We start from the raw sequence: 57,671 nt of genomic DNA on the forward strand, positions 1-57,671 counted from the left end.
CCCGAATGCTTATTCAAAACCGGCAACCGGACTTAACATTCTTCGTGAGACGATTATGGGAAGAGAGTTGTTTGATAAAGCGTTCAAGACTTACGCCAAAAGATGGGCTTTCCGTCACCCTGAACCGGCAGATTTTTTCAGAACAATGGAAGATGCGAGTGGGGAAGACTTGGATTGGTTCTGGAGAGGTTGGTTCTACGGAACAGACCCAGTAGATATTTCTTTGGATAAAGTGACCATTGCGACACCTGATTTTGATGCCGTTCCAAAATCCGAAGCGGTGAAATATACTGTTGAAAAACCGGTATTGAATGAGTTTGAAGATGTTTCTAAAATCAGAAACAGAGAAGATAAGAATATCAAATTCTATGCTGATACCGACAAAGATGTTCAGGATTTCTATTACAGATATGACCGTGGACAGGAGAAAGTAGATACTTCAAAAGAATATTCTGTTACAACAGGCAATCTGGAAAAAGTTGATAAAAAAGATATTAAAAAAGAAGATAATGTTACGGCTTATCAAATTGATTTTTCTAATAAAGGAGGTCTTGTAATGCCAATTATTTTAGAATTCACCTTTGAAGATGGTTCGAAAGCAACGGATAAAATCAGTGTTCAAATCTGGAGACATAATGAGCAAAAGGCTTCTAAAACTTATTATTTTGATAAGAAACTGAAGTCTGTTCAGTTAGATCCAATGAGAGAAACGGCCGATATTGATACGTCTAACAACTTCTGGACCGCTTCAAGTTCATCAGAAACACCAAGCAAGTTTCAGGTTTTCAAGCAAAAGCAAAAAGATGCAGCCAGAGGTGCATCTAATGGAAAAGTAAATCCGATGCAAGCCGCTGGAAAGAAATAATAATTATAATAAAAGAGTTGTTTATCGGTCAAGATTGCCAGAAACGAAAAATTAAAACTCTTGTAAAAATAATTTTTGTTTTAATTATTTGTAAAATCTATTTGCAGAGTGATGTAAACTACTATATTTGCATTCCAATTTATTATAATTATAAGCTATGAAAGAACTAATCGAAAAGATTAATGCTGAATTTGAAGCTTTCAGCAAAGAAGCAGAACAACAATCTGAAAAAGGGAACAAAGCAGCTGGAACCAGAGCTAGAAAATCAGCTTTGGAACTTAGCAAACTTTTCAAAGATTTCCGTAAAGTTTCTGTTGAAGAATCAAAAAAGTAAAAATCCAAAACCTCGTTAAAAACGAGGTTTTTTTATTTATGTAATGACAGTCAATTTTTACACAATGGGTCAAGAAAATTTTCGACACTTTATTCATACTATCAATTATCAATTTTTATGGTTTCGTTTTTTGATTCATTCATATTTGCGTAAATTTATTGTTTATAATTAATCAATATTTCTAATAGAAAAGAATGGAAAAGTATAATTACGGGGTTATCGGCCTCGGAGTAATGGGAAAAAATCTCCTTTACAATATTGCAGATAACGGTTTCTCTGTTGCAGGATTTGACCTTGATGCAGAAAAAGCCAGAGAACTAGAACAGGGTGCTACACAGAATACGGTTGTCAAGGGAACAGCTTCTTTGGAGGATTTTGTATCTGCATTGGAAACACCAAGAAAAATTATTCTAATGGTTCCTGCGGGTAAGCCTGTAGATGCTGTTTTGGAAAATATCACGCCGCTTCTGAACAAAGGTGATATTGTTGTTGATGCTGGTAATTCTTATTTCAAGGATACCGAACGGCGTATTGCCGATCTCGCTTCAAAAGGATTACATTTTATGGGAATGGGTGTTTCCGGAGGTGAGAAAGGAGCCAGAACCGGTCCAAGCATTATGCCTGGTGGAGATTTGGAAGCCTTCAATCTTCTGAAACCTATGCTGGAATCGATTGCTGCAAAAGTTGATGGAGAAGCCTGTACCGCTTATATGGGAAAAAGCTCAGCCGGAAACTATGTGAAAATGGTTCATAACGGAATCGAGTATGCCATAATGCAGCTCATCAGCGAAGCCTATGATCTTTTGAGAAAAGGTGCAAACCTTAATAATGATCAGCTTTACGAGGTTTTTAAAGAATGGAATAACGGTGAAATGAATTCTTTCCTGATAGAGATTACAAGAGATATTTTCCAACAAAAAGATTCATTGACCAATGGTTATCTTGTTGATCAGATTTTAGATAAAGCTGGCGCAAAAGGAACCGGCAAGTGGACCTCGGAACAGGCTATGGAAATTGGAGTTTCAATCCCAACGATTGATATTGCTGTGACCTCAAGAATCTTGTCAGCTTACAAAGATGAACGGATGAAAGCCTCTCAATTATATTCTGAAAAACAAATCACCGCGCCGGAAAATATCGAATCCTTTATCAAAGAAGTTGGTGACGCATTATATCTGGCGACTTTGATCAGCTATGCGCAAGGTCTGTCACTATTGGTTAAGGCTTCAGAAGAATATGCTTTTGATATTCCGCTGAAAGATGTTGTTAAGATCTGGCGAGGCGGATGTATCATCCGTTCCGTGTTGTTAGAAAAATTTTATTCAGCTTATACTCAAAATCCGTATCTGTCTAATATTTTACTAGACAAAGACATTTCCGAAATCGTCAAATCAAAACTCAAATCATTAAGAAGCACTGCTGTTTATGCTGTCCATAATGGCATATCGAGTTTAGGAATTCAAACGGCTTTAGGCTATTTTGATGCTTACACGACAGAATCTTTACCGGTGAATCTGATTCAGGCTCAACGTGATTATTTTGGAGCTCACACTTATCAGAGAATCGACAGAGAAGGCGTTTTCCACACATCTTGGGAAAGCACAAACAATTAAAATTAAACCATGACAGATATTAATGTATTATCGGCCACTAATATTGTAATTTTTGGCGCTACCGGAGACTTGGCAAAAAGAAAACTTTTTCCTGCGTTTTATAATCTTTTCATTGATGGAAGAATGCCAGAGAATTTTAATATTATCGCTTTAGGAAGGTCGGATCACAATGATGAATATTTTAGGAATTATATTAAAGTCAACCTTGAAGCTTTCTCCAGAAAAAATGTTACACCTGAGCACTGGGAAGCTTTTCAATCCCATATCACCTATTTTCAGCATCAGTTGGACGAAGAGAATTCTTATAAAAATCTAAATCGGAAATTGCTGGAATTTGATTCCGATTTTGGTGTAAGAGGAAACAGATTGTTTTATCTGTCAATCGGACCTAATTTTATTTCTACCATTTCCAATCATATCAAGAATGCATCATTAGCTTCTGAGCCGGACAAAGACAGGATCATTATCGAGAAACCTTTTGGTTACAACAAACAATCGGCTATTGAACTTAATCAGCTTTTGTCCGAGACTTTTGAAGAGAAACAGATTTATCGTATTGATCATTATTTGGGAAAAGAAACTGTTCAGAATATATTGGCTTTCCGGTTTGGAAATTCCATCTTCGAGCCTTTGTGGAATCACAGACATATCGAATCTGTTCAAATTACAGTTGCAGAAGAAGTTGGTGTAGAAACCAGAGGCAGTTTCTATGAGCAGACCGGCGCTTTGAGAGATATGGTTCAGAATCATTTGCTGCAGATCTTATGTATGGTTGCTATGGAAGCGCCAGCCTCTTTAGAGTCTGATGAAATCAGAGATCATAAAGTTGATGTGCTTAAATCCATCCGCAGAATCCCGGCAGATAAAGTTGACCATTATGCTGTGAGAGGTCAATATGGAAAAGGAATAATAAATGGGGTGGAGACAAAAGCCTATCGTGAAGAAGATGGGGTTGATCCGGATTCTAATACAGAAACTTTTGTAGCAGCAAAATTCTATATAGATAATGAAAGATGGCAGAATGTTCCTTTCTATGTTCGCACAGGTAAAAAAATGAAGGAAAAGCAGTCCTATATTTCTATTCAGTTCAAGCCATTGCCGCATTCTACATTCTCTGACACAAATCCATTGTCCGCTAATCGTCTTATCATTAATATTCAGCCATTAATGGACATCAGACTTCAGTTTATGACAAAAAAGCAAGGACTTTCAATGGCTCTGAGACCGGTGGAGATGATCTTCGATTATTTTGCGTGTAAAGAAGATACGCCCGAAGCATATGAAACATTGTTGCAGGATGCATTAGAAGGTGATCTTACATTGTTTATGCGTTCTGATCAGGTGGAGGAAGCTTGGGATGTTGTGACGACAATTCAGGAAGACTGGGCCAATAAAAAGGCAATTTTTCCAAATTATGAAGCAGGAAGCTGGGGTCCGAAAGAAAGTTTTGATCTGGTTGAAAGACAAGGTCACAACTGGTTGTAACATTTAATTAAATTCTTAAAATGAATATTACAGTATTTGACAATCTGGACAAATTATACAAAAAAGCAGCGGATACTTTTGTTGAACTTTCAGAAAAATCAATCAGGAAACATCATAAGTTTGTTGTTGCTTTAAGTGGAGGCTCTTCTCCAAAAGCAGTTTTCAAATTGTTGGCAACGGAAGAATATGCCCAAAAGATCGAATGGGGAAAAATCTATTTTTTTTGGGTTGATGAACGTTGGGTTACTTTGGACGATGAAAAAAGTAATTTCAAAATGACATCTGAAACGCTTCTGGACAAAGTTCCTGTAAGTAAAAACCAGGTTTTCCCGATGTTTAAAGAAGGATTAGAACCCGGAGATTATGCAAAGGAATATGAGAAAAAAATCCGAAATGTTTTGGGAAATGAAGGTGTCTTTGATTTTATTCTTTTAGGAATGGGTGATGACGGACATACGGCTTCTTTATTTCCCGGGCAGGCTGTTCTTGATGAAAAAGAAAAATGGGTGGCAGCTTATTATTTAGAATCTCAGGAGATGTTCAGAATTACTTTGACAGAGCCAATTATCAACAAAGCTGAAAACATTCTGGTAATAGCTTTTGGCGAATCTAAGAAAAATGCTTTGAACCAGGTTTTGAATGGCGAATACAATCCTAAATTATATCCATTGCAATTAATCAATAAAAAAGAAGGATTTCAATTTTTTACTGATGAAAAAGCTATGAATGGATAATCTCAGTTTCCGTAAAAAATTATCATACAAACAAAAGGTGAAACAAACGTTTCACCTTTTTTAATTGTATATCTATCAATTAATTAAGACTGGATAAATTCCAAAAGGTCTTTATTAATTGTTTCGTGCTCTGTAGTCGGCATTCCGTGAGGGAAACCTGGATAAGTAATTAACTTTCCGTTTTTCAGCAGCTTTGCAGATTTTATTGCAGAATTTTCGATGGGTACAATCTGGTCATCCTCACCATGAAGAACTAAAACCGGAATATCAACAGCTTTAAGATCTTCCGTGAAATCTGTTTCCGAGAAAGCTTTGATTCCGTCATAGTGAGCTACAATACCGCCCATTAATCCTTGTCTCCACCAGTTTCTTTGGATTCCTTCTTTTACATCGGAACCTTCTCTGTTGTAGCCATAGAAAGGGAATGTAAGATCAAAATAAAATTGATTTCTGTTATTCATTGTCTGGTCTCGGATGTTGTCAAAAACTTCCATCGGAACTCCGTCAGGATTACTTTCGCTTTTTACCATGATTGGCGGAACAGCGCTGATTAAAACCGCTTTTTTAGCTCTTCCGTTAGCATATTTGTTAACGTAGCGGATCACTTCGCCACCACCTGTAGAATGTCCGATGTGAATTACATCTTTCAGACCTAAGAATTCAACCAGTTCTGCTGCGTCAGAAGCATATTGCTCTATGGTATGATTATAAATATTCTGGCTGGATCTTCCATGACCTCTTCTGTCATGAGTAACGACTCTATAACCTCTTTTTAGGAAAAAAATGACCTGCGCGTCCCAATCATCTGAAGATAATGGCCATCCGTGATGAAACATCAATACTGGTCCTTCACCTTGGTCTTTGTAAAAAATCTCTGTTCCGTCTTTTAATTTTAGTGTGCTCATAATTTACTTTTTAATGTTATTGTTTGTTTATTGTTTAGCAAATGTAAGACGGGAAAACCTAATCAATCTTGATGTAAGATAACTTCGTTATTTTTTATAATAATCCATCATTATCCAATATAAAAACCCAATAATCTACCCCGAAAATCCATCCAGCATATCCATACTAGGAACAAAAAACAATGTTCCCGTCTGTGCTGTACTAAAGTCAAGAATACGGTCATAATTTCCGGGCGGATTACCGATGAACATATTGGTCAGCATTTTTTCAACCGTGCTGAATGTGCTCGCATAACAGATGAAATAAGTTCCCATTTCATTGGTTGCCACGCTTCCGAAAGGCATATTGTCACGTACAACCTTAAAATCATCACCGATATTAGCTAATGCGATATGGGAGTTTTTGGGTTTTATATCATCGTCCATTTCGATATCCTGATCTTTGGATCTGCCGATTACTTTTTCCTGTTCTTCCACAGAAAGCGATTTCCATGCATCAAGATTATGGATGTATTTCTGTACAAAAAGATAGCTTCCACCTACATATTGCGGATCAGAATCATCTATAATGGCAAAATGATCACGGTCTTTACCATGCGGATTTTCAGTGCCGTCAACAAAGCCTAAGATAGACCGGCTGTCCCAATAACGGAATCCCTGTACTTCAACTTCACAATCTGCAATTTCTTTCATATATCCTGAAATGACAGAAGCCATATCATAAGCGAAGCTCTTCTCATCGGCACGAATATGAAAATGCAAATCCCCTTTCGTACTTACTGCCGTATGTTTGCTGCCCTTTATTTCCTGGAATTTTTTGAATTCTTTGGGCAGTGGTTGAGGTAATTCAAGCTGTTGCCAGGCTTCATATCCAATTCCCATTACACAGCTGGCTTTGGAGTCGGGAAAACGGTCGAGTGCAGAATTATTCAGGTTAATTACCAACGCGCAAACTCTCTGGAAAACCGATTTTATTTTATCAGGATCAACATTGTCTTTAAAATTCCAAACTAAAAAATACGTGTTGTTATTCGGATAATCTGTTACATTCTGTGCATTATAGTCAGAAGAAAATGTATTATTCATTGACATGGATCTATCGGTTTTTAATTATCAAATTTAATAAATGCCGTTGGGATAATATGATTTGTTACCATAAAATAAACAATTCAGGATATTCTTTTCACAAATTACAGCAGAAACTTTTACTTGATAAGCCTTTATGACACCTCAAAAATGAGTATTATTGTAAGAAAATTAATACTGCAAAATTTATGGGGCACTGGGAAATTTTTTTATTTTTTTTAATCATCGCTTTTATTTACTCTTCGGTGGGATTTGGCGGTGGTTCCAGTTATCTTGCAGTTCTGGCAATGTACAGCTTTCCTTATCAGGAAATACGTTTAACGGCACTTATTTGTAATATTATTGTAGTAATAGGAGGTGTATTTATTTACATCAAAAATAAACAGGTCGAGTGGAAAAAAATACTGCCGCTTACGCTTATAAGCGTTCCTATGGCGTATCTCGGAGCTGTTTTAAAAATCAGCCAGGAAATTTTCTTTCTGACTTTGGGAATTACTTTAATCATTGCAGCCCTATTACTATGGATAAAAACAGAAACAAAAAATAACGGAGGGATTTCAGAAAATGCCGGGAATTCTTTACTCAGAAACGGATTTTTAGGCGGTGCAATCGGATTTTTATCAGGATTGGTAGGCATTGGCGGCGGAATTTTTCTTTCACCATTGTTAAATCTGATGAAATGGGATACTCCAAGAAAAATTGCGGCAACATCAAGCGTTTTTATTTTGGTAAATTCAGTCTCGGGTATTTTCGGGCAGTTGTCTAAATTATCTTCAGACATCGATTATTTCAGAATTCTGAGTTTGTGTTTTGCTGTATTCATCGGTGGGCAGATCGGTTCCAGAATGTCCCTGAAATGGAATCCTCTGGTCATCAAAAGAATGACAGCTGTTCTGGTTTTGGTTGCCGGAATAAATGTTTTAATAAAATATTGGTAATAAGCTACATTTAAAATGATACTTAAAATATTAGCATTTGGAATAACGAAAGATATTTTCGGGACTTCTGAAAAAGAAATAGAAATCAATGAAGGAGCAAGCGTAAAAGCGCTCAAGGAACTTTTGGAAACGGACTTTCCGGAGCTGAAAAGATTAAAATCCTATTTTATTGCCGTTGATGATGAATATGCGGAAGACGATCAGATCATAACAGTATCTAACGAAATAGCAATAATACCTCCGGTAAGCGGCGGATAACAGATATGGTTGATATTAAAATAACAGAAAATAAACTGGATCTTACGGATTGCTTTAGCCTTGCGTCCGATCTTGCTTGTGGAGGAATGGCATCGTTCGTAGGAACAGTACGGAATCATACCAAAGGTAAATCTGTTACCCGTTTGGAATATGAATGCTACGAATCTATGGCGGTAAAGGAAATACAGAAAATAGCGGATAAAGCCATTTTCTTATTTTCGGTAAAAAATATTGTTGTTCATCACCGTACCGGAATTTTATTTCCCGGTGATGCTGCAGTGATCATCGTGGTAAGTGACGGACATAGAAATGCGGTTTTCGATGCATGCAGCTTTATCATTGAAAATATAAAAAAGACTGTTCCCATCTGGAAAAAAGAAATTTTTGAGGATGGAGAAGAATGGGTTTCGGCACACCCATAGTTTGAGGACTAAAATTTTGTACCTTTATGTACCAATTATTGAATTATGAAAGCTCATCTGTTATCAGATAAATCGGTAAAGCAGATAGAAATCGTCAAAGTGAAGGGCAACGTCAGTTTTCATTATACGGATGATGTTTCTGTTGAAGAACCTTTGGAAATAAGGGTTGCTTATCATGTAGCAGATAAAAAAGAGACCAAAAATATCTCTGTAACCATGCGGACTCCCGGAAATGATGCAGAACTTGCTGCTGGATTTTTATTCACAGAAGGAATTATTTCCGCTCGTGAACAGATTAAAGACATCTATTCTCCACAGGCGGAATGTTCCAGAAACAGCGAAAATGTTGTCATTGTTGAGCTTGCAGAAGGCTTCGTTCCTGAACTTATGAAAGCTGACAGAAATTTTTATACCACTTCCAGCTGTGGTGTATGCGGAAAAGGTTCCATTGAATCCATAAGAACAGTGAGCACTTTTCATAATCATACAAAAAATAACACAGAAGTTTCCCTGGAAACTCTGTATCAGCTATCCGAAAAACTGCAGTCTTCCCAGAATAATTTCAGTGCTACAGGCGGTATTCACGCTTCCGGCATCTTTGATCTGGAAGGGAATCTTCTGGCGCTGCGTGAAGATGTAGGAAGGCATAACGCACTGGACAAACTCATAGGATATGCATTATCAGCGGATTTGCTTCCTCTCGACGATAAAATTTTGGTTCTTAGCGGAAGAGCCAGCTTTGAGCTTATTCAGAAAGCTGCGATGGGAGGAATTACGATTGTCGCGGCAATAGGAGCTCCATCCAGTCTGGCAATAGACCTTGCAAAAGAATTTGATATTACTTTATTGGGCTTTCTAAGAGACAACCGGTTTAATATTTACCATTCCGGCAGTCATTTTAACATTGAAAATATATTATGAAAATAAGAATTAAAGACAACTCCATAAGATTCCGTCTTACCCAGTCCGAATTGGCAAAATTAGGGCAAGACGGAGTCATTTCAAGCTTTACGGAATTTGTAGATCGTCCGTTTATATATGCTATTGAAAGAACGGAAGATGCAGAGCTTTCGGCAGCTTTTATCGAGAACAGAATGGTTCTGAAAATGCCTGCAGCAATGATTGCAGAATGGATTTCGACAGACAGGGTGGGTTTTGACGGACAATCGGGATTGGTAAAGATTTTAGTGGAAAAAGATTTTGTCTGTATCGATAATACATTGGAAGATCAAAGCGACAATTATCCCAACCCGAATATGAAATGCTAAATTTTTCATTAAACTTGATTAACACTTTAGCTATTTAAGTTTAATTATTAAATACAAAAAAGAGTACACAGGTAAAAAAAAATCAAAGGTTTTTTCCCTTTGCAGACTTTTGAAATACTTTAAATGAAGTCAATGAAGTCTTTGTCTCTTTTGCGGTTAAATTAAAATTAGTTTAAACGGACTTATTTTTTAAATGTAGAAATCATGGAAAACAAAGATGTGTTCAATAAAAAAGAAGAGGGGAGCAGATTACCTTCTGCCGAACCGCCTTATAAATTGCTGGATCTTAAGCTGAAACCTCCAAAAAAATGGGCTGCAGGTGTTCCGGCAGTGATTCATTCATTGGATCAATTGGTGCTTAATGCCTCTGTTCTTCGTGGCGGAAGGGCACTTTTCAGTATGAATCAGTTTGACGGTTTCGATTGTCCGAGCTGTGCATGGCCCGATCCGGATGATGAGCGTTCCAAATTGGGCGAATACTGTGAAAACGGAGCAAAAGCTTTAGCGGAAGAAGCCACATCTAAAAAGATCGGAGCAGAGTTTTTCAGGGAGAATTCGGTGTATGACTTAGCAAAACTGACAGATTTTGAAATCAGCCAGTTGGGACGAATTGCAGAACCCATGTACTTACCGAAAGGGGGAACACATTATCAGCCTATAAGCTGGGATGATGCCTTTAAAAAAATTGCGGAAAAACTAAACGCTCTCGATTCGCCGAACGAAGCCATATTTTACACATCAGGAAGAACAAGCAATGAAGCGACCTGGGTTTACCAGTTATTTGCCCGTGAATTCGGAACCAATAATTTTCCGGACTGTTCCAATATGTGTCACGAAACTTCCGGTTATGCCCTTTCCAGAAGCATAGGTATTGGGAAAGGAACCGTAAAGTTGGAAGACTTTTATGATACGGATCTTATCATAATCATCGGTCAGAATCCGGGAACCAATTCGCCGAGAATGCTTTCTGCACTAACGAAAGGAAAGAAAAACGGAGCCGAAATTATGGCCATCAATCCGCTTCCGGAAGCGGGATTAAAAGGTTTCAGAAATCCTCAGGAAGTTCGTGCTTTGCTTAATAAACCTTATGAATTGTCGGATTTATATCTCCCTGTAAAAATTAATGGAGATATGGCACTTCTAAAGGCACTTCAAATTCTCGTGCTGGAAGAAGAGGCTAAAAATCCGGGAAAAGTTCTTGACCATGATTTTATTACGAATAAAACTGCCGGCTTTAATGAATTGGTGGAAGAATTAAAACGGTATGACCTCAATTTCTTATCAGAAGAATGCGGTATTCCGGTTGAAAACTTAAGAGAAGCTGCACAGATGATCGCTTCAAAAAAACGCATGATCATTTGTTGGGGAATGGGAATCACGCAACAGCACAACGGTGTGGAAATGATCTACAACATCGTGAATCTCCTGTTGATGAAAGGAAGCATAGGAATCCAGGGTGGAGGAGCCTGTCCGGTTCGCGGTCATAGCAATGTGCAGGGAAACAGGACGTTACTGATTAATCATCATCCTACAACGGAACAATTGGACAGACTGGAGGAATATTATGGCTTTAAAGTTCCGAGAGAAGGCGGTTATGATGTTGTTAACGCGCTAAAAGCGATCCACGAAGAAAAGGTGAAATTTATGTTCTGTATGGGAGGAAATTTCCTTTCAGCGGCACCGGATACGACCTTTACAGCGGAAGCAATGCGGAAATTAGAAATGTCCGTCATTGTTTCTATAAAATTAAACAGAGGTCATCTTATCCACGGAAAAGAAGCCCTGATCTTACCGGTCATTTCCAGAAGTGAAAAAGATATGATAAATGGTGAGCTTCAGCATGTAAGTACAGAAAATTCAATGGGACTTGTGGAATGGTCAAGAGGAGTTCTCGATCCTATTTCAGAACATTTGATCAACGAAACGCATGTTGCCTGCAGAATGGCAAAAGCGGTTCTGGGAGAACGTTCCGTAGTGGATTGGGACAAATTTATCAACAGTTATGATGCTGTCCGCAAAGATATCGAGCAATGCATTCCGGGATTTGAAGACTATAATAAAAGGGTAGTTCAGAAAGGAGGTTTCTATCTTCCGAACGGACCAAGAGACGGGAATTTCAACAGTGAATTTAATCCCGGTAAAGCCGCTTTCAATATAACTGCCGTGCCGGATAATTCGCTTGCAGAAGACGAATATCTGATGGGAACCACCAGAACACACGATCAGTTCAATACGGTTGTTTATGGCTTGAATGACCGTTACCGCGGGATTTTCAATGAAAGAAGGGTCGTGATGATGAATGAAAAAGATATTGAAAAGGCTGGCCTTAAAGAAGGAGATCACGTAGATCTTTTTAATTATGATGACGGAATTGAAAGGATTGCACCGCTTTTCATTGTCGTGAAATATCCTATTCCTCAGAAAAGTACCATGACCTATTTTCCGGAAACCAACGTTCTGGTATCCATTAATAATGTGGTAAACGGAGCCAATATGCCGGCTTCAAAATATGTCCGCATCAAAATCCGCAAACATGATCCTCATATTTTTAAAAAGATTGACGATCATGTCATTGCTGCTGCAGGAACAAGTCTAGAACAACCATAAAATATATATTACGTAACAAATTATCATTCAATAATGATCATAAGAAAAAAGGAACACTGGTTCAGAATGCTTTTTGTGTGGCATGGCTCCGTTTTGCCCGCTTTGCTTCCCCGTTTGGGATTGCTTTTAATTCTTTCTTTGCTGGTAACCTATTTTCATGGAATCATTCTTTCGTTTAAAGTTCCGTTAAATCCTGCACCGCTCACGCTGTTTGGTTTTGTATTGGCTTTATTCCTTGGGTTCAGAAATAATGCCAGTTATGACAGGTTTTGGGAAGGGCGAAAATTATGGGGCGCTCTGTTGAACACTGCACGTTCATTGACGAGACAGGCAATGACTCTGAGTAATGTAAAAAATGACACGATTTCGGTCCATAGCTTTGTTAACTTACTTAGCGCCTTCGTTTTTGCGCTGAAACATCAGCTTCGGGGAACAGATGCTTATGAAAATTTAAAATCAAGGCTTAATGAAGACCATTTGAAAATTGTAGCAGAATCAAAGTATAAACCTGCAGTTATCATGCGATTACTTGCGGAATGGGTTCAGAAAGCGAAAGATGAAGGTTTTCTGGATTCTATTCAACAGGCACGTTTTGATGAAAATTTTGATAAACTTTCTGATATTTTGGGAGGTTGCGAAAGATTGGTTTCTACCCCAATTCCTTACAGTTATCGCGTTTTGTTACATCGAACGGTGTATATTTATTGTTTTTTATTGCCTTTCGGATTGGTGGATTCTTTGGGATGGTTTATGCCACTTATTGTCGTATTTGTAGCTTATACTTTTGTGGCATTTGAAGCGATAGCCGACGAAATTGAGGAACCTTTTGGAACTGATGCCAATGATTTAGCCTTGAACAGCATGTGCATCATGATCGACGAGACCATTCATGAAATGGTGGGAGAACATATTGCTGTTTCCCGGAAAATAACCCAGAATATTATTGATTAGCATTAAAAGAAAGTGATTCTTTATTCTTTACCATTTCTCAAAACTAAATATTACAAAAGATTATTTTGTCTCGAAATTATAATGAAATATTCTATTACATTTTCAGAAGTATCCGAAAAATTAAAAGGACTGATTTTCACCGATGAACTTTGTTGCTGTATTTTGTAAAGACAATATTAACTTTTGAAGTTCTAATTTAATGAAAACTTAAACAGCTTACCCTGATTGATAAGCTGTCTTTGGTAATTAAGAAAATATTAATAAGATTTAATTGAGATTCAATTTTATTTCTTGATGAACTTAAAAGTTTTATATATAGCTCCTGTCTTTACCTTTATAGAATAATTTCCCGGAATCAGCTTGTCAACCGAAATGGTTTTGGATTCGGAAGATATAATTTTTCTTCCATTCATATCATAGATTTCGCTGCTCACATTTTCATCTGCTTGGATATTGAGGATTGCTGATACAGGATTTGGATATATGCCGACTTTCTGTTTTCCCTGCAAATCTGTTGATGAAAGCATAGATTCTCCTCCGGCAAGATAGAGCAGTGAGTTTTCTGTCAGTTTTTTTACATTTTGATTACTTCCTCCCGGTGCATACCAGTCGTAAACACCTGCGCCATACCATATAATTGTTCCATCGCCTGTGTTTCTCGGATTGAATCTTGCAGCCTGAATTTCCGTTCCATCACAGTTTTCAAGAAGAATCTCGGCATTAAGTGTGGTTTGAAACTTTTGTCTTCTTTGTGCCAAAGTTGAGCTTGAACCGCCGGCATCATCAAAGATTCTTCCCCAGTTCAGATTGTATTGAAGCGCTCTGTTTTTCTTTTCCGTTCCTGTCCCAAGGAATTCGATGCTTTGCGAAGTATTGGTACAGCTTACTGAGCTGGTTGTTATTCCTGTGAGAAGGATAGATGTTGCAGTTCCGCTCCAGTTGGTTCCCCATGCTCCGGCAGTGTTTGCAGGATTTGCAGCCGTGTCACCGAAAGATTGGTTAGGTCTGTATTCCCAAGGGTTGGAAAGCCCATCAAAGACACCAAAAACTTCAAGCCCTTTTCCTGCAAAATTTCCCAGAAGAAGTTTTTTACCGGATTTGTAAAATTGCTTGATTTTCCACATAAAATCATCTTCCAGCTGCGAGCATTGACCGTTCCACTGGAATCCTGCTTCTCGTAGGACACAGTGTTTATCACCGTTTCCTTCAACAGTTCCTCTTGGCCATTCATTCAGTCTTTCTGTGTAAGTTGCGCCATCGCTTTGAATCCAGATCACATCATAGTTGCTGATATCAGCAGCTTCTGCAACATCCTGAAAAGAAAAATAATTCCCGGAAACACTAGCGGAATGCGCAGGAAGAAAAGTTTCCATAAACCAGACCGCTGCCGCTCTGTCATCATCATAAGTTAATCCGTCGCTGGCTGTCGGGATGTTGCTGCTATAAACGTCGGCTTGACCAATGAACGCAATTCTTTTAGTTTGTGCGTTGATATTAGCTAACATTATTCCTGCGAACAGGCTTAGATAAAGTTTTTTCATAATTTTTTTACTGAAGGTTAATATATATTTTCTAATTATTGTTATTCGTATTGTTTCAAATGTATCGGCAAAGCAGAATTGTACATTTCACTTTTTGTACAAAATGATTTGATTTTGTTTTGATGAATTAAATTTCGTTACAGTCCCTTTGTCTATCGAGGTTTTTTTGTGATTGGGATGATGATTCTTTCGATTGATTTTTACAATGATGTTACAGAACTTATAAAATTGTAACTTCTTGATATTGTTAGATGAATAACCTAATATTCAATTAACATAAAATACTCTCACCAAAAATTGTAGGTGTAAAACATCTTTATTAATATTGTGTTCATATGTCCACAAAAAAAGCTTTTAGAACGTTTGGTTTTCCCAAGGTTGGTACCGTTTTATTTTTGTTGCTGATGATTTTGCATGGTTGCAAGGATGCTTCAGCAAAGTCGGATAAAATAAATATCGGCTTCTCGCAAGGTTTGGGAAATCATCCCTGGAGACAGGCCATGAATCATTCCATGGAGATTCAGGCGTCTTTGCATTCTGAGGTGCAGCTAAGCATTAGCAAAGCAGAAGGGTCGGTTCAGAAGCAAATCGAGGATATTCAGAAGATGATAGATAATGAAGCGGATATCATCATTATTTCACCTATTGATCCCAATTCGCTGGTTCCTGTTGTGGAAAAAGCCTTTGCAAAAAAAATTCCCGTGATTTTGGTGGATAGAAAAATCAATTCTGATAAATATGCTACTTATATCGGTGCTGATAATGTGGAGATTGGCAAAGAAGCGGCGCAATACATTATTTCAGATTCTAAAAATTTAAAAAAAATCATTGAAATAAAAGGCGATGACAATTCTTCGCCTACAACGGAAAGAAGTCTGGGTTTTCAGCAAACTATTAAAAATAATTCCAATACAGAACTGATAAAAACCTTCAAAGGTCTTCCTGCTGAAGCATTCAGAAAAACTCTGGATTCATTGGGAAATCAAAGCCTGTATGTTTTTGCTTTCAATGACCAACTAGCAACGCAAGCATGGCAAATAGCGAGAAATGCCGGTGTGGAAAATCAAATCAAATTTATCGGTGTGGATGGTCTGAACACCAAAGACGGTGGAATCCAGATGGTTCTGGACGGTAAATTGAATGCCACTTTACTTTATCCTACCGGCGGAACGGAAGCCATTGAAACAGCTATTAAAATCTACAACGGGCAAATTCCACCGAAACGAATCAAGCTCAGTACAACCATTATCGACAGGCTGAATGCTGAAATTATGCGCAACCAGTTCGATAAAATCATCGAACAGCAGGGTGTGATTGAAAATCAGGTGAATGCCGTGAAAAAGCAGACCGAACTCTATTCTTCCCAAAGAGAATTGTTCCGATGGTCAGTTGTACTTTTGATTCTGATGTTTTGCCTGATTGCCTATGCTATTTACCTGATTTATACCATTAAAATTAAAAATAAACAGCTTACCCTCACCAACGAACGTGTGACGATTCAAAGGAATCAGATTGAAACCATTGCCAATGAACTCAAGGAAAGTAATGAAGCAAGAGTAAACTTTTTCACGGGTTTGTCCCACGAATTCAAAACACCGATAACCCTCATTTTAAGTTCTTTGGAATCATTGAAAGATACTTTTAAAAGTAAGGGTACAAAGCCGTCTTATGAGCTGGAACTGATTAATAAAAATTCAAACCGTTTGCTAAGGTTGGTAGATAATCTTTTGGATTTCAGGAAGATAGAAAATAAAACCTTTAATTTAAGGGTTTCCAAAACCAATATCTACGATTTCACTTATGGCATTTTCAGGGATTTTGAAAATGAAGCCAAAAAAAGGAATATTAAGTTCGAAATCCATTCCTCAAACAAAAATCTGGAACTGTATATTGACAGGAACCTGATGGATAAAGTATATTTTAACCTTTTGTCAAATGCTTTTAAATTCACACCGGACAACGGGAAAATTGAAATTACGATCCAGGAAAAAGGAAATCAGGCGGTTATCAGCTTCAAAGACAACGGTATAGGAATTCCGGAAAAAGAGATCAGCAACGTTTTCGAACCCTATTTTAAAGGTTCCAACAACCGGAAAAACAGTTCAGGAATTGGGCTTCATCTCAGCCGTCAGTTTATGGAGCTTCATCTCGGGAAAATCGAGGTCAGTTCTTTTCAGGGAACGGAATTTATCATCAGCCTTTACAAAGGAAACAAGCATTTCAATGAAGATCAGATGATAAAAGAACCTAGTGTTATGGATGCGGAAACGTTGGCAAAAGAAGATGTTTTTGGCGCGGTGGAAGAAGGAAGTTTTATGCAAAATCAAGAGAATTCTGGTGATCGGTATTCTTTGCTTTTGGTGGAGGATAATTCGGATTTGTCATTTTTCCTCAGCAACAAGCTTCAGACGGAATTTGATGTGATGGTTTCCGATGGTACGGATGCGATTGATAAAGCGCTAAGCGAAATTCCCGACATCATTGTCTGCGATGTGAATCTTCCTGGAAAAAACGGATTTGAAATCTGCGAAATCCTGAAAAATGACCTCAGAACATCTCATATTCCGGTTATTCTTCTCACGGCTTTGGACAATAAGGAATCTTATCTTCAGGGACTGAAATCCGGGGTTGATCTTTATCTTACCAAACCATTCAGCTATCCGATTCTGACACAGTCACTGCGTTCATTGCTTTACAACCGAGAAAAACTACGTTATTATTACACCAACAACATCGGAAGAATTGTGGACAGCAAATCCTTCGGAAATATGGAGCAGACGTTTGTGAACAAATTGAATCAAATCATCAAGACCAATATTGACAATCCCGATTTTTCAGTGGAAAATCTTGCAGATTTACTTAATATTTCAAGAATTCAGCTTTACAGAAAAATAAAGGCAATGTTTGACGTGAATGTAAGCGACTACATCAACAATATCCGTCTGGAACAGGCAAAATCGATGCTGCAAAATCCCGGACTGACTATTTCCGAAATTGCTTATAAAACAGGCTTCTCTTCCCCGAATTATTTCTCCACAGTCTTCAAAAATAAGTTTGGGGTTTCTCCGAATGTTTTTAGGAAGAGCGTTGGTGAGGAGTAATTAATCCTTGTATATCTTTTCTTTTCTTTTCTTTTCTTTCCCGAATAGAGTAGCAATATCCGTGCGAACGAGATATCGTTGTTAGCACTAATAAAACGTCGTTGCTCGGGTGAACAATGATCGAAGTATCATCTTATAAAAACTAAAGCCGTAGTTTCCAAAAAACCGACCTCAAATTTCGGTCAATCTTCCCACACTAACATTCGTTCATACTTCTAAAAGTCCTCATAATCTACGTAACATTTTTATAGAATGGTGTTACATTTTTGAAACATCATTATCATATTTTGAAATTACATCAATTTTAAAATTTTGATTTTCAGTTAATTAAAATAAGTTAACAAATAATTAACCTTGACGAAATATTTTGTTACATAATTAGACCTTCGCATTCCTGTCCCGGGATATATTAGCCACAAACAAAGTAATATTTTTCAAAAGGTGAAATCGCTATGGTTTGTAAACGCAACCATCAATAAGAAGAAGCGATTCCATTTGATCAATAAAAAATAATAAATATTTATATATGAATAAAATTTTGATGTGGTCTGTCACTGCGGCTTTGGCAGGATTTCTTTTCGGGTTTGATGTTGTGGTGATTTCCGGAGCCGATAAAAAACTGCAGGCACTTTGGCAGAGTTCAGACGCATTTCACGGTGCGGTAGTAATGGGAATGGCATTGTGGGGAACCGTTATCGGCGCCATCTTTGGCGGAATTCCGACCAACACATTCGGGCGTAAAAAAACACTTTTGGCAATCGGTGTCTTATATGCACTTTCAGCAATCGGAACAGCGCTTTCCAATGATCCTTATATTTTCGCATTTTTCAGATTTATGGGAGGTTTGGGCGTTGGAGCATCTACCATTGCAGCGCCGGCTTATATTTCCGAAATCGCTCCTGCAAAAGATCGCGGAAGATTGGTTTCATTGTATCAGTTCAATATTGTTTTGGGGATTTTGGTAGCCTTTTTATCCAATTATCTACTCAGTGGAATCGGAGATAACGACTGGAGATGGATGCTTGGTGTTCAGGCGATTCCGGCAAGTATCTACACCTTATGTGTTCTTATAATTCCTGAAAGCCCAAGATGGCTCGTTTCCAAAGGCAGAATAAATGAAGCCAAAAATGTAGTTAAAATCGTAAATCCGGATCAGGATTCTGACCTACTCATTTCTCAGATGGAAGAAGATCACGCCGAAGCACCAAAGGAAAATATCTTTATGAAAAAGTATCGTTTTCCGCTGATGCTCGCTTTTCTTGTCGCATTTTTCAATCAGATGTCGGGCATCAATGCATTCTTATATTATGCACCGAGAATTTTTGGTGAGGCTGGATTGGGCGAGAAAACGGCACTTCTCAGCAGTATCGGGATTGGAATTGTCAATATGGTTTTTACGTTGGTTGGTGTTAATCTCATCGACAAAGTTGGTAGAAGAACCCTGATGTACATTGGTTCTATCGGCTATATCATTTCGTTAGGATTGGTTTCTATGGCGTTTTATTTCCATTGGTCGGGTTTGGCGATTCCTGTGTTTTTATTCCTGTTTATCGCTTCTCACGCCATCGGACAGGGAACGGTGATCTGGGTTTTTATCTCCGAGATTTTTCCGAATCATCTCCGTGCATCAGGACAGGCATTCGGAAGTTCTACGCATTGGGTTTTGGCAGCGATCATTCCGTCCCTTATCCCGACATTATTTTCTACGATTGGCGCCGGAACGGTATTTCTGGTATTTACGATCGCAATGGTATTCCAGCTGTTATTTGTGATTTTTATGATGCCGGAGACAAAAGGCGTATCACTGGAAAAATTAAGCAAAACACTTACAAAAGAATAAAATATTCAAAAATCTTCGAGAAAAATAATTCAATGAAAAAAATAATATCAAGTTTAATTGTCGTTTCTGTCTTTTTTTCGAATCTCAACGCTCAGTCGGATTCTAAGAAGGAAGAGCAGCTTTACCGCCCCAATTTCCATTTCAGTCCCCAAAAAGGATGGATGAATGATCCGAACGGGCTTTATTACAAAGACGGTGTTTATCACCTGTTCTTCCAGCATTATCCCGATGGAAACAAATGGGGACCGATGCACTGGGGACATGCCACAAGCAAAGACCTTGTCAAGTGGGAAGAGCAGCCGATTGCTCTTTATCCGGATGATTTGGGATACATTTTCTCAGGAAGTGCGGTGGTCGATAAAAATAATACTTCAGGTTTCGGGGATTCCAAAAATAATCCTGTCGTTGCGGTGTTCACGTATCACAATCCCAACCGGGAAAAAGACGGTAAAATAGATGTAGAATCCCAGGGAATTGCTTACTCTTTGGATAATAGCAAAACTTGGACAAAATATAGTTCAAATCCTGTACTTAAAAACCCGGGAATTCGTGATTTTCGTGATCCAAAGGTATTTTGGGACAGCAAAAGACAGCAATGGATTATGGTTTTGGCGGCTCAGGACAGAACGCACTTTTACGCTTCAAAAAACCTGAAAGAATGGACGTTCCAATCCGAATTTGGAAAAGATCTGGGCGGTCACGGCGGCGTTTGGGAATGCCCTGATCTATTTCCATTAAAAATAGAAGGCACCAATGAAGAAAAGTGGGTTCTGATCGTCAATATCAATCCAGGCGGACCAAATAATGGTTCTGCAGGACAATATTTTGTCGGTGACTTTGACGGGAAAATTTTTAAGATTGATGAACATTTCACGAAACAGCTTCAGAAAGAAAAAGCAGCCTGGCTGGATTGGGGAAAAGACAATTATGCCAGTGTTTCGTTTGATAATGTTCCGCAGGGAAAACGGGTGATTATCGGTTGGATGAGCAACTGGGAATATGCGCAGGAAGTTCCTACGGAAGCGTGGAGAAGCAGTACGACAATGGCGAGGGAAGTTTCACTCAAGAAAACAAAAGACGGCTATATTCTTAAAAATATTCCCGTTGCCGGACTGAAAAATTATCAAGGAAAATCTATCCGGAAAAAAATCGATCTTAAGGCTGAAAATAAATTAGTAAGTCCTTCAGAAATTGACATGACTAAAGCCGTTCTCGATTTAAATTTAAAGAAGATGACTGCCGGAACTTATAGCTTTTCTCTGAAAAATTCTTTGGGAGAAGAAGTCGTTTTTGGAATTGATAATAAAACAAAAGAATTGTTTGTAGATCGTTCCAAATCAGGGAAAACAGGTTTTGGAAACCATTACGCCACGCCGGTTACCAAAGCGCCTTTGAATCAGATGTATCCTGAAGCAAAAATGAAACTGGTCATCGACAAGACCTCCATTGAAATCTTCTTCAACGACGGCGAAAAAGTAATGACCGAAATCTTCTTCCCGAACGAACATTTTTCAGAATTGACCTTATCAACCGACACGAAAGGAAGCTCGTTAAATATCTATGCAAATCAGCTTGATATTAAATAAACAATATCTGTGTAGAACATTCCGTAGACAATCAATTAAAATTAAAACTATATGATATGAAGAAATATAAAATTGTAGTCGCCTTTTGCCTTCTTCCGTTTTCCTACATTTTTGCGCAGGAAATTGTGAAAGGAAAGGTGCTTTCTCCCAATCAGAAACCGCTGAGCGGCGTGACTGTCACCGTTTCCGAAACGGGTGCTACTACCACAACTGATAGCAGCGGGACATTTCAGATCAATGATTTGAAGAAAGGAAACACACTGGTTTTTACTTATCCCGATTATACTACGAAAGAAGTGGTGGTGGATGAAAAAACTGTACTCAACATCATTTTGGCATCTGATAGAGTCAAAAACATTGAAGAGGTGGTGGTAACAGGCTATACTAAACAGAAAAAAGCCGACATCACGGGTGCGGTTTCTGTTGTCGATATGAAAGATCTGAACAAACAAGGGGAACCTAACCCCATCAAATCCCTTCAAGGAAGAGTGGCAGGGTTAAACATCTCTACGGACGGTTCGCCTTCCGGAGGCAATACCAAAATCCTCATTCGTGGGATTAGTACCTTGAAAGATGGCAATACAGACCCGCTTTTCGTGATAGATGGCGTTCCTACAAAAGCAGGAATGCACGAGCTAAATCCTGCCGACATTGAAACGATGCAGGTGCTGAAAGATGCTTCCTCCGCAAGTATCTACGGTTCCAGAGCGGCAAACGGTGTCATCATTATTACCACCAAAAAAGGGAAAAAAGGAAAGATGAGAATCGACCTGAATTATTATACGGCCTTTTCCCAATATGCAAAAAAGACCCCTGTTCTCAACGCAAAACAATTCGGGCAGGTGCTTTGGCAGGCTAATATCAATGACGGTCTGAATCCGAATCTTAATAATCTAAGCTACAGCTTCGACTGGGGTGTTCAGAATGGCGTTCCGACCCTATACAACAGCTACGTTCCGGAATATCTGGATGCGGCAAAAACCATCAAATCGGCCAACACCAATTGGTATGATGAGGTTTCCCAGACCGGTGTTGCCAATTCTTTGGATGTGGCGGCTTCAAGTGCTTCGGATAAAGGTTCTGCCTTCTTCTCAATGGGTTATTATGACAATGACGGTATCGTAAAGCTGACCAATTTCAAAAGATTGTCTGCCCGTGTGAACACCTCTTATAATTTTTTCGATGGTAAGTTGAAAATCGGGGAAAATTTTACGTACAATAAAACCAACGAATTGATGGATCCGGGTGTTCTTGATCCGGCATTGAGAGCATTGCCCATTATTCCTGTTCATACTGTGGATGGAATCGGGTGGGGCGGTCCGGTTGGCGGGATGAACGACCGTCAGAATCCTGTCCGTCTTTTGGAATACAATAAAGACAACGGTTATCGTTACCAAAGGTTTTTCGGAAACGTTTACGCAGAGCTTATTCCTGTGAAAAACTTGACACTGAAATCCAGCTTCGGTATCGATTTTTCCAACTATTATAAAAGGATGTTGCAAAGAAGTTATGTCTCTGGTTATCTTCAAAACAAAACAAATGCTGTGAACATCGACCAGTCCGATACTGAAAAATGGACTTGGACCAACACGGCTCAATATACCGCAAAAGCAGGTAACCACCACTTCGATTTGCTTGGTGGAATGGAAATGTACAAAGATACTTTTAACAATACCTGGCTCAGAAAAGAAGGATTTCTAATCGAAACGCCAGATTATATGTATCCTGATGCAGGAACCGGCGATGCCTTCAATGGCGGAAGTTCTACTTATTACAGCCTCTTGTCCTATTTCGGAAAATTAAATTATGATTATGACAACCGTTATCTTTTTTCTGCTACGCTACGCTATGATGGCTCATCAAGATTTGGAAAAAATTACCGTTTCGGAACATTCCCGGCATTTTCTGCGGGATGGAGAATCAACAAAGAAGATTTTGCTGAAAAAGTTATTCCGTTTTTCTCAGATTTAAGGCTGAGAGCAGGCTGGGGACAGACCGGTAATCAGGAAATCAGCAACTCGGCAGTGTATTCTCTTTACATCGCCGATTATGCAGGCGGCAACCCGACCTGGGCAACTTCTTACGGAACAGCTTATGATATTTCAGGTGTTGGAAGCGGTTTACTACCGTCAGGATTCATCGCAACACAGACTAGGAATGACAATTTAAGATGGGAAACCACTACACAAACCAATTTAGGTTTAGATTTTGGAGTTTTCAATCAGAAACTGACGGGAAGTGTGGATATTTATAAAAAAGAAACCAAAGACCTTCTCGTAAGGCCGGATTACATTGCTATAATCGGCGAGGGCGGATACCGCTGGATGAACGGTGCTTCTATGGAAAACAAAGGGATTGAATTCACTTTAGGTTATGGCGATAAAACTGCTGGCGATTTCGGCTACGATATTTCCGGGAATTTCTCGATGAACCGAAACAAAATCACGGAATTGCCGCAATCGGTTATCAACAATTATGGTGGAAACGGAACTACGGATAATATCTTGGGAAGACCAATTGGTTCGATGTACGGGTATGTTGCAGATGGACTTTTCAGAACGCAGGCTGAAGTAGATAATTCCGCTACTCAACCGGGCAAAGGATTGGGAAGGATTCGTTATGCCGATTTAAATAATGATGGAATTATCGACGACAAAGACAGAACATGGATCGGAAATCCGAATCCGGGATTTATGTATGGCGTTAATCTTAATTTCTCCTATAAAAATTTCGATTTGTCGATATTCTGGCAAGGTATAGGCGATGTGGATGTCATCAATGTCAAAAAATACCAGACCGATTTCTGGAGCGTAGATGACATTGGTTCCAACAAAGGAACAAGATTGCTCAATGCTTGGTCGCCGCAGAACCCGAATTCCGATATTCCGGCGCTTACAACGGTGGACAGCAATGGGGAGAGTAGATTTTCATCTTATTATTTGGAGAATGGAAGCTATTTAAAACTGAGGGTATTACAATTAGGTTACAGCATTCCCAAAAATCTATTGGAGCAGTATAAAATTACCAATTTTAGAATCTATATCAGCGCACAGAACCTTCTGACTATCAAGTCCAAGAGTTTCACAGGCATTGACCCTGAAACGCCTGCTTTCGGTTATCCACTTCCGCTGACATTCAATTTTGGAATTAATTTATCCCTTTAAATTTTTAAATATTAAAACAATGAAAAAATATATAGTTTTGACAGTTGCCTGTGCTTTCCTTCTGGGAACAACTTCCTGCAACGATTTTCTGGATAACGATCCGAGAGGTGTGCTTTCCGAAGCCGATGTAGCAACGCCTCAAAGTGTGGATGGTTTAGTAATTGCCGCTTATGCAGCACTTGGAAACGACCATTACGACACGCCTTTCAGCCTTTGGCCGTACGGAAATGTACGTTCTGATGATGCTTACAAAGGCGGAAGCGGAACCAGTGACATTCAGGCATTTCACTTTTTTGAAATTTCCAATAATATCCGTTCGAATTTTGGTGAATTGGACCGTTTATGGTATTTGCATTATGTTGGAATCGGACGATGCAACAAAGCAATTGGTGCGCTTAATCAGCTTTCTGAAGCGGAATATCCGGATAAGAAGAAACGTATTGCCGAGATGAAATTCGTGAGAGGGCATTTTTATTTTATGTTGAAAATCCTCTTCAAATATGTGCCTTACGTGGATGAAAATACACCGATTGATGATTACCCGAAAATCTCCAACCGTGCGAAAACCGACCAGCAACTGTGGGATGCTATTGCTTCCAATTTTGAAGATGCTGCCGCCGATTTGCCGTCAACGCAATCCGAAGTCGGAAGACCAAAGAAAAGTGCAGCTTACGCTTATCTTGCCAAAGTAAGATTGTATCAGGCCTATGAGCAGGACGACAATTATACGGTGACCCAAATTAATCCGGTAACCCTTCAAAAATCTATTGATGCTGCTAATCAGGTGATCGGAAACTATACTCTGGAATCAGATTTCGGGTACAATTTTCTCCCGGGAACGCATGAGAATGGTCCGGAATCGGTTTTCTCCATTCAATATTCCGATAATGACGGAACGCTTTTCGGAAGACTGAATTATGGTGATGTGCTTTCTCTGCCGCAAGGTTTAGGATGCTGCGATTTCCACAAACCAAGCCAGAATCTGGTGAATGCTTTCAAGACAACGCCACAAGGTCTGCCAATGTTTGATACGTATAATGATACGGATCTGAATTACAATCAGCTCAATAATTACAAAGTAGATCCAAGACTTTACCACACGGTTGCTTTGCCGGGATTGCCTTGGAAATACGAGGAAAACAAAATCTATCAGGAAAGCTGGAACAGAAGCCCGGGAACTTATGGTTATTATGCTTCGTTAAAGGAAAATGTACCCGTAGGATGTGGTTGCACGGTGAATGTAGACCCGTTTTACGCCAATTCCAAAAACAGGATCATTATCCGTTATTCCGATGTGTTGCTGATGAAGGCAGAAGCTTTAATAGAACTTGGACAAATCAATGAAGCGTTGCCGTTAATCAATCAGGTGAGACAGCGTGCAGCGAACAGTACGGTTTTGACCGGAAGTTACACTTCAAACAACCTTATCAGTAAATATGAACCGGGCGTGAACTGTACGTGGAATCAGGATTTTGCAAGAAAAGCCCTGAGATGGGAGCGTAGAATGGAATTTGCAATGGAAGGTAGCCGTTTCTTCGACCTTGTGAGATGGGGAACCGCGGCAGGTACGATGAATACCTATTATTCCGGAGAAAAAACGAAAAGATCTTACTACTCTCAGGCAGGATTTGACCACGGAATTGAAGAATACTGCCCGATTCCATTGGCTCAGATCAATTTCAGCCAGGGATTGTACAAGCAAAATAACGGTTACTAAAAAACTAAAGGTTTATGAAAACAATATTTAATAAATTTCAGATATTCATTTTATTGCTGGTTTCCGCAATATTGGTCTGGTCCTGCGACAACAATATGGAAGACAGTCTGGTAACAGATGTTTCGGTAAATGTTTCTTCCTTTAAAGTAAACGGCGTTTCTGGAGACATTGATAATAAAAATGATAAAATCACGGTAACGCTGCCTTACGGAACGAGCGTGAAAGCTTTATCGCCAATAATAGAAATTCCGCAAGGTGCAGTGATTTCCCCGGCTTCGGGAACTGTAATTGATTTTTCGCAGCCTGTCAAATTCAGAATGAAGAATGGTAATATTTATAAAGATTATCAGGTGACGGTTCAGGCTCAGGTTCCGATTATCAGTTTTAAAATTAATGGATTATCGGCAACCATCAACCATTCCAGCAAAACGATTTCACTCACAATGCCGGAAGGAACTAATCTTACTGCATTGCAGCCTGTGATTGAAATAGCAAGCAGTGTGAACATTAATCCTGCATCAGGAACTACGATTAATTTTAGCAGCCCTGTACAGTTTACCGTTTCCAATGCGAATCTGACGGAAATCTACACGGCAAAAGTAACCACTCCGGTTTCTGGACCAACAGTGGCATTCCTCGGAACGGCAGCAACCAGAACAGGTCTTACCAATCCTGATGAAATTGCAGCTTCTGACTGGCTTTTCGGAAAGTTTTCCGGAGCGGTTTATGTTTCAATGGCAGATGTGGCGAGTGGTGCAGCTAACCTTACGGGCATCAATGTGATTTGGTGGCATTTTGACTCGGCTACCGCTTTGCCGGGTGATGCGCTAAATGCAAACGTCACCTCTAAAATCAAAACCTATCTGAATGCGGGCGGAAATATTCTTTTAACGGGATTTGCTGCTCAATATGTGGATGCTTTGGGAATTGTGCCTTCCGGAAAAGGTCCGAATAATGTTTTCGGGGATTTCTTACCGAACGGGTTTGTAGATGCAAACAACGATTGGGGGATTTCCTTCAAAGGTAACGAAGCGCATCCTGTTTTTGATGGACTCCTGACCTACGAATCCGGGAAATCCAATTTCCTTCAGAAAGGAACATTTAGATTGAATCACACCGCGTGGTGGTTCTTGCCGGATTGGGGCGGTTATGTGAACGGAGCCGGATGGAGAACACAGACAGGAGGAAATAATCTGGCCAGCGAAGCTTGGGATAACACTCTGGACGGACGTGTTGCGGTGGCAGAATTTCCGGGAGGAACTGCCAATAAAAAGTGTATCACTATCTCAATGGGTGCCTACGACTGGTACAACGAAACTGCGAACGGAACGCCAAGCCAGCCGAACGGATTTTTGGATAACATCAAAAAAATCACGGAGAACAGCCTTAATTATCTTGTAACGCATTAATATCAGAATCAATGACAATCAGAAAAATATATTTAGCCGCTGTGATGGCTTTAGCAACTTATTCCTGCCAGAATCAGGATTCGGTGGCTGATGTGAATCCGGAAGATATTTTCAGACAGACGAACATCTTTCCACAACCGCCTAATCAATGGATGGGAACCACTAATCCTTATTACACTGCAGGTTATGTTGGTGATGTAATGCCGTATTACGAAAACGGAAAATTTCATCTTTTCTTCCTGCACGATGCTAAAACTAAACCTGCAGGTGAAGGATTTCACGATATTCACAGCTTTGAGACGACCGATTTCAAGGATTTTACTTATCAAGGGAGACAAATTCCTTACGGAACAGCTTCTGAACCGGATTTTGGTGTTGGAACAGGAAGTCTGGTGAAAGTCGGAAATACATATTATTACTATTACACAGGGCACAATGCAATTGCTTCGTTTTTAGCGGGTAATCCGAGGGAAAGTGTGCTTTTGGCAACAAGTACCGATATGAAAAACTGGACGAAAGTGAAAAATTTTAAAATCACTGCTCCGGCTGGCTATTATGATTATGAATTCCGCGATCCGCACGTTTTCTTCAATGCTGAGGATGGAAAATACTGGATGTTGGTTTCTGCACAGACTTCAGCTAAAAAAGCAGTTGTTCTTAAATTTACTACAACCAATCCAGCAAACGGAAACTGGACGGTTGAAAACCCGATTTACACGACAACTTCGTCAGAAAATTACATTATGCTGGAATGTCCCGACCTTTTCAAAATGGGCAATTACTGGTATCTTGTTTTCTCTGAAAACTGGAGTAACAACAGTGGAACGCATTACAGAATCGGAACTTCGCCAAACGGACCTTGGGCTACACCTGCAAATGACCGGTTGGACGGCTCTTATCTCTACGCTGCAAAAACCGTTTCGGACAATGCCAATCGTTATCTGGTAGGCTGGACTGCCAGAAAAGTCCCTGAAAGCAACACCGGTGGAAAAGACTGGGCGGGAAATCTCGTAGCACATCAATTAGTTCAGAATCCGGATGGAACGTTGGCGGTGAAACCTGTTTCTACCTTACAATCTGTATATGGACAAAATGCTCCGCTTTCCGTAGATAAGATTACAGGTAATGCTTCTCAGAACGGGAATAGTTTTAATCTTTCTGCGAATTCTCAGGTAACGTTCGGTAAACTCCAGAAGGCCAATCAGATCAGCTTTACGTTGAACGCTTCTGCTAACGGGAAATCAGGATTGATTCTGGCGCAGGATAATGACGGGAAAAATGGTTTTAAAATTTCATTCGAACCTTCTTCCAACATAATGGCGAGTTATGTAATGAACGGCGGAAGTGAGGATTTTGCCAATGCTTATCCTTTGTCCGGAATTTCAGGAACCAGTTATAACGTAACGGTTTTCATCAGCAATGATGTCTGTGTGGTCTATGTGAATGATAAACTGGCGTTCAGCAATCGTGTGTATGATGTTGTTAACAAAAAATGGAGTATTTTTGGTACTGCAGACAGTTCATTCAGTAATATTAATGTCAAAAATCCTTAATTAATGTTCCTTAATAAAAAAATAAATGCAGTCAGTTTCGGAGAAGTGCTCTTCGATGTGTTTGGAGAAGAAAAAAAAATCGGCGGTGCTCCGCTCAATCTGGCACTGAGAACGGCGTCTTTCGGATTTCCGGTGGCGATGATAAGTGCTGTTGGAAATGATGAGGATGGAAAAATAATTTGTGACTATGTCAGGGAAAACCAGCTTGATACCAGTGGAATCATGACAACCCGAGATTATGATACGGGTATTGTTCAGGTAACATTGAACGAGCGTGGTTCTGCAACTTATGAAATCAAATTTCCGTCTGCCTGGGATTTTATTGAAACCAATAATGATAATTTGAATATCGTTAAAAATGCTGATGTCTTTTTTTACGGAAGCCTTGTCTGCAGGAATGATGCTTCAAGAAACACGCTTTTCAGGCTACTGGATTCCAACCATGGAATGTTCAAGGTTTTTGATGTTAATCTGAGAAAACCTTTCTACCACATTGGGCTTCTGGAAGAATTGATGAATAAAGCCGATTTCATTAAATTTAATGATGAAGAAATCCTGGAAATTGCCGCTGAGCTGGGTTTTAAATCAGATGATCTTGAAGAAAATATCCGTTTCATTTCTGAAAAAACAAATACAGATTCTATTTGTGTCACGTTGGGAAAACACGGCTCAATATTACTCTGGAACAACAAGTTTTATAGGCACGGTGGCTATCCAGTAAAAGTGGCGGACACTGTCGGTGCGGGCGATTCTTTCCTTGCAAGTTTGATTGCGAAATTACTATCAGATAAAAATCCCGAAACGGCACTGGATTTTGCAAGTGCGATCGGTGCTTTGGTAGCGAGTTATTCTGGAGCTAATCCGAAACTTCGGAATGAAGAGATTGAAGAGTTTATAAAGGAAAGGGTTTGAGATAATTTTTAAAGAATTCAAAATGACAATAAAAATGGCACCAACTAAAGACAGTTGGTGTTATTTGCTATTTGTGAACTTTACAGAATTATCCTAAAATTATTTCTTGCTGACATTGATCGAATTTTGATGTACTTAATGAATAATTTATTTAGTAATAATTTTTTGCTAATCAAATAACAATATTTTTGCATTAAATTTCCCCAGAAGATTTTTCGATGCTTGTTCATGATGGGAATACTAATAAAAATTTATTGGCAATTCAAAGTTAAATTCATCCTACATTACATAATCGGCATTTGAACTTACTATGGGATCCGGGATTTCTTTTTTATCAAGCATTTCAAGAAGGGTAATTTCGACAGTTCTGGTCATCTGATCCAGTGGAATTCCCATGACATTGTCTTTTTCAAATGGGTTCACAAGCTTCTGTCCTATAGCCTGAATGGTAAAAAAAACATATCCGAGCAGGCTTCCAAATAAGATAGACCATATTCCGATAGAATTGCCCATTGCCATCGTTACGCAATAGATAAAGATCCAGATGAAGTTTTTTGCATAAAAATAATAGGTTGTCGGGAAAACGGTGTTCCTGATTCTTTCAGCCTTTCCCATATCCTCACCAAATGCAGTAAGTGCATGATTGATCTCGAGAAACCTGAAACCATCTAAAATTTTATTCCTGTATAATGCGTTAAGATCATAGGATTGTAGCAATAGTAACGCATTGGGCTGATTAGAATGCTTAGCTATAATCTCTGTTTCTTTTGCTGAAAGATAGCTAAGGTGATTTTCATGAGCGGTATTTCTCAGGTTATTTTTAAGTATATATAAAAAAGCAATGTGCCTTGTTATTAATTTTTCCGTTATAATTGATGAGTTTTCCTTTTCTTCACCATCTTTATTATTTGTGGTATAGCTGATCAATTCCCGGGCAAAAGTTCTGGAGTTGTTGATAAGAGAGCCCCAAATCTTACGGGCTTCCCACCATCTGTCATATGCCTGATTATTGTTAAATCCAATAAAAAAGGCAAGCGCAGTGCCTAATACGGTAGGAATAAAAACAGGAAATGAAAATAAACTCTTTACAAAAAGCTCATTGATGATATAAGCGATGGAACACGCTGCGATAGAAAATACAAAATTTTTCCATGTTCCGCTAAGGATACGGTTTAAACGTACATTTTCGGTGATAAGCATAGTTAGCTATTTTAATATGATGTATTAAACAGTATTAAATTCGTTTAAGAAAAGTTACAGAGGAATTTATTTATCCGCCTATACTGTTTCTGTATTGTGAAGGAGATAAATTAAGCTGTTTTCTAAAAAAGGTGCTAAAATGTGCAGGGCCTTCAAAACCCAGTGTATAAGCAATTTCGGAAATAGCCCAGGAACTGTGTTTAAGCATTATTTTGGCCTCTTTTAATAGTCGCTCGGCGATGAGCTCAGAAGTAGTTTTCTGAGTAATCTCTTTCACGGATTTGTTGAGGTGATTCACATGAACTGCCATTTGCGAAGCAAATTCGGAAGCACTTCGAAGAGTTAATCAGTCAATTGTATTTTTTATCGGAAACTGGCTTTCCAGAAGATCCATAAATAAAGCAGTAATTCTTCCCGGAGCATTGTTTTTTTCTGTGATCACATTTGTTGTAGGCCTCATTTTCAAAGCGCTGTGTATCAATTGAAAAATTAAATTGCAGATGACATCATTTTTATATTCAAAATCTGACTTCTTTTCCTTTTCGATCTGTCTGAATATATTGGTAAGCGTAATGAATTCGGCTTCGTTGAGTTCATAAACAGGATATCCTCCGGGTTGAAAAAATGGATATTTTTTTAAGTTGCCCTGTCCTTCAAAAAAAGATTCCGTGAAAATGCTGCTGTAGCCCTTTTGTTTTTTATCCAGAGGCTCCCAATTATAAGGAATTAACGGATGAGCAAAAAGGAGTCCGTGCTCTTGAATTTCAAAGCTCTTATCCGCATAATGGATATTGCTTTTGCCGGATACTACGCATATCTTAAAATAGTCTTTACGGCCGTATGCAATTGTTTTGGGATCGTCCTCACGGAGAGTTTCAATTTTAAATACATTGAAATGCCCCTCTTCTCCATTTAAATCAGAAGTTTTAATAAAAGGACGCTGCGCATAATATTCCTCTACGGTTTCGTGTTTCATCATTTTATGAAGTCTAAAAAATCGGCTTAAGATAAAATGTATGTGAGCAAATTTACGTAATATATTCATTTCAATGTCTTTGAAGGTGAATTCTAACAGCTGAAATCATCAGGATAAATTTCTGCTGTTAGAATTGATGTGTTAATGTCAGATTATTCCTTAACAAAACTGCTTAAAGGAGCATCAATAGCTTCCAGCGCAACCATAGGATTCCAGAAGTCTACATATCGTATAATTTTCCCTTCTTCATCCGTAGTGACAACGGAAATGTATTTCTGAATGTAGGGTTTCCCGGTGGAAACAGCATGGCCGTCACTTGTAAATTCAGCAATAACGAATGTAGGTTCTTCTGTCGCATGGAAATGTAAATTATCAAATTTAACTTCAAAATGGTCAGGAAAATTCTTCATATATTCATACAATTCCTTTTTACCGCTTACTGACGTAGGAAAATCTTTAGGCCCATACGGAAATTCAAGTATTCCGTCTTCTTTAAACAGGTCAACCCATTCTTCTATTCTTCCGGAAGACAAAAATTCCAAATGGTTTTTAAAAGTTTGCTGTGCTGCGTTTCTGATTTGTTCTTTAGTATTCATAATCTTGATTTTTGTGTGTTATTGTTTATTAATGCTTAACCCTGATCAGTAGTTAAATTTCTTATTGCAAAGTTAGGCGGCTGCGAATCGTATTGTTTTTAAAAATCAATCATTATATCGATATATTTAAAAATATGTCCTTTTTCTGCTTTTTTATATAAAAAACGAAAGAGATTTTTTAATTGCTTAACTATACAATTGAATAATATTTTTTTACTCAATTATTACTGTTTAAATTATTTTTATAATGAAACGCTATTGTTCAGACAGAAGCGCGTCAAAGAAGATTAGTATATTTGTATGATACAGCTTTATACTAACATCAATTGTATTTATCTAAAAGATAATGAAGAACAATTTTTTTAAAAAAAAAGCCTGCTAAATTGTGTTACGAACACATTGGCGGAAAACTTGGTAGCCTATTGCTTGAACAATTTATTGCAAAAGGATGGCTTGCTAAGGAAAAACCTGAGGATAAGCATTTTTATATTACCGAGATTGGAGAAAAGGAATTTACCAAACTAGGTATTGATTTATCAAAAATTAATTAGTTCAGATTCAGTATTCATCAGTGGTTCTTAAACAATGATTCTAAATAACAAACAAAAGTTTTCTTCCTTTTTATTTTAAATATTCCTATCCTTACTTTTACTGGTTTTATATTTTATTTTTTTGATCATAAAATTCCCTTATTGACAATTTTATGATTGCTTGCATATAAAAAATGGAAAAAAAAATGTTAAATTTTAGTGTTTTTTTTATTTAAAAGTGTGTTTTTTACACTTTTTATTTATTTTTTTTCAGGCTTTTTTTCATGATTCTTATCATAAAATTTTCTTAAAAAATCATCAATAAAATTTCGTTGGAAAATTTTACTAATTGTTTGTTAATTCAAATTTTACAAATTAGCTAAGTGTTTTTTTTATGATAAGCTTATCATAAAAATTATACATATGATATCATAAAAAATAGATATGTAAAGTATTGATAAGCAGTAGATAATGTGTAATTTATTTTTTTTATTCAGTTGAATTTTTATATTTGTAATGTTACATAAATGTTAACAAGACAATGAGTCCAAATTTTATCCATACTTATGTATCTGTAGATTGTGTTGTTTTCGGCTTCGATTATGAGAACCGATTGAACATTTTATTGGTTCAGCGTCATGTAGATGATATTCCTGTGGAGCGACAAAGGAAGTTACCAGGAAGTTTGATATTTAGCGATGAAGATGTGGATGATGCTGCGGAACGTGTACTTCATGAATTGACAGGAATTAAAAAAATGGTTCTGAAACAGTTCAAATGTTTTGCAGACCCGGAAAGAGCCAATAATATGAATGATATCAAATGGATGGGAAAGGAGTATAAGCAGGATATTGACAGGATCATTACCGTAGCCTATCTCTCATTATGCAAGATTGATCACAAGATCAACAGCTCAAAATATGATACTGTAGACTGGTTTCCTTTTGATGAAATTCCGGCTCTGCCTTTTGACCATAATAAAATCATCAATGAGTCTTTGGTAGAGGTAAGAAGATGGATCGAAATGGATTTCTCCATTATATTCGAATTGTTGCCAAAAAAATTTACAATCAGACAATTATATCAGCTATATAGTGCACTTAGTGAAAAAAAGATTGACATCAAGAATTTTCATAAAAGAATTTCTTCATTCAACTACATTATTCCGCTGGATGAGATAGAGACCAATGTCTCACATCGTGCAGCAAGATATTATAAGTTTGATGCCAAGGTTTATAAGAAAAATAATACCAAGCTCATAAAATAAAAACGTTTAAAGAAATTATGTACTTATTAGGTTATGATATAGGCAGTTCTTCTGTAAAAGTTTGTCTCATAGAGGCATCCAGCGGAAAAGTTGTGGCATCAGAATTTTCTCCGAAGAAAGAGATGAAAATCACAGCAATCCATCCTGGCTGGGCAGAACAGAATCCTGTCGATTGGTGGACAAACCTGAAACTGGCACATGAAGCCGTAATGCACGAATCCGGAGTACATGCAGAAGACATCAAGGGAATTGGTATTACCTGGCAGATGCACGGATTAATAATGGTTGACAAGGATCAAAATCTCCTTAGACCGTCCATAATATGGTGCGATAGCCGTGCAGTGCCTTATGGTGAAAAGGCTTTCAAAGAAATAGGAGAAGAAAGATGTCTGTCGCATCTGCTTAATTCACCAGGTAATTTTACCGCTTCAAAATTGGCTTGGGTAAAAGACAATGAACCTGAATTATTTGCTAAAATAGATAAAATAATGCTTCCCGGAGATTACATTGCGATGAGACTTTCCGGAGAAATCGGGATGACGATTGAAGGTTTATCCGAAGGGATTTTCTGGGACTTTAAAAACAATTGCATATCTGAAGATGTGATTAATTATTATGGTATTCCGAAAAGTTTTTTCCCGGATATTGTACCAACTTTCGGGATTCAGGCAACAGTTTCTGCAGCTGCAGCACAGGAATTGGGACTGAAGGTAGGAACGCCAATATCATACAGAGCCGGTGACCAGCCAAACAATGCCTTGTCTCTTAATGTTTTCAATCCGGGAGAGATTGCGTCTACAGCAGGAACTTCGGGAGTGGTTTATGGAGTTCTGGATAAGCTGGATTATGATAAATTTTCCAGAGTCAACACTTTTGCCCATGTGAACTATACCGAAGAATTGACAAGATTAGGAGTCTTGCTATGCATCAATGGAACGGGAATTCTGAACTCTTGGCTAAAGCACAACTTTGCAACATCGCTCGCGTCTTATGGTGATATGAATGATATGGCATCGCTCTCACCGATTGGGTCAAAAGGGCTGAGCATTATTCCTTTCGGAAATGGTGCAGAGCGGGTTTTGGAGAATAAGGACACAAGTTGCTCTATCCACGGTATCAACTTTAACATCCATTCGAAAGGTGATATTTTGCGCGCAGCACAGGAAGGAATCGTATTTTCCTATGAATATGGAATGGATATTATGAGGAATATCGGGATGGATATCAATGTAATCCGTGCAGGAAATGCCAATATGTTCCTAAGCTCGATTTTCCGCCAGACACTTTCCAGTGTGAGCAATGCTATGATTGAACTTTATGATACGGACGGTGCTGTAGGAGCTGCAAGAGCCGCAGGCATGGGGATTGGATTTTACTCGGATTCTTCCGAGGCTTTTTCTTCACTGGAAAAAATTGCTGTCATAGAACCGGAACACGAGAAGCGAGAACAATATTTAGAAGCCTATACAAGATGGAAGAATCATCTTAACGAAATAATTTAATTCCCACAAAAAAGAAAATTTATCAATTAACTTATTGATGTTAAAAAATCAATGAGGAAGGGAGATTTTATGTCAAAATCGAGAATAATTAAAAAATAAATATAAAAAGAATGAACACTTTAACAGGTACAAAAGAGTTTTTTACAGGTATCGACAAAATCAAATTCGAAGGAAAAGAAAGCAGAAATCCATTGGCATTCCGCTATTATGATGCAGACAGAGTAGTGATGGGAAAACCTATGAAAGACTGGACACGTTTTGCAATGGCTTGGTGGCATACGCTATGTGCAAATGGTAGCGATCCATTCGGGGGACCAACGATCCATCATCCTTGGGATATAGGAACTGATGCTGTGAGCAGGGCAATGCACAAGATGGATGCAGGTTTCGAATTCATGCAGAAAATGGGTTTCAATTTTTATTGCTTCCACGACATTGATCTAGTAGATCCTGCTGACAACTGGAGAGATTATGAAAAAAATCTTCAGACCGTTGTAGATTATGCCAAGCAAAAACAGCAGGAAACCGGAATCAAATTACTTTGGGGAACTGCTAACGTTTTCACTCACGAGAGATACATGAATGGCGCATCAACTAATCCAAACTTTGATGTGGTAGCTTGCGCAGGTACTCAGGTTAAGAATTCTATCGATGCAACAATTGCGCTTGGTGGAGAAAATTATGTTTTCTGGGGTGGAAGAGAAGGCTATATGAGTCTTCTGAATACCGATATGAAACGTGAAAAAGACCATCTTGCACAATTCCTTACGATGTCCAGAGACTATGCAAGAAAACAAGGATTCACAGGAACGTTCCTGATTGAGCCGAAACCAATGGAACCGACAAAACATCAGTATGACTATGATGCTGAAACGGTAATTGGATTTTTGAGACATTACGGTCTTGACAAAGATTTCAAACTGAATCTTGAAGTCAATCACGCTACTTTGGCCGGACATACTTTCGAGCACGAACTTCAGGCAGCTGTAGATGCAGGAATGTTGGGAAGTATTGATGCCAACAGAGGCGATTATCAGAATGGTTGGGATACAGATCAGTTTCCGGTGGACTACTATGAGATGATCCAGGCTTGGCTTGTACTTCTTCCGGCTGGCGGTTTGGGAACAGGAGGTGTTAACTTCGATGCGAAGATCCGTCGTAACTCTACGGATGCGGAAGACCTTTTCATCGCACACGTTTCGGGGATGGACGCTTTTGCAAAAGGATTATTGGTAGCTGCGGATATTCTTGAAAATTCTGATTACAATAAACTGAGAAACGAGAGATATTCATCATTTGACAATGGTAATGGGAAAGCATTTGAAGAAGGGAAACTAACATTAGAAGACCTTCAGAAGATTGCACACGAGTCAGGAGAACCAATGCCGAAAAGCGGTAAACAGGAACTTTTCGAAGCTATTGTGAATATGTATATCTAAAAAATAAATAAGAGAGTTACGCCAATCTCAATACCGGGAACCGACAACTTTCTTATCAAAACTAACTTTAAAAATAATAATTATGAATCTATTTCATTTAAGTAAAACCAATAGAGCAGCATTGTTTTTTGCAATGACTCTATTACCAACAGGTCTTGTCTATTCGCAGAGCAAACGGGACACTGTACAAAAGGAGAAGCAGATTGAGGAGGTTGTTGTTATTGGATATGGAACTCAGAGAAAGGAAGCGGTGACAGGTTCTGTTGCTACGGTGAAGGGAGATGCGTTGAGAGAAATCCCTTCATCTAACATTACTCAGGCATTGCAAGGGAGAACAGCAGGGGTAGACATTACCCAAACTTCAACGAAGCCAGGTGCACCAATGCAAATTCGTATCAGAGGAGTCAGGTCTTTGTCTGGAGATAATGATCCTCTCATTGTCTTGGACGGTATTCCTTTTGTAGGTTCATTAGGTGATATCAGTTCGAGTGATATTAAAAGTATCGACATCTTAAAAGATGCCTCTGCTACAGCCATCTATGGTTCCAGAGGAGCAAATGGGGTAATACTAGTAACTACAAATAGAGGAACAAAAGGACAAAAACCAAGATTTAGTTATAATTCTTTTACCGGTGTTCAAACCTTGTTTTCAAAATATCCGATGATGGATGGTCCCAAGTATGCCAAACTAAGAACAGATGCGGGTAATCTTTATGGATTAGGAACTGATGAAACTCTGGATACCAACACTGACTGGCAAAAGTTATACTACAGACCTGCTATGATGACTAGCCAAGATGTTGGTGTTTCTGGAGGAACTGACGGAGGTAATTATAATGTGGGATTGTCATACTTCAAACAAAATGCTCTAGTTCCTATCCAAAACTACGAAAGATTCTCATTGAGAATAAGCCTTGACCAACAAGTCGGTAAAAACTTTAAATTCGGTTTTACTACTAATACCAACTATACAGTTTCAGAAGGTAATGGTATTGCAGCGGCTCCTACTTTAGGTAATTCACCTTTAGCTAATCCATTCAACCCAGATGGCAGTGTTAAAAGAACAATTAGTACGGCTTCCAACGTTGATCAAGGCTGGGTATATATCAGACAAACTGTCCAAAATTTAGGTGATAAGTATGTGGATGAGAGCAAAGATTTTGCATCATACAACAATATTTATGGTGAAGTGAATTTGCCTTTGTCAGGACTAAAATACAGGTTGAATATTGGATTAGATTACCGTACTTCCAATAGTGGAAATTATACGGGGGTAGGTGTTTTTAATGTTAATGCCTTAGCACCTTCTGGGGCAGGAAAAGGTAACAATCAAACCTACCACTGGGTTCTGGAAAATCTATTGACTTATGACAAAACTTTTGGAAAGCATAAGGTTAATGCTGTAGCATTATATTCGGCCGAACAAAACAGATTCATAAGCTCTTATATGAGTGCGAGAAATGTGCCAGGTGACTTTTTTCAATACTACAACCTGGGTCAGTCACCACAGGCAGATATCTCTGTAAGACCAGAAGATCAGGTTTACAGACAATGGGGGTTAATGTCATATATGGGAAGGGCCATGTATACTTTTGACAATAAATATATGCTGACAGCGACATTGCGTGGTGATGGCTCCTCCAGATTAGCACCTGGAAATAAATGGCATACTTACCCAGCATTATCACTAGGATGGAATGTTGCTAATGAATCGTTTATGCAAAAATTTAGTTTTATCAATCTATTCAAATTAAGAGCTGGATGGGGACAGACCTCTAATCAAGCCGTAGCGCCATATTCAACGTTAGGTCAATTGACGGTTGTACCTTACAACTTTGGAACCGCAAATGGTACAGGGGTATATGTTAGTCTTGCTCCTAATGCAAATTTAGGTTGGGAATATTCAAAAACTCAAAATTACGGTGTAGATTTCGCCTTCTTAAATAATAGATTAACTGGTACTGTAGAATATTATAGAACTAAAACAGAAGGTTTGTTACAATCTGTAGCATTACCACCTTCAGGTGGTCTACCAACACAAACAGCCAATGTTGGATCTACAGAGAACAAAGGATGGGAATTTTCATTGAATGGTAGTATTTTTAATAATCCAGACGGTTTTTCATGGGATGCTGGTGTCAATTTCTATACCAACAAAAATCAGATTTTATCTTTAGCATCAGGAAGAGATAGAGATGAGGGAAATCTTTGGTTTGTAGGACATAATATTAATGCGCTATTTGATTATCAAAACATTGGACTTTGGCAGCAGGGAGATCCTTATCTTAATATTCTTGAACCACAAGCAGGAGCTGCTGTAGGTATGATTAAGGTGTTGTATACAGGCGGTTATAATGCTGATGGTACGCCAATGAGAGCAATCGGACCAGCTGATAGACAAATTATTGATACTGCACCGGATTGGCAAGGAGGTTTCAATATGCGTTTCGCGTATAAAAACTTCGAACTGAGTACAGTTGGTGCTTTCCAGCATGGTGGTGTCTTAGTCAGTACATTATATGGTTCAACAAGTTATCTTAATAGATTAACAGGTAGAGGAGGCAACGTTGATGTAGATTATTGGACACCGGAAAATCCTAACGTAAGATATCCTAAACCTGGGGGACTTCGTGAGGGTGATAACCCAAAATATTCATCCACATTAGCAATGTTTGATGGTTCTTATCTTAAATTAAGAACGATAACTTTAGGCTACAATGTTGATAAAGACTTTCTAAAAGATTTGAAACTTAATAGTCTGAGAATTTATTTTACAGTAACAAATCCTTTAGTTTTATTCTCTCCATACCATAAAGAATCAGGAATGGATCCTGAACCTAATTCATTAGGGGATCAAAACCAAGCTGTAAACTCTGGTTATAAACAAAGACAGTTGGTAATAGGTACAAATAATCCGTCAACTAGAAACTATCTAATGGGACTTAATTTAACATTTTAAAAAATAAGGTCATGATAAATTTAAATAAAAAAATAATAATAGGTTCATTATTTCTGTCGCTGGCATTCACAGGATGTAATGAGATTTTGGACGAGCAGCCAAGAGCAAATTATACAGTAGAGTTTTTCAATACAGAAGATGGTATCAAGCAAGGTGTTACAGCGCTATACAGACATATGAGAACACTTTATGGCAATGGTTATTTCATGAGTAATTGCCAAAACGGAACAGATGAATCTACTTGGGGACAGAGTGCCGATGGTAACTTCAAAGATCTTGATATGACGGGTAATGTAGGAAGCCTCAATTCAAATACTTTTCCACCTAGTATGATATGGGGATCTGTTTTTCCTTACATCAATACAGCAAATGGGATTATTGAGAAAGGCCCAAGTTTCGGTATTGCAGAGTCCTTGGTTTCAGAAGCAAGATTTTTTAGAGCATTTGATTATTTTCTATTAGTTCAGACTTATGGAGGAGTTCCTTTAGATTTAGGCTATGGTGAGTTAGCATTCAATACTTCTGCTGTGACTACTTCAAAGAGAAATACAGTGCCGGAAGTTTACACAAAGGCGATATTTCCTGATTTACTTAAGGCTATCGAAAATCTTCCCACACAGCCACGTGTCACTGGAGGTGTTACAAAAAATGTTGCGAGGCTTTTTCTGGCAAAAGCTTATTTGACTTACGGCTGGTGGCTTCAGAACCCAAATGATATCCCTACTTATCCGGATACGACTAGAACAGACCCATCAGGTCACAATGCACAATGGTATTTCCAACAAGCATATGATTTGGCTCTTACAGGTATTAATAATCCTGGACCCTACGCATTGCAACCAACATTTTATGATGTTAATGTTGGCTCGAACGACCGTAATAGCGAATGTATGCTTTATGCAGATCATACTTCCACTAGTACTTATTATAATGAAAGTGATCCTACAGGATTTGGTTCAGGTTGGTCACCGGATAATTTCGCAGCTTGGATGCAGACTTGGAACTATACCAATCTCAAAAGCAGCAAGACACCGGCATGGGGAAGTTCTGATATTGTAAGTTCTGTTCAAAGAGCAGCAACTCAATCTTTGGGAAGACCTTGGGTACGTATGGCTCCAACAATTGGTGTAATTAAGAATACTTTTGCAGACAAAACTATGGATTCTCGTTATGATGGTACATTTGTAAGCACCTATAGAGGTAATTGGGAAAAAGCCGGTTTGGGAAATATTACATTATATAATGCGAACAGTTTACCTGTGCAACCTGGAGGTGCTATTCTTTCATTTTTGAACGATGATTCACAAACGCCAACTTATCCAACAGGAGCAGGACAAAATGGTGTTGGAGCAGGGACTTTGCCAGGAAGGGCAGATTGGGTAGTAGCACCCAACGGTATTAGCAGAATGGTATACCCGGGATTATGGAAAATCGGGACTTACAGTACATTGGATCCTACAGGTTTAGGATACCCGAATGCCGGTTTAACAAGGCCATTTAATGTAGCAAAATTTTCAGAATTTTACTTTATAGCCGCAGAAGCTGCGGTAAAAGGAGCTTCCGGAGCAGTTTCTGCAAGAGATTTGATTAATGTCATACGCGCAAGAGCAGGGAAATGGAAATTTAGTAATGCACAAAATACAACTTTTATTGCAGACAATAGCGCTGCAATGATGGCGGCTACTCCGGCAACAATCACAATTGATTATATCTTGGCAGAACGTTCAAGGGAGTATTACGGTGAATTCTACAGATGGTATGATCTCATTCGTACTCAAAAATGGGGAGAATATGCTGCAACTTATCAGATTGGTGGCGTTAATTATGGTGATCACACACCTCAAACTTTCAATAGAAACATACAGAAGTTTCATTATCTCAGACCAATCCCTCAAGGTCAATTAGATAATATGAGTTTGAGTGCTGAAGAAAAAGCAAAATACCAGAATCCTGGTTACAATTAATAAATTTTAAGTTCATATCAATCATTAGCAAAGTAGGTGTAATACTGCACCTGCTTTGTTTAATGAAATAAATTTACAAGTATTATGGAAAAAACATGGCGTTGGTTTGGGAAGAACGATAAAATTAAATTACAAACACTTCGGCAAATAGGTGTTGAAGGGATTGTTTCAGCGTTGCACGATGTTCCTAACGGAGAAATCTGGAGCTTAGAGGCTATTAACGATTACAAAAATTATATAGAAAGTCACGGTCTTCGCTGGTCTGTTGTGGAGAGTCTTCCGGTAAGCGAAGCGATCAAATACGGAGGTGAAGACCGTGATTTTTTGATAGAAAATTATATCAAAAGTCTCGAAAACTTAGGAAAAGCAGGCGTAACTACCGTTTGTTACAACTTTATGCCGGTTTTAGATTGGGCAAGAACAGATCTTTTCCACGAATGGGAAGACGGCTCATCGTCATTGTATTTTGATAAAGCAAGATTTGCCTATTTTGAAATTCATATTCTGAAAAGAGAGGGTGCAGAAAATGATTATAGTCCTGAAATTCTGCAAAAAGTGGAAGAATTAAAAAACACGCTCACAGAAAAGGATAACAATGATCTGATAGATTCGGTTATTGTAAAAACACAAGGATTCGTTAACGGAAATATTAAAGAAGGGGATTTAAATCCTGTAGAAAAGTTCAATAATTTATTGGCTTTATATGATGGAATTGATAAAAACCAGCTTCGGGAAAATTTAAAATATTTTCTTGAAAAAATAATGCCTGTCTGTGAAGAATGGAATATTCAAATGTGTGTTCATCCCGACGATCCACCTTTTGCTTTATTAGGTTTACCGAGAATTGTAACCAACGAAGAAGATATCGATTGGTTCCTGAATGCTGTGGATAATCCTTACAACGGATTGACTTTCTGCGCAGGTTCTTTGAGTGCCAATCTTCAGAATGACGTTCCGAAACTGGCTCAGAAATTTGCCCACAGGACAAAGTTTGTTCATTTGAGAAGCACCAATGTTTTTGAAAATGGAGACTTCATTGAAGCGCATCATTTAGGGGGAAGAGGAAAATTAATCGACGTAATCAGGGTATTTGAAAAAGAAAATCCGGATTTGCCAATGAGGATCGACCACGGAAGATTATTATCGGAAGATATTGATAAAGGTTATAATCCCGGCTATTCTTTCTTAGGGAGAATGTTGGCTTTAGGACAGATTGAAGGGGTAATGGCAACCGTACAAAACGAAATGTCCAAAAAACTTTAAAAAAACCGAATGGTTTATTATAAATAGCCGTACGTAAAACCTATGGAAAAAATGGAAGACAATTTTCAACGAACCAGAAGGGTTCAATATCATTTATCAACCATCAATTATTATCAATATCATAATGAACGAAATATTCAGTATAAAAGATAAAGTAGCGGTTATTACAGGAGCTTCCGGCGTTTTGGGAGGAAGTCTTGCCAAAAGTTTTATCAAAGCGGGGGCAAAAGTAGTGGCTTTGGGAAGAAATCAGGAAACGCTGGATTCCCGTGTAAAGGAACTTACAGATTTGGGTGGTGATGCGTTTGCCGTTGAAGCCAACGTAATGAACATCGAAAGCCTCGAGAATGCATCAAAGAAAATCATAGAAAAGTACGGTAAAATTGATATTTTGCTGAACATTGCCGGAGGAAATATTCCTTCAGCAACATTATCTCCTGAACAATCATTTTTCGATATGAACATCAGCGGATGGGATGAGGTAACCGACCTTAACATCAACGGAACCGTTTATCCAAGCTATGTTTTCGGAAAAGTAATGGCAGAACAAAAAAAAGGAAGTATCATCAATATTTCTTCAATGGCGGCTTATTCTGCAATTACGAGAGTGGCGGGATATTCGGCGGCGAAATCAGCAATTACCAATTTTACACAATGGCTGGCTTCCGATTTGGCTTTAAAGTTCGGGGATAAAATTCGTGTAAACGCAGTGGCTCCCGGGTTTTTCATCGGAGATCAGAACCGTGCTATTTTACTGAATCCGGACGGTTCTTTAACAGACAGAAGCAAAAAAGTAATTGCCAAAACACCAATGCAGAGATTCGGAGAGGTGGAAGAATTAAACGGGACTGTACAGTTTCTCTGCTCAGATGCCGCAAGCTTCATTACCGGAGCTTTAATACCTGTTGACGGTGGTTTCAGTGCCTTCAGTGGCGTTTAAAATTGAATATTATTTTCTTTATATAGTGAGCAAGGCCTTAATGATTTTCTCATAGTTAAGGTCTTGTTTTTAAAGATTTTTCACAAAAGTCAAAATCAATTTAAATTTAAAAATGAATTATTTCACAAGCAAAATAGAAGTTTTCGGAGAATCATTTTTGCTGGAATCGGCAAAGGCGGAGAATCTCTATTTTGGCTATGCGGAAGAGATGCCGATTATCGATTATCACAATCATCTGGAGCCTGAGGTCATTTCAAATAATCAGAATTTCCGTTCTCCTACTGCGATTTGGCTGGATGGCGACCATTACAAATGGCGCGCGATGCGGAATTTCGGGATTGATGAGCAATTCATTTCAGGAAATGCCTCAGACTTAGAAAAATTCCAAAAATGGGCAGAAACGGTTCCTTACACACTTCGGAATCCCTTGTTTCACTGGACACATCTGGAGCTCAAAAATTCTTTCGGAATTAAGGAATATTTGTCTGGCAAAAATGCAGACGAAATTTACAGCTCGATGCAGGATGCTTTACAGCAACGCGGATTTACGCCACAGAATCTGCTCAAAAATTATAAAGTCGAAGCACTTTGTACAACAGATGACCCGTCTGACAATCTGGATTATCATAAAGAATTAAAAGCAAGTAACTTTAGTACAACGGTTTTACCAAGCTTTCGTCCGGATGTTTACATCAACATTATTGATCCACAATCTTATATCCTCAATATTAAAAAACTTGAAAAAGCTTCTGGAATTAATATCAGTTCAGTTTCCGATTTACTAAACGCGCTTGAATCCCGAATCAATTATTTTGATGAGATTGGCGCCAAAGTTTCAGACCACGGCTTCGAATATTTTCCGGACGCGACCCGGTGGAATTCGGATTTAGAAAAAGAATTTTCAGAATTTCTAAAAGGTAACCAACTTACATTTTCCAATCCAGATGCGCTTTGCGGATTTCTTTTGAAAGAGCTCTGTAAAATGTACTCTGATAAAGGCTGGGTTCAGCAGTTTCACGTTGGCGCAACCAGAAATAACAATTCCCTGATGCTGAAAAATATCGGAGCAAATACAGGTTTTGATGCAATTGGAGAACAATATTTTGCACAAAAGATGAGCATTCTTTTTGACGAGCTCAATTCCGAAGGTAAGCTTGCAAAAACAATTATTTACAATCTGAATCCGGTTTATAATGAAGTTCTGGCATCTCTTGCAGGCAATTTCAACGAATCCGGGATCAAGTCAAAAATACAGTTTGGCGCAGCCTGGTGGTTTCTGGACCAGTTGGATGGGATGCAGAAGCAGATGAACACGCTTTCCAATATCGGACTTATCAGCACATTTGTCGGAATGCTAACCGATTCCAGAAGTTTTTTGTCATTCTCGAGACACGAATATTTCAGGCGATTGCTTTGTAATATGTTCGGAAACGAGATGGAAAAAGGTCTTATTCCCGATGACGAAAAATGGGTGGGAAAAATCATTCAGGATATCTGCTATTATAATGCGAAAAACTATTTCAATTTTTAAGAATGGCTCAGGAAACTTCAAATAAAATTTTATGTTTCGGAGAATTGCTTTTGCATTTTGCTCCAGATTCTGAAGGAACTTGGCTGAAAAATCAAGCTCTCAAAATTTACGTTGGCGGAGCTGAGTATAATGTTGCTTCTGCACTTTCGAGATGGGGAAATCAGGTTTCTCTGTATTCTGCGTTGCCGGAAAATTATCTCGGCAATCAGTTGGAATTAAAATTAAATGATGAAAAAATAAAAGTTCTTGCAGAGAAGTCAAATGGCAGGATGGGAACTTTTTACCTTCCTTTTGATGGTGATATGCAGAATGCGAAAGTCATTTACGACCGTTTCCCGTCAGTTTTCACAGAATCGGATTTTTCAGGTTTTTCTGATGACGAAGTCTTTAAGGATGTAACCTGGCTTCATATCAGTACAATTACGCCTGCTTTGAGCGAGAACGCTTTCCGGAAATGTCTTGATTTGATGAAGAAAGCCAATGCCCGAAATATCAAAGTTTCTCTGGATTTGAATTACCGTGCATCGCTTTGGAAGCATCAGAATCCTTACGATAAAATCTCTCAATTAATGCCATTTGTTAAGGTTTTAATGGGAAATATCTGGTCAATTCAGGAATTCTTAAATATCCCAATCGAATACGAATTGAATGGAAATTTTAATGATGAGAACCTTTTGAAACAAGCAGAAAAATCAGCTTCAGAAATTCAGAAAAAATTCCCGAACGTGGAACAGATTGCCAATACTTTCAGGTTTACAAAAGGTGACGAGGTCAATTATTTTGCGACTATATATTCTGAAGAGAAATTATTCATTTCAGAGCAATATTATTCGGATAAGATTTTGGAAAGAGTCGGCAGCGGCGATTCATTTATGGCAGCTTTGATTCACGGAAGCATAAAAGGAAATTCAATCCAAAAAATCCTGGATGATGCTGTAAAAGTGGCTTTCAAAAAACTTTTTGTAGAAGGCGACACCATCAATGAAACAATTAACATCGAAAAATTATGAATCCGATCATACAAAAAATAAAAGACCAGAAAATTGTTCCGTTGTTCTACAACGAATCTTTTGAGGTTTCAAAAAGTACCATAAAAGCGCTTTATGACGGTGGAATCCGTATCATAGAATATACTAACCGTGGCGATCAGGCATTGGAAAATTTTACCAGGCTTAAAGAAATTTCTTCTACAGAATTTCCAGGACTTTTATTAGGAATCGGAACGGTTAAAAATACCGAAGAAATGGACGATTATGCCAATGCAAAAGCTGATTTCATCATTACACCGGTTATTAGCAGGAAAATCATCAAACATTCGATAAAGAAAGATGTGCTGCTGATTCCAGGATGTTTCACGCCGTCTGATGTTAATTTAGCTTTTAAAAGCGAACTTAATTTAGTTAAAATATTTCCGGCTGATGCGTTAGGTAAAAATTATATCAAATCCATCCAACCTGTTTTTCCGGGAATGAATTTTATGCCAACTGGTGGAGTAAATGCCGATGTTGAGGATATCAATGAATGGCTCAAAGGTGGAGCAATTGCTGTTGGATTGGGCAGTTCCTTGGTAAAATCAGATTTAAACAAAGAGAAACTTACCGAAAAAGTGAAAAATTTATTACAACAACTTAATCAAAACTAATGCAGGCTCCTAAAAACCGAAATATCAGATGGTTTATGCTGTCTTTGGTCTTTCTCGCAACGACGATCAATTATCTCGACCGTCAGGTAATGGGCTTGCTAAAACCTGTTCTGGAAAAGGAATTCAGCTGGGACGAGAAGGATTACAGCTACATTGTGATGGCTTTTACGACGACTTATGCTGTCGGTTATCTCGCAATGGGAAGATTCATAGATAGAGTAGGAACTAAAATTGGTTATGCAGTTTCTTTGATAGTCTGGAGTTTAGCATCTATCGGACACGGTTTTGTGAAAAGTACGGTCGGATTTTTAATTGCGAGAAGTACTTTGGGAATTAGTGAAGCGGGAAATTTTCCGGCAGCCATAAAATCTGTCGCCGAATGGTTTCCGAAAAAAGAAAGAGCCTTAGCAACCGGAATTTTCAATTCGGGTGCAACAGTTGGAGCCATTTTAGCACCGCTTCTTGTTCCTTTTATTTTAGGGCATTATGGCTGGAGAGAAACTTTTGTCTGGATTGGCGCATTGGGTTTATTATGGATTGTTTTGTGGTGGAGATTTTACAATATTCCGGAAAAAACTAAAAATCTAAGTCAGGAAGAACTTCAATACATCAAAAGTGATCAGGCTGGACAAACGGAAGAACAGTCCAAAGTTCCGCTTTCGGAATTATTAAAATATAAAGTAACCTGGGCTTTTGCCATCGGAAAAATCCTTACCGACCCAATTTGGTATTTCTTTATGTTCTGGCTTCCGGCTTATTTCGCAGACGTTTTTAAAATGGATTTAACCAAACCTTCCATCCCGTTGATTATCATTTACAGCGGAACTACGATTGGAAGTATTGGTGGCGGTTATCTGTCTTCATTATTAATTAAAAAAGGCTGGACGATTGGAAGAGCGAGGAGTTTTACAATGTTGCTTTTTGCCTTGATGGTCGTTCCTGTAATGTTTTCAAAATATGTAGACAATATGTGGATGATTACCATTATCATTGCGTTGGCAACAGCTGCGCATCAGGGTTGGGGCGCGAATCTGATGACAACAGTTGGCGATAAATTACCTAATAATTATGTGAGTTCGGTCATTGGTTTTGGCGGAATGCTGGGGTCAGCTGCCGGAATTCTTTTTCCACTTTTCATCGGAATTGTTTTGGATACATTCAAAAAAGCGGGAAATATCAATGGTGGTTACAATATCATATTTTTCATAGCTGGTGTTTCTTACATTGCAGCTTGGGGAATTATTTGGTTGATTAATAGAAATACGACCGTCAATTCTGTCTCAGAAAAGAAAATTTAAAAAAATGAACTTCAAGTTTTCCATATTAATCTTCTGTCTTTTCCTAAGCGGATTTTCCTTTGCTCAAAAAGGAGGAAAGAACAAGCTTTGGTACGACAAACCCGCCAAACAGTGGGTGGAAGCATTACCAGTTGGAAACGGAAGATTGGCTGCAATGGTTTTTGGCGACCCTTCCTGGGAAAAACTTCAGCTGAACGAAGGTACTTTCTGGTCGGGCGGACCTTCCCGGAATGGTAATCCGGATGGCCCGAAAGTGTTGGACTCTATCCGATATTATTTATTTAACAGAAATTACAAAAGAGCTCAGATTCTTGCGGATAAAGGATTGACAGCGAAAAGCCTTCACGGTTCGGCCTATCAGAATATTGGTGATTTTACGCTTGATTTTAGTAATGTTAATGATGTTAAAAATTATTACAGGGAATTAGACATTGAAAAAGCAATCACAACCACGACATTTACTTCCAGTGGAATTAATTTCAAAAGGGAAGTGTTCGCTTCAATTCCTGATAATGTTATTGTAATTAAATTAAGTTCGGACAAGAAAAATGCACTGAGTTTCTCCGCTCAATTCAACAGCGAACTCAAAAAGAACAGCAAAGCCAATGATTCAAAAACTTTGCAAATGGACGGATTGTCTTCAACTTTAGACGGCGTTCAGGGTCAGGTTAAATTCAATGCCATCGCAAAAATTATCAACAAAGGTGGCAAAACAGAAGTTTCAGAAAACGGGATTTCGGTAAGCAATGCCGATGAAGTTACAATTCTGATTTCCATTGCAACTAACTTTACAGATTACAAAACGTTAAATACAGACGAAGTTTCCAAAAGCAGAAAATACATCGAGGCCTCAGAACAAAAAAGTTTCAATACGTTACTGAAAAATCATCTGGCTTCGTATCAAGAATATTTCAAAAGAGTCGATTTCGACTTAGGAACTTCCGAAGCAGCAAAACAACCAACCAACATTCGGATTAAAAATTTCGCAACCAATTACGACCCGGAATTGATTTCGTTATATTATCAGTTTGGTCGCTATCTCCTGATTTCCTCGTCACAGCCGGGCGGTCAGCCAGCCAATCTCCAGGGCATCTGGAACAATTCCAACAAACCCGCTTGGGACAGCAAATACACCATCAACATCAACACGGAAATGAATTACTGGCCGGCGGAAAAGACCAATCTTTCCGAGATGCACGAACCGTTGATTCGGATGGTAAAAGACTTAAGCGAATCCGGAAAAGAAACGGCAAAAACGATGTACAAAAGCCGCGGTTGGGTCGCACATCACAATACGGATATCTGGAGAATCACAGGAGTCATAGATTTTGCCAACGCAGGAATGTGGCCGATGGGCGGAGCCTGGCTTTCCCAGCATCTTTGGGGAAAATATTTGTACAACGGCGATAAAAATTATCTTCAATCCATTTATCCAATTCTAAAATCTGCCGCTCAATTCTATGAAGATTTTCTGATAGAAGAACCGACGCACCATTGGCTGGTTGTGAGTCCTTCAATGTCTCCCGAGAATATTCCGGACGGACATCAGGGAAGTGCTTTGGCAGCAGGAAATACGATGGATAATCAGCTGATGTTTGACCTTTTTACGAAGACAAAAAAAGCGGCAGAAATTCTTAATATAGACTCAGATAAAATCCCGGTTTGGAACAATATTATTTCAAAATTACCACCGATGAAAATCGGAAGATATGGTCAATTGCAGGAATGGGTAGAAGACTGGGACAACCCGAAAGATAATCACAGGCACGTTTCGCATCTCTACGGATTGTTTCCATCCAACCAAATCAATCCTTTTACGACACCTGAATTGTTGGATGCCTCCAAAACCGTTTTACTTCATCGTGGCGACGTTTCCACAGGTTGGAGTATGGGCTGGAAAGTCAATCTCTGGGCAAAATTATTAGACGGAAATCACGCCAATAAATTAATCAAAGACCAATTAACGCTGGTAGAAAAAGACGGCTGGGGCAGCAAAGGCGGAACTTACCCCAATCTTTTCGACGCACATCCGCCGTTTCAGATTGATGGAAATTTTGGTTACACTTCAGGAATTACCGAAATGCTTTTGCAAACCCAAAACGGTTTCATCGACATTCTTCCCGCACTTCCAGACGAATGGAAAAACGGAAAAATTGCAGGTCTGAAAACCTACGGCGGTTTTGAAGTCAGCATTGTTTGGGAAAATAATAAAGCGAAGGAAGTTACTATAAAATCAAATTTAGGCGGAAACTGCAGAATCAGAATTCCGAACGAAATGGAATTAAAAGGAAAAACAAAACTCAAAAAAGCAGAAGGCAAAAACCCGAATCCTTTTTTTGAAACACCTGAAACTAAGGAACCAATGATTTTTAGCGAAGCTAAATTAAACCCTGTAGAAATAAAAGAATCAATGATGTACGATTTCCCGACTGAAGCAGGAAAAACTTATATTTTAAAAATGAAATAAATAATTATGGCAACTTAATCCGTCTTCCACTCCCGCTTTTTTGCTCGTCGTTCCTCCTCACAAAAAGAGCTCCGTTCAAGCCGGGTTGCGAGAGATTCGATAGATTAAAAATTTACGAATAAAAACTCCGGAGGAGTGACCTGATAATAGAAAAATGTTAATTGCAATCAAAGCCTCGTAGAGGCGACCTGTTAAATATCAATAACCCGAAAGGTTCATCAATAATAACAAAAAATTAAATTATATATGAAAAAGATAACAATGAATTCCAATTTCCTAAAAAACAAAACCAGCATTTTTGCTACTCTGGCTCTAATTTCTGCAACCAGTTTGTCAGCCCAGACTTTCACCGATTTTCAATATAAAGGAAACGACAAAATATATAATGACAATCCCTTAAAATCAGACGAATTCTATTCCCCGATTCTTCAGGGCTGTTATCCCGACCCGAGTATCACCAAAAAAGGCGAAGATTATTACTTGGTTAATTCTTCTTTCTCAATGTTTCCAGGAGTTCCGATTTTCACCTCTAAAGATTTGGTAAATTGGAAACAGGTTGGGCACGTTCTCGACAGGCCTTCTCAGTTGAAAGTTGAAAAAGGCGGAGTTTCTCAGGGAATCTATGCACCGGACATCAAGTACAACAAATACAACGATACTTTTTATATGATTACTACCCAGATTGCGGGTGGCGTCGGAAATATGGTCGTGAAAACAAAAGATCCTGCAAAGGGATGGAGTGAAGTTCAGAAACTTAATTTCGACGGTATTGATCCTGCCATCTTCTTCGATGATGATGGAAAAGCCTACATTGTTCACAATGACGCACCGCCAAAAGGAACAGAGCAGTATCAAGGTCACCGCGTCATCAAAATGTGGGATTACGATTTGGAAAAAGACCAGGTTGTCGCAGGTTCAGATAAAATTATCGTCAACGGTGGAGTAGATCTTTCTCAAAAACCAATTTGGATTGAAGGTCCACATTTGTACAAATATAAAGGAAAATATTACCTGATGTGCGCAGAAGGCGGAACCGGAGGCAACCACAGCGAAGTTATTTTTATGGCAGATTCTCCAAAAGGACCATTTGTTCCAGCTAAAAACAACCCAATTCTCACCCAAAGATATTTTCCGAGAGACAGAAAGGAAAAAGTAGATTGGGCAGGTCACGCCGATTTGGTGGAAGGTCCGAACGGACAATGGTATGGCGTATTTTTAGCCATTCGTCCGAATGTCAATAATCGTGTAACAAAAGGTAGAGAAACCTTTATTCTTCCGGTGGATTGGAGCGGAACTTATCCTGTGTTTCAAAATGGTTTGGTCCCGATGAAGCCGAAATTGAAAATGCCACAAGGCGTTCAGAACCAAACCGGACAAACCGGATTCTTCCCGAACGGAAATTTCACGTATAATGATAAACTGACCGATAAAAACCTCGATTTCCGTTGGATTGCGATGCGTGGACCGCGTGAGAATTTCATTACGGCTACGAAAAATGGCGTAAAAGTGAATCCTATGGAAACGAATATCAAAGCATTAGCTCCGGTTTCGGCATTATTCCACAGATTGCAGCACGAAGATTTTGAAACTTCCGTAATATTAGATTATAAACCGAAATCTGACAAAGAATTAGCCGGAATCACGCTCTACCAAAGCGAAACATTCAATTATGTTTTCGGAATTACCAAAAAAGACAAAGATTTCTACATTGTTTTGGAAAGAACCGAAAAAGGGGCGTCAACATTAGTAGCCAGCGAGAAAATTTCTTTAGGTAAAACCATTAAATTTCAGGTTACAGGAGAGAAAGACAACATCAGCTTTAATTACGCAACAGATGGCAGGAATTTTAAAAATCTGGGCGGTCCGGTTTCAGGAGATATCCTTTCTACCGATGTTGCAGGCGGTTTCACTGGAAGTTTGATAGGATTGTATAGTACTTCTTCTAATGATATTATGCCTAATTAATATTGAAAATAATCGCACGATATCAATAGGGACGGTCTTTAGCCCGTTTTCAAAGAAAAACAATCAATCGGCTTTAGCCAAAACTTAAGATAATATAGGCTTTGATACGATAAGCCAATTTGAAATAAACAGTTAGTATTAGCAATGTCACACTGAGCTTGTCGAAGTGTTTTTTTAAGATTGATTAAATCAACCAAACCAAAATACCAAAAATCGTGAAAATTAATCAACCATTTTATATAGTTTCTTTTTTGGGATGTATCGGGCTGAATCTTCTTTCAGCCCAGGTAAATCCTGTGAAAAAACAGGAGACAACGGCATTCAGGAACCCAATTATCTGGGCGGATGCACCGGATTTGTCAATCACACGAAGCGGCGACGATTTTTACCTGATAAGCACCACTATGCACCTGATGCCGGGCGCTCCGGTAATGCATTCCAAAGATTTAGTCCATTGGGAAATGGCAAGTTATGTTTTTGATACACTAAATGACAATTCTAAATACGATTTGATAGACGGAAGTGTGTACGGACGTGGACAATGGGCGTCGTCCATCCGTTATCACAAAGGAAAATATTACGTTCTGTTTTCCCCGAATGATGAGCCTTTCAAATCCTATTTTTATGTCACTGACAATCCCGAAAAAGGAAATTGGAAACTCATCACAAGAACCAGACATTTTCACGATGCATCATTGCTTTTCGATGATGACGACAGAATATATGTCTTCACTTCCAACAAAGTTTTTGAGCTGAGTCCGGATTTTAAAACCATTATCGGAAATCAGGATGGAACGGAAGTTTTTCAGAAAGATGCTTCGGAAACCGGACTTTTGGAAGGTAACCAAATCATTAAAAAAGACGGTAAATATTATATGATGATGATTTCCTGGCCAAGAGGCGGAAAACGCCGTCAGGAAGTGTACAGAGCCGATAAAGTCACTGGGCCTTATGAGAAAAAGGTCATTCTTGAAGATAATTTTCTTGGATTTTCTTATGCCGGACAAGGAGCTTTAATTGATGATAAAAATGGTAATTGGTATTCGCTGATTTTTCAGGATAGAAATGGAGTGGGAAGGGTGCCTATTTTACTTCCTGTGAAATGGGAAAACGACTGGCCAATTTTGGGTGACAACGGAAAAGTTCCTTTGACGGGTGAAGTTCCGCTTTCACCATTTAAACCCAAAAATCATTTGGTAGAAAGTGACGAATTTTCTGACAAAAAAATGAAAATCCAATGGCAGTGGAATCATAATCCTGTCAATTCAGCCTGGTCTTTATCCGACAGGAAAGGCTTTTTAAGGTTAAAAACGAATAGAGTCGTCGATAATCTGTACCTCGCTCCGAATACGTTGACCCAAAGAATGGAAGGCCCGAAATCCAGTGGCATAGTTGCTTTGGATGTGAAGGGAATGAAAGACGGTGATGTAGCAGGTTTCAGTGCGTTCAACGGCGATTCAGGGATTTTATCTGTGGTAGTGGAAAATGGTAAAAAGTTTATTGTCTTTTCAACAGATGAAGTCAGTTTAGATAATAAAACGAAGGCGGTTACAAGTGTTAAAAAAGAAGAAAAAAAGAGAATCCCATTAAACTCGGACAAAGTTTATTTTAAAATTGATGCCGATTTTAATCTCGGAAAAGATTTGGCTAATTTTTATTACAGCACCGACCAAAAAAACTGGACCGAAATGGCAAAAGATTACAAAATGATTTTCGATTACCGAAGATTTTTTATGGGTTCCAAATTTGCAATTTTCAATTATGCAACAAAAAATCTGGGAGGTTTTGTAGATGTTGATTTTTTCAGAGTGAATAAAAGTTCGGAATAATTGAGTTAAATAATTTGGGCAGCTTTATCCGCCTTCCGCTCTCAATCTTTTTTGCAGATGATTTCAGATTAAATAGAACTAGAGTACAAGCAAAAAAGGATTTCCGCTCAAGTCGGGCTGCGAGAGATTCATTGTCAAGAGAAAATGAAAATTATTGCTTCGTAGAAGCAAACTGTTAGTAGCAAAACATTGTAGCATCAAAATCAAAGCCTCGTAGAGGCGACCTGTTAATTACAGCAATGATAATTAACATTAAAAATGTAAAAAAGATAAAACCCTTGCCGGTCTTATTTTTTTGTCTAAATTAATAAGTGTAAAAATTACAAATAAAAATCATGAACAAATCCATCATATTAGCGGTAAGTTTTGTGTTATCCGGAATGTTTGTTTCAGCACAAACACTTGATAAACAGGCTCCACAAGGTTTTGATATTGAAAACCCAACCATTTCCCACGGAAAAATTGATACCATTCAATATGCTTCAAAAACCGTCGGAACTACACGGAAAGCTTTGGTTTACACACCGCCGGGATTCAAAAAAGGGGAAAAATATCCTGTTCTCTATCTTCTTCACGGCATTGGCGGAGATGAAAAAGAATGGTTCAACCAAGGAAAACCGAATGTTATTCTGGACAATCTCTACGCACAGGGAAAACTGCAGCCGATGATTGTCGTTCTGCCGAACGGTCGTGCAATGAAAGACGATCGTGCCACCGGAAATATAATGGCTCCGGACAAAGTAGAAGCTTTCGCAACCTTTGAAAAAGATTTGCTGAATGACCTGATTCCGTTTGTAGAGAAAAAATATCCTATTAAAAAAGACCGTGAAAACCGTGCTTTAGCCGGTTTGTCGATGGGAGGCGGACAAACACAGAATTTTGCTTTCGGAAATATCGATAAATTTGCGTGGCTGGGCGCATTTTCTTCAGCACCAAACACGAAAGAACCGAGCAAGCTTTTACCCAATCCACAAGATGCGTTGAAGTTGAAGCTCATTTTTATTTCCTGCGGCGATGCGGACGGATTGATGCCTTTCAGCAAAAGAACCAGCGATTATCTGAAGAAAAATAAAATCCCGCATATTTTCTACATCGAACCGGGTGGGCACGATTTCAAGGTTTGGAAAAATGATTTGTACATCTTTTCACAGCTGTTATTTAAGCATGTTGATAAAACTAAATTTGACGGATTTACCGTTTTGGGAACGCCTGCTGAAACCAATATCAGGAATGCGCAGTATCCTCAAATCCTTCCCGACGGAAAAGTGATGTTCAAAGTGAAAGCACCGGAAGCGCAAAAAGTTCAGATCGATTTAGGAAAAAAATACGACCTCAAAAAAGACGCAGATGGTTTTTGGACAGGAACGACGGATGCACAAAGTGGAAGTTTTCATTATTATTCTTTGCTGATTGATGGTGTCGCGGTTGCAGACCCGTCCAGCGAAACATTCTACGGAATGGGAAGATACGCTAGTGGAATCGATATCCCTTTTGATGGCGATGATTTCTATGCATTAAAAGACGTTCCGCACGGCGATATCCGCGTCAAAAATTTCTATTCCAAAGTGACCAATTCTTGGAGACGGGTTTTCATCTACACACCGCCAGGTTACGACCAAAATGCTTCCGAATCATTTCCAGCTTTATACATTCTCCACGGTGGTGGCGAAGATGAAAGTGGTTGGGCGAATCAGGGCAAAACCAATCTGATTTTGGATAATCTGATTGCGGAAGGTAAATCCAAAAAAATGGTAATTATTATGCCGGATGCCAACATCGGACAGAGTGGACTCCGAAATTTTGGCGAGCGCAATCTTCAGATGTTTGAAAAAGAGCTGAAAGAATCTATTATTCCGTTTGCCGAATCCAATTATAGAATAAAAAAAGGCAAAGAAAATCGTGCATTGGCCGGACTTTCAATGGGCGGAATCTATACTCTGTATACAGGAATTCAGAATTCTGATATGTTTTCCAATCTGGGTGTTTTCAGTTCAGGATATATGCTGCCGATGCT

General features: G+C 38.6%; 43 protein-coding genes (2 of these 43 cut by a window edge). 36 read left to right on the forward strand and 7 right to left on the reverse strand.

Annotated elements, in window-relative coordinates; genetic code table 11:
* From AC5P2S_RS07790 to pgl, 5 genes are all read left to right on the forward strand, one after another.
* On the forward strand, positions 1-865 hold the final stretch of the coding sequence (locus AC5P2S_RS07790; protein WP_494556841.1) for a M1 family metallopeptidase. It extends 1,508 nt beyond the left edge of the window; only the last 865 of its 2,373 coding nucleotides appear in the window; the start codon falls outside the window, past its left edge; it ends in the stop codon at positions 863-865.
* A gap of 157 nt (positions 866-1,022) precedes the next feature.
* Positions 1,023-1,199, forward strand: coding sequence for a BF3379 family histone-like protein (locus AC5P2S_RS07795; RefSeq protein ID WP_240581025.1), 177 nt, complete (start codon positions 1,023-1,025; stop codon positions 1,197-1,199).
* A 194-nt stretch (positions 1,200-1,393) separates the two neighbouring features.
* Positions 1,394-2,812, forward strand: coding sequence for an NADP-dependent phosphogluconate dehydrogenase (gene gnd / locus AC5P2S_RS07800; protein WP_494556842.1), 1,419 nt, complete (start codon positions 1,394-1,396; stop codon positions 2,810-2,812).
* Positions 2,813-2,821: 9 nt separating this feature from the next.
* Entirely contained in the window at positions 2,822-4,297 is a 1,476-nt protein-coding gene (gene zwf / locus AC5P2S_RS07805; protein ID WP_494556843.1) for a glucose-6-phosphate dehydrogenase, read from the forward strand.
* 20 nt (positions 4,298-4,317) lie between these two features.
* Complete coding sequence (pgl, locus tag AC5P2S_RS07810; protein WP_494556844.1) at positions 4,318-5,031, forward strand: 6-phosphogluconolactonase; 714 nt, start codon at positions 4,318-4,320, stop codon at positions 5,029-5,031.
* 83 nt (positions 5,032-5,114) lie between these two features.
* Here pgl and AC5P2S_RS07815 read toward each other — a convergent pair whose 3' ends face one another.
* Both AC5P2S_RS07815 and AC5P2S_RS07820 read right to left on the reverse strand, forming a co-directional pair.
* Positions 5,115-5,936, reverse strand: coding sequence for an alpha/beta fold hydrolase (locus AC5P2S_RS07815; RefSeq protein WP_494556845.1), 822 nt, complete (start codon positions 5,934-5,936; stop codon positions 5,115-5,117).
* Between the two features lie 135 nt (positions 5,937-6,071).
* Positions 6,072-7,022, reverse strand: coding sequence for a Dyp-type peroxidase (locus tag AC5P2S_RS07820; protein ID WP_494556846.1), 951 nt, complete (start codon positions 7,020-7,022; stop codon positions 6,072-6,074).
* 188 nt (positions 7,023-7,210) lie between these two features.
* On the opposite strand from AC5P2S_RS07820, the gene AC5P2S_RS07825 reads away from it, so the two are divergent.
* The 7 genes from AC5P2S_RS07825 to AC5P2S_RS07855 all read left to right on the forward strand — a co-directional run bounded on the left by AC5P2S_RS07825 (position 7,211) and on the right by AC5P2S_RS07855 (position 13,466).
* Positions 7,211-7,960, forward strand: a complete 750-nt coding sequence (locus AC5P2S_RS07825) for a sulfite exporter TauE/SafE family protein (protein WP_494556847.1) — start codon at positions 7,211-7,213, stop codon at positions 7,958-7,960.
* Positions 7,961-7,975: 15 nt separating this feature from the next.
* Complete coding sequence (locus AC5P2S_RS07830; protein WP_494556848.1) at positions 7,976-8,218, forward strand: MoaD/ThiS family protein; 243 nt, start codon at positions 7,976-7,978, stop codon at positions 8,216-8,218.
* 5 nt (positions 8,219-8,223) lie between these two features.
* The gene (locus tag AC5P2S_RS07835) at positions 8,224-8,640 is read left to right on the forward strand and encodes a molybdenum cofactor biosynthesis protein MoaE (RefSeq protein ID WP_494556849.1); all 417 of its coding nucleotides are present in this window, start codon (positions 8,224-8,226) and stop codon (positions 8,638-8,640) included.
* A 45-nt stretch (positions 8,641-8,685) separates the two neighbouring features.
* On the forward strand, positions 8,686-9,561 hold the full coding sequence (gene fdhD, locus AC5P2S_RS07840; protein WP_494556850.1) for a formate dehydrogenase accessory sulfurtransferase FdhD: 876 nt from the start codon (positions 8,686-8,688) through the stop codon (positions 9,559-9,561).
* Positions 9,558-9,908 carry a DUF7009 family protein gene (locus AC5P2S_RS07845; protein WP_494556851.1) on the forward strand — a complete coding sequence of 117 codons (351 nt, stop codon included), beginning with the start codon at positions 9,558-9,560 and terminating at the stop codon, positions 9,906-9,908. The genes fdhD and AC5P2S_RS07845 overlap by 4 nt, the downstream gene beginning before the upstream one ends.
* 204 nt (positions 9,909-10,112) lie before the next feature.
* Positions 10,113-12,515, forward strand: a complete 2,403-nt coding sequence (locus AC5P2S_RS07850) for an FdhF/YdeP family oxidoreductase (RefSeq protein WP_494556852.1) — start codon at positions 10,113-10,115, stop codon at positions 12,513-12,515.
* 33 nt (positions 12,516-12,548) lie between these two features.
* Positions 12,549-13,466: a bestrophin family protein gene (locus tag AC5P2S_RS07855; protein WP_494556853.1), complete on the forward strand. Its 918-nt coding sequence runs from the start codon at positions 12,549-12,551 to the stop codon at positions 13,464-13,466.
* 284 nt (positions 13,467-13,750) lie between these two features.
* Here the strand turns inward: AC5P2S_RS07855 and AC5P2S_RS07860 are convergent, their stop codons facing one another.
* The gene (locus AC5P2S_RS07860; RefSeq protein WP_494556854.1) at positions 13,751-15,007 is read right to left on the reverse strand and encodes a DUF4960 domain-containing protein; all 1,257 of its coding nucleotides are present in this window, start codon (positions 15,005-15,007) and stop codon (positions 13,751-13,753) included.
* A gap of 335 nt (positions 15,008-15,342) precedes the next feature.
* Between AC5P2S_RS07860 and AC5P2S_RS07865 the strand changes: the two genes are divergently transcribed.
* From AC5P2S_RS07865 to AC5P2S_RS07900, 8 genes are all read left to right on the forward strand, one after another.
* On the forward strand, positions 15,343-18,108 hold the full coding sequence (locus tag AC5P2S_RS07865; RefSeq protein ID WP_494556855.1) for a substrate-binding domain-containing protein: 2,766 nt from the start codon (positions 15,343-15,345) through the stop codon (positions 18,106-18,108).
* A 526-nt stretch (positions 18,109-18,634) separates the two neighbouring features.
* A complete protein-coding gene (locus tag AC5P2S_RS07870; protein ID WP_494556856.1) occupies positions 18,635-19,948 on the forward strand; it encodes a sugar porter family MFS transporter in 1,314 nt (437 codons plus the stop codon).
* 32 nt (positions 19,949-19,980) lie between these two features.
* On the forward strand, positions 19,981-21,534 hold the full coding sequence (locus AC5P2S_RS07875) for a glycoside hydrolase family 32 protein (RefSeq protein ID WP_494556857.1): 1,554 nt from the start codon (positions 19,981-19,983) through the stop codon (positions 21,532-21,534).
* A gap of 56 nt (positions 21,535-21,590) precedes the next feature.
* The gene (locus AC5P2S_RS07880) at positions 21,591-24,698 is read left to right on the forward strand and encodes a SusC/RagA family TonB-linked outer membrane protein (RefSeq protein ID WP_494556858.1); all 3,108 of its coding nucleotides are present in this window, start codon (positions 21,591-21,593) and stop codon (positions 24,696-24,698) included.
* 19 nt (positions 24,699-24,717) lie between these two features.
* Positions 24,718-26,415 (forward strand): RagB/SusD family nutrient uptake outer membrane protein, encoded by a 1,698-nt coding sequence (locus AC5P2S_RS07885; protein WP_494556859.1) that lies wholly within the window; start codon positions 24,718-24,720, stop codon positions 26,413-26,415.
* A gap of 14 nt (positions 26,416-26,429) precedes the next feature.
* The gene (locus AC5P2S_RS07890) at positions 26,430-27,824 is read left to right on the forward strand and encodes a DUF4960 domain-containing protein (protein ID WP_494556860.1); all 1,395 of its coding nucleotides are present in this window, start codon (positions 26,430-26,432) and stop codon (positions 27,822-27,824) included.
* 11 nt (positions 27,825-27,835) lie between these two features.
* Complete coding sequence (locus AC5P2S_RS07895; RefSeq protein ID WP_494556861.1) at positions 27,836-29,377, forward strand: glycoside hydrolase domain-containing protein; 1,542 nt, start codon at positions 27,836-27,838, stop codon at positions 29,375-29,377.
* Between the two features lie 3 nt (positions 29,378-29,380).
* A complete protein-coding gene (locus AC5P2S_RS07900) occupies positions 29,381-30,289 on the forward strand; it encodes a carbohydrate kinase family protein (protein WP_494556862.1) in 909 nt (302 codons plus the stop codon).
* A 279-nt stretch (positions 30,290-30,568) separates the two neighbouring features.
* Here AC5P2S_RS07900 and AC5P2S_RS07905 read toward each other — a convergent pair whose 3' ends face one another.
* The 4 genes from AC5P2S_RS07905 to AC5P2S_RS07920 form a co-directional block, all read right to left on the reverse strand.
* Positions 30,569-31,489, reverse strand: coding sequence for a bestrophin family protein (locus tag AC5P2S_RS07905; protein WP_494556863.1), 921 nt, complete (start codon positions 31,487-31,489; stop codon positions 30,569-30,571).
* 70 nt (positions 31,490-31,559) lie between these two features.
* The gene (locus AC5P2S_RS07910; RefSeq protein ID WP_494556864.1) at positions 31,560-31,799 is read right to left on the reverse strand and encodes a helix-turn-helix domain-containing protein; all 240 of its coding nucleotides are present in this window, start codon (positions 31,797-31,799) and stop codon (positions 31,560-31,562) included.
* A 36-nt stretch (positions 31,800-31,835) separates the two neighbouring features.
* Positions 31,836-32,468, reverse strand: coding sequence for a hypothetical protein (locus AC5P2S_RS07915; protein WP_494556865.1), 633 nt, complete (start codon positions 32,466-32,468; stop codon positions 31,836-31,838).
* 149 nt (positions 32,469-32,617) lie between these two features.
* Positions 32,618-33,061, reverse strand: a complete 444-nt coding sequence (locus AC5P2S_RS07920; protein ID WP_494556866.1) for a nuclear transport factor 2 family protein — start codon at positions 33,059-33,061, stop codon at positions 32,618-32,620.
* Positions 33,062-33,444: 383 nt separating this feature from the next.
* On the opposite strand from AC5P2S_RS07920, the gene AC5P2S_RS07925 reads away from it, so the two are divergent.
* The 16 genes from AC5P2S_RS07925 to AC5P2S_RS08000 form a co-directional block, all read left to right on the forward strand.
* Complete coding sequence (locus AC5P2S_RS07925) at positions 33,445-33,612, forward strand: ArsR family transcriptional regulator (protein ID WP_494556867.1); 168 nt, start codon at positions 33,445-33,447, stop codon at positions 33,610-33,612.
* A 520-nt stretch (positions 33,613-34,132) separates the two neighbouring features.
* The gene (locus AC5P2S_RS07930) at positions 34,133-34,858 is read left to right on the forward strand and encodes an NUDIX hydrolase (RefSeq protein ID WP_283415162.1); all 726 of its coding nucleotides are present in this window, start codon (positions 34,133-34,135) and stop codon (positions 34,856-34,858) included.
* A gap of 17 nt (positions 34,859-34,875) precedes the next feature.
* Entirely contained in the window at positions 34,876-36,360 is a 1,485-nt protein-coding gene (locus AC5P2S_RS07935) for a xylulokinase (RefSeq protein ID WP_494556868.1), read from the forward strand.
* A 110-nt stretch (positions 36,361-36,470) separates the two neighbouring features.
* On the forward strand, positions 36,471-37,799 hold the full coding sequence (gene xylA, locus AC5P2S_RS07940) for a xylose isomerase (protein WP_494556869.1): 1,329 nt from the start codon (positions 36,471-36,473) through the stop codon (positions 37,797-37,799).
* An 82-nt stretch (positions 37,800-37,881) separates the two neighbouring features.
* Positions 37,882-40,758, forward strand: a complete 2,877-nt coding sequence (locus AC5P2S_RS07945) for a SusC/RagA family TonB-linked outer membrane protein (protein ID WP_494556870.1) — start codon at positions 37,882-37,884, stop codon at positions 40,756-40,758.
* A gap of 11 nt (positions 40,759-40,769) precedes the next feature.
* Positions 40,770-42,722, forward strand: a complete 1,953-nt coding sequence (locus AC5P2S_RS07950; RefSeq protein WP_494556871.1) for a RagB/SusD family nutrient uptake outer membrane protein — start codon at positions 40,770-40,772, stop codon at positions 42,720-42,722.
* An 84-nt stretch (positions 42,723-42,806) separates the two neighbouring features.
* Complete coding sequence (uxuA, locus tag AC5P2S_RS07955; RefSeq protein WP_494556872.1) at positions 42,807-43,985, forward strand: mannonate dehydratase; 1,179 nt, start codon at positions 42,807-42,809, stop codon at positions 43,983-43,985.
* 124 nt (positions 43,986-44,109) lie between these two features.
* Positions 44,110-44,925: an SDR family oxidoreductase gene (locus AC5P2S_RS07960; protein ID WP_494556873.1), complete on the forward strand. Its 816-nt coding sequence runs from the start codon at positions 44,110-44,112 to the stop codon at positions 44,923-44,925.
* 112 nt (positions 44,926-45,037) lie between these two features.
* The gene (gene uxaC / locus AC5P2S_RS07965) at positions 45,038-46,456 is read left to right on the forward strand and encodes a glucuronate isomerase (RefSeq protein ID WP_494556874.1); all 1,419 of its coding nucleotides are present in this window, start codon (positions 45,038-45,040) and stop codon (positions 46,454-46,456) included.
* Between the two features lie 2 nt (positions 46,457-46,458).
* A complete protein-coding gene (locus AC5P2S_RS07970) occupies positions 46,459-47,466 on the forward strand; it encodes a PfkB family carbohydrate kinase (RefSeq protein ID WP_494556875.1) in 1,008 nt (335 codons plus the stop codon).
* Complete coding sequence (locus AC5P2S_RS07975; RefSeq protein ID WP_494556876.1) at positions 47,463-48,098, forward strand: bifunctional 4-hydroxy-2-oxoglutarate aldolase/2-dehydro-3-deoxy-phosphogluconate aldolase; 636 nt, start codon at positions 47,463-47,465, stop codon at positions 48,096-48,098. Before AC5P2S_RS07970 ends, AC5P2S_RS07975 begins: the two co-directional genes overlap by 4 nt.
* Positions 48,098-49,396, forward strand: a complete 1,299-nt coding sequence (locus AC5P2S_RS07980; protein ID WP_494556877.1) for an MFS transporter — start codon at positions 48,098-48,100, stop codon at positions 49,394-49,396. Before AC5P2S_RS07975 ends, AC5P2S_RS07980 begins: the two co-directional genes overlap by 1 nt.
* A 4-nt stretch (positions 49,397-49,400) precedes the next feature.
* Entirely contained in the window at positions 49,401-51,863 is a 2,463-nt protein-coding gene (locus tag AC5P2S_RS07985) for a glycoside hydrolase family 95 protein (RefSeq protein WP_494556878.1), read from the forward strand.
* 246 nt (positions 51,864-52,109) lie between these two features.
* On the forward strand, positions 52,110-53,828 hold the full coding sequence (locus AC5P2S_RS07990) for a glycoside hydrolase family 43 protein (protein ID WP_494556879.1): 1,719 nt from the start codon (positions 52,110-52,112) through the stop codon (positions 53,826-53,828).
* Positions 53,829-54,043: 215 nt separating this feature from the next.
* On the forward strand, positions 54,044-55,657 hold the full coding sequence (locus AC5P2S_RS07995) for a glycoside hydrolase family 43 protein (protein WP_494556880.1): 1,614 nt from the start codon (positions 54,044-54,046) through the stop codon (positions 55,655-55,657).
* A gap of 335 nt (positions 55,658-55,992) precedes the next feature.
* A protein-coding gene (locus tag AC5P2S_RS08000) for an alpha/beta hydrolase-fold protein (RefSeq protein ID WP_494556881.1) crosses the window boundary here: on the forward strand, positions 55,993-57,671 show its 5' portion. It continues 250 nt past the right edge of the window; 1,679 of the gene's 1,929 nt are visible here — the first part of the coding sequence; its start codon is at positions 55,993-55,995; the stop codon falls past the right edge of the window.

The sequence above is a fragment of the Epilithonimonas sp. 33E genome (genome assembly GCF_059372615.1).

Excerpts from the sequence above, each read along its gene's own strand:
- AC5P2S_RS07860 (WP_494556854.1), bottom strand. The coding sequence starts at position 15,007 with ATGAAAAAACTTTATCTAAGCCTGTTCGCAGGAATAATGTTAGCTAAT.
- AC5P2S_RS07915 (WP_494556865.1), bottom strand. The coding sequence starts at position 32,468 with ATGATGAAACACGAAACCGTAGAGGAATATTATGCGCAGCGTCCTTTT.
- AC5P2S_RS07895 (WP_494556861.1), top strand. The coding sequence starts at position 27,836 with ATGACAATCAGAAAAATATATTTAGCCGCTGTGATGGCTTTAGCAACT.
- AC5P2S_RS07910 (WP_494556864.1), bottom strand. The coding sequence starts at position 31,799 with ATGGCAGTTCATGTGAATCACCTCAACAAATCCGTGAAAGAGATTACT.
- AC5P2S_RS07825 (WP_494556847.1), top strand. The coding sequence starts at position 7,211 with ATGGGGCACTGGGAAATTTTTTTATTTTTTTTAATCATCGCTTTTATT.
- AC5P2S_RS07820 (WP_494556846.1), bottom strand. The coding sequence starts at position 7,022 with ATGAATAATACATTTTCTTCTGACTATAATGCACAGAATGTAACAGAT.
- AC5P2S_RS07880 (WP_494556858.1), top strand. The coding sequence starts at position 21,591 with ATGAAGAAATATAAAATTGTAGTCGCCTTTTGCCTTCTTCCGTTTTCC.
- AC5P2S_RS07920 (WP_494556866.1), bottom strand. The coding sequence starts at position 33,061 with ATGAATACTAAAGAACAAATCAGAAACGCAGCACAGCAAACTTTTAAA.
- AC5P2S_RS07945 (WP_494556870.1), top strand. The coding sequence starts at position 37,882 with ATGAATCTATTTCATTTAAGTAAAACCAATAGAGCAGCATTGTTTTTT.
- AC5P2S_RS07795 (WP_240581025.1), top strand. The coding sequence starts at position 1,023 with ATGAAAGAACTAATCGAAAAGATTAATGCTGAATTTGAAGCTTTCAGC.
- AC5P2S_RS07970 (WP_494556875.1), top strand. The coding sequence starts at position 46,459 with ATGGCTCAGGAAACTTCAAATAAAATTTTATGTTTCGGAGAATTGCTT.
- AC5P2S_RS07900 (WP_494556862.1), top strand. The coding sequence starts at position 29,381 with ATGTTCCTTAATAAAAAAATAAATGCAGTCAGTTTCGGAGAAGTGCTC.
- AC5P2S_RS07960 (WP_494556873.1), top strand. The coding sequence starts at position 44,110 with ATGAACGAAATATTCAGTATAAAAGATAAAGTAGCGGTTATTACAGGA.
- AC5P2S_RS07835 (WP_494556849.1), top strand. The coding sequence starts at position 8,224 with ATGGTTGATATTAAAATAACAGAAAATAAACTGGATCTTACGGATTGC.
- AC5P2S_RS07815 (WP_494556845.1), bottom strand. The coding sequence starts at position 5,936 with ATGAGCACACTAAAATTAAAAGACGGAACAGAGATTTTTTACAAAGAC.
- AC5P2S_RS07875 (WP_494556857.1), top strand. The coding sequence starts at position 19,981 with ATGAAAAAAATAATATCAAGTTTAATTGTCGTTTCTGTCTTTTTTTCG.
- AC5P2S_RS07935 (WP_494556868.1), top strand. The coding sequence starts at position 34,876 with ATGTACTTATTAGGTTATGATATAGGCAGTTCTTCTGTAAAAGTTTGT.
- AC5P2S_RS07980 (WP_494556877.1), top strand. The coding sequence starts at position 48,098 with ATGCAGGCTCCTAAAAACCGAAATATCAGATGGTTTATGCTGTCTTTG.
- AC5P2S_RS07865 (WP_494556855.1), top strand. The coding sequence starts at position 15,343 with ATGTCCACAAAAAAAGCTTTTAGAACGTTTGGTTTTCCCAAGGTTGGT.
- AC5P2S_RS07830 (WP_494556848.1), top strand. The coding sequence starts at position 7,976 with ATGATACTTAAAATATTAGCATTTGGAATAACGAAAGATATTTTCGGG.
- AC5P2S_RS07870 (WP_494556856.1), top strand. The coding sequence starts at position 18,635 with ATGAATAAAATTTTGATGTGGTCTGTCACTGCGGCTTTGGCAGGATTT.
- pgl (WP_494556844.1), top strand. The coding sequence starts at position 4,318 with ATGAATATTACAGTATTTGACAATCTGGACAAATTATACAAAAAAGCA.
- uxuA (WP_494556872.1), top strand. The coding sequence starts at position 42,807 with ATGGAAAAAACATGGCGTTGGTTTGGGAAGAACGATAAAATTAAATTA.
- fdhD (WP_494556850.1), top strand. The coding sequence starts at position 8,686 with ATGAAAGCTCATCTGTTATCAGATAAATCGGTAAAGCAGATAGAAATC.
- AC5P2S_RS07950 (WP_494556871.1), top strand. The coding sequence starts at position 40,770 with ATGATAAATTTAAATAAAAAAATAATAATAGGTTCATTATTTCTGTCG.
- gnd (WP_494556842.1), top strand. The coding sequence starts at position 1,394 with ATGGAAAAGTATAATTACGGGGTTATCGGCCTCGGAGTAATGGGAAAA.
- AC5P2S_RS07975 (WP_494556876.1), top strand. The coding sequence starts at position 47,463 with ATGAATCCGATCATACAAAAAATAAAAGACCAGAAAATTGTTCCGTTG.
- AC5P2S_RS07885 (WP_494556859.1), top strand. The coding sequence starts at position 24,718 with ATGAAAAAATATATAGTTTTGACAGTTGCCTGTGCTTTCCTTCTGGGA.
- AC5P2S_RS07905 (WP_494556863.1), bottom strand. The coding sequence starts at position 31,489 with ATGCTTATCACCGAAAATGTACGTTTAAACCGTATCCTTAGCGGAACA.
- AC5P2S_RS07855 (WP_494556853.1), top strand. The coding sequence starts at position 12,549 with ATGATCATAAGAAAAAAGGAACACTGGTTCAGAATGCTTTTTGTGTGG.
- AC5P2S_RS07845 (WP_494556851.1), top strand. The coding sequence starts at position 9,558 with ATGAAAATAAGAATTAAAGACAACTCCATAAGATTCCGTCTTACCCAG.
- AC5P2S_RS07985 (WP_494556878.1), top strand. The coding sequence starts at position 49,401 with ATGAACTTCAAGTTTTCCATATTAATCTTCTGTCTTTTCCTAAGCGGA.
- uxaC (WP_494556874.1), top strand. The coding sequence starts at position 45,038 with ATGAATTATTTCACAAGCAAAATAGAAGTTTTCGGAGAATCATTTTTG.
- AC5P2S_RS07930 (WP_283415162.1), top strand. The coding sequence starts at position 34,133 with ATGAGTCCAAATTTTATCCATACTTATGTATCTGTAGATTGTGTTGTT.
- AC5P2S_RS07850 (WP_494556852.1), top strand. The coding sequence starts at position 10,113 with ATGGAAAACAAAGATGTGTTCAATAAAAAAGAAGAGGGGAGCAGATTA.
- zwf (WP_494556843.1), top strand. The coding sequence starts at position 2,822 with ATGACAGATATTAATGTATTATCGGCCACTAATATTGTAATTTTTGGC.
- AC5P2S_RS07990 (WP_494556879.1), top strand. The coding sequence starts at position 52,110 with ATGAAAAAGATAACAATGAATTCCAATTTCCTAAAAAACAAAACCAGC.
- xylA (WP_494556869.1), top strand. The coding sequence starts at position 36,471 with ATGAACACTTTAACAGGTACAAAAGAGTTTTTTACAGGTATCGACAAA.
- AC5P2S_RS07890 (WP_494556860.1), top strand. The coding sequence starts at position 26,430 with ATGAAAACAATATTTAATAAATTTCAGATATTCATTTTATTGCTGGTT.